The sequence below is a fragment of the Nostoc sp. genome, assembly GCF_036916975.1.
Taxonomy (GTDB): Bacteria; Cyanobacteriota; Cyanobacteriia; order Cyanobacteriales; family Nostocaceae; genus Nostoc.
Genome location: NZ_JBALFF010000031.1, coordinates 1 through 56,935 on the forward strand (window position 1 = coordinate 1; position 56,935 = coordinate 56,935).

Consider the following 56,935-nt stretch of genomic DNA (forward strand, 5'->3'; position numbering starts at 1 on the left):
CTCAGTTGCACTCGATTTAATAAATCCTCAACATTTAAGAAACTGGTTTGCCAGTTGCTGCTACTGTACCTCATAACAGCCGTAAATGCTGTATTGCAAGAATGGCATTCATAAATCCCATATTGCTCCCGGCTGTGACGACGATGCAGTTTTCCCCATTGATTTCAATACCGTTGAAGGTTTGCAATTTTTCTGCAAGTGCTGTCAGCAACGGGGGAATTCCTTCAACTGATTTGTATAAATTATTAGCGGTTTCTGCTAAGAATTTGGGTAAAAGTTCTATCGCTTCCGGTGGGGGATTGTAATAAACAACACCCTGCCCTAGAGAGATTGTTCCAGGAGAGTTTTTAATCAGTTCCCCAACCACAGGAATAATTGGCGACTGTACCGCCTGCATACGAGAGGTTAGGGATTCCATATTTCCTTGTCTATCTACTTACCTGGTTTTAGTATCCCTTAATAGGGGACAACCGACTAGTACAGCTTGATGGAAATAAACTACTCCCACACTGTATGCTTGCAACAATGTGGGAATATTTGACGAAAATGATTAACCTGATTTGCGATTACCCAAAAATTTAGTCAATCGAAATCTGTTGAGGCCCATTTGCTTTGCCATTATGTGCATCTGTTCTGCTGCTGGTGTAGCTATTGGAGCGGATCTGTTGATCCAGCCAGCTTTTTACAGGATCTTCTGCAAGATTGAGCCGAAGCACACCAGAGAATAACCCACCCACAAATGAGGCTGGATGCTGGATAAATTCTCTGAATATAGGTGACAATTCATTAATGAACATTTAGAGACTCCTGGCGGTGCCATAAAAAATTATTACTTCTTAATTGATCGTAACCTGTAGAGCAGTATATGGTTGGCGGTAACGAAGTTGCTAATTTTTTGAGTTTCAAGAACAACAAAATTCCCGATTTCTTCAAGAAGTCGGGAATCTCAGTCTGCTGCATCAACCTACAGAGAATCTATAAACTGCTGTACTTTTTCCAGGAGTGGCTGATGTTCGATTTGCTGTGCTAACTCTTGGGCGTTTTGATAGCACGATCGCGCCATTTTTTTGCGTTTCGTTGTGGCGTAAAGGCTTCCCATATTCAGCAAAGTTGAAATTTCTCCCAGTGCATCGCCGAGTTGTTGATGAATCGCAATGGCTTGCTTATAGAACTTCATTGCTTGCCGATGCTCTGCCAGAGTGCTATAGGTATAACCAATATTATGAAGCGTTGTTGCCTCACCAGAGCGATCGCTGATTGCTCGACGGGTCAAAAGAACTTGATAGTAGAGCAATAGCGCTTGTTTCGGTTTTCCTAAATTACTATAGATTGAGGCAATATTATTTAAAGTGGTTGCTTCACCAACCAAATTCTTCACAGCTCGTTGAATTGGAAGCGCTGCTTGAAAAAATTCTAAAGCTTCTTCAAACTTGCCTAAGACGTTGTAAGCAAACCCAATACCATTTAGGGTTGTTGCCTCACCAGAAAAGTCACCTAACAATCGCCGCATCCTCAAAATTTGGTGTTGTAGCAACAGTGCGCGTTTCGGTTCTCCTAACCAGGTATAAATTAGTGCTACATCATTAAGAGTAGAAACTTCACTTTGAGTATCTTGCGATCGCCTAAAGATTGGTAGTGCTTGGTCAAAATATTTTAACGCTTGCGAAAAGCGTCCAAGACGGCTATAGGTAGAACCGAGGTTGCTAAGTGCAATTCCTTGTGCTGGCGCGTTGCCAATTTCAACAGCAACCGAAACCGCCTGATAAAAGCGCTCTAATGCTTTTTGAGGTTGCCAGCAACTGAGATGAGCTAAACCAAGGTCATTTAATGTATAGCCTTCTCTGGCTCGATCTGGAATTGATCTAGCCAAGTCTAAATTCTCGGTTACAAGATCGAGAGACTCTTGGAATTTCCCTCGGTGGTAGTAGCGGCTTGCTTGATCGCGCCGTTGTTCCCATTCTTTGACTCGATTTAAAGGTTGCGTCATCTGGCCTCAGTTGCATTCTGCGATAAATAGGCAGGACATCTTTTAGGAATGAACCTCTCTTAGGTTTCCCAAATTTTAACCTTAATCATCTATCTTTAGATATAAGACTTAAATAAAAAAATATGGTATCATTTCATACTTACAAAGATATACATAAAGTAATTAATACCAATAATCTAGTAAAAACGCATAGCCATAGACCCTACCAAAGACCTAAAGCATTTATTCTCTATAGCTTTATTGAGTTTGCAGCAGTGGTTTTTATATGTAGCAGTTGCTTCGCCCATGATTCTGTGGACTGCGGGATCTGATAGTTTTAAGATTGCAAAATATAAAGGGAGTGATCCGGCTGCCATTCTGTGTGTGAGACAGCGTAGTACACTACATCTAAGTTATAAAACTGAGCATTTTTCTCGTATTTCAACCCGCATTTTTCCATCACACGACGTGAAGCAGTATGTTCTGGTAGAGTGATGGCGACAATGCGATCTAGCTTGACTTTCTCAAAGCCATACCTCAAACTTGCTTTTGCGGCTTCGCTGGCAATTCCTTGATTCCAATAAGCTTCGTCTAACCGATAAAGAACTTCGACTTCCGGGCTATTGGGTAAAAAATTCAGCCCACAATGACCAATTAATTTGGCGGTGGCTTTTTCCACTACAGCCCATACACCAAAACGGTGCTGTTGCCAGTGTGTAATAAAATTTTGTAATGTTTGCTGCGTTACTTCTTTGACTTGATCTTTAGGTATAGGTCCTCTGGATGAATACCTCATAACTGCTGGGTTGCTCAAAATGGGAGCAAGTTCATCCAGGTCTTGATGAGTATAGGGTCTTAGTAACAGTCTTGTAGTTTCTATCTCAGGCATGGTATCAGAGTAGGAGGACAAACGCTACTTTAAACACGCGTATTTTTTTATAAACATTAATATAATGCTCTTACTATGAGCATCTACCAATCTCTGAAAAAATCTTATACGCCAGAGCGTCGCCGTGAAAATGACTGGCGGTTGTTTTTGCGTTTAGTGCCTTATGCCCGTCGTAGCGGACGGCTGTTGGCGCTATCAATGGGCTTACTCGTACCGATCGCCCTAGCGAATGCCGTACAACCACTGTTGATTGGCCAAGTTATCTCCCTGATTCGCAAAGAACCAAGCACTTACGAATTTCTTAGGAATCGCCCCTTGTCCGAAGGGCTAAATATCCTGGAGGGATTATTATTAGTTGCGATCGCCACCCGACTGATTTTGACAGGCTATCAGGGTTATTTAGTACAGAAGCTAGGGCAACAAATCACCGCAGCAATTCGCCAAGACTTATTCCAGCATGTGACATCATTAGCAGTACGCTTTTTTGACCGCACGCCCGTAGGTAAATTAATCACCAGAATCACCAGCGATGTAGAAGCGTTAGGCGATGTCTTTTCTACTGGGGCAATTGGCATGGTGTCCAATTTGTTTTCCATGCTGGTGATTTTGGGTTTAATGTTTTCCATCCAATGGCAACTCACTTGCGTGCTGCTATTGATGTTGTTACCAATTAGCTGGTTAATTGTTTACATTCAGCAACAGTACCGCAAAGCCAATTATAAAGGGCGAGAAGAACTTTCTATATTGAACTCACAGCTACAAGAAAATGTCCTTGGCATTAACGTAGTGCAGTTGTTCCGCAGGGAAAAATTTAATGCGGAATTGTTTCGCGCCACAAACAGCCGCTACACTCAGCAAATGGATAAAACCATCTTTTATGATTCATTTATTTCAGCCACCTTGGAATGGATTGGTCTGATTGCGGTCGCAGCTGTTTTGTGCATGGGTGGTTCATTATTATTAGGAAAAAGTTTAGCTTTTGGGACTTTAGCTGCATTTATCTTGTATGCCCAACAATTATTTGACCCTTTAAGGGATTTTGCGGAAAAATTTACGGTAATTCAAGCAGGTTTTACTGCCATAGAACGCGTAGGCGATATATTAGATGAACCGATAGAAATCCGCGATCGCGCCAATGTCCGCTTTTCAATATTTGATGCAAAATTTGGCTACATAGACGAGATCGTTGCCAATCTAGAATCCCCAGACCTCACTTCCTTGCCTGAACTGGGAGAAATCCGTTTTGATCACGTCTGGTTTGCTTACAAAAATGATGATTACGTAATTAAAGACTTAGATTTTACCATTCATCCCGGCGAAAAAATTGCATTAGTCGGCCCCACAGGTGCGGGTAAAACTTCGATCATCCGTCTTTTGTGCCGCCTCTACGAACCCACCCAAGGACGCATTCTTATAGATGGTGTAGATATTCGGGAAGTACCACAGGCAGAACTGCGGCGCTACATGGCAGTAATTTTACAAGAAGGGTTTTTGTTTGCTGGTGATGTTAAAAGCAACATTTCTTTAGGAGATGGCTATACAGTTGAACAGATTCAACAAGCAGCAGAGCAAACCAACATTGCCCAGTTTATAGAAGAATTACCCCAAGGGTATGATACTCAACTACGAGAACGGGGTACAAATATTTCGAGTGGTCAAAAGCAACTTTTAGCCTTTGCGCGGGCTGCTATTCGCAATCCCCAAATTTTGGTACTAGATGAAGCTACCGCTAGTTTAGATGTTGGCACAGAAGCTTTAGTTCAAGAGGCATTAAACCAGCTTTTGGTCAGACGTACCGCCATTATTATCGCTCACCGCCTATCTACGATTCGCAATGTAGACCGGATTTTTGTTCTCAAGCGCGGCGAATTAATCGAACAAGGAAGCCACGATCAACTACTGCAAGAAGGAGGGCTTTATGCCACTTTGCATAACTTGCAGATGTTAGGAACTTAGCATATTTTCAGAATGATCTCAAGGGGGGAAACAGCGATCGCTATCACTTTTGAGATTATGAGAAATGTGTAGTTTACCTCTGTAGGCATCCCACAAAATCATCGTGTGATGGAGGGAGCGATCGCTATAGCGGTTCTCGTTTATGTGAGGTACATCGGTAGGGGCATAGCACTGCCATGTCCCTACACAGATGCGATATAATTACCGCATCTGAATGGGAACCGCTATATAACCAACAATTGAAGTCTCTCAGTAGACTAGGAAACGGTATAACATGAGAAATTATGGAACAAAACAGGCCATGATTACTAAAGAAGAAATTACTATCAAAGTTCCTTCTGAGGTAGCAGAGGCATACCACAATGCCACTGAAGAAGAACGCGAACAATTGCAACTTAAGATTGCGGCAATTATGCAGTCTCAATTTATAACTCCGAGACTTGAGTCCATTGCCCGTTTGAGAAACACAATGGATAAAGCTAGTCTTGAAGCACAAGAGCGAGGATTAACGCCTGAAATCTTAAAATCGATTTTGAATGATGACAAATAATCGACGGTTCGTTTTTGATACTAATGTGCTAATTAGTGCATTTTTATTCAGTCAAAACAAACCACGTCAGGCATTAGACCAAGCTCAAGATATTGGCATTATCGTATTATCAAATTCTGTCTTATCGGAGTTAGAAGAGGTTTTATATCGTCCCAAGTTTGATAGGTATCTCACTAAAGAAAGGCGGCAAGAATTTCTACAAAATTTAACAGAAAACTCTCAGTTTATTGACGTGACTGAACAGATTAATGAATGCCGAGACCTAAAAGATAACAAATATTTGGAATTAGCACTCAGCGGTCAAGTAGAGTGTATTGTTACCGGAGATGTTGATTTGCTAGTACTAAACCCCTGGAGGGGCATTGAGATTCTGAATGTTAAAGAATTTTTAGCTTCTAAGTAGCAAGAGTTACCCTACACCTGACAAATACGATGGACTAGTACCGCTGCGCGGAAGTCAAAAGTCAAAAGTCAAAAAGCTTGAATTTCGCGGCTTTGAGCGATTTGGAATGGGTGGTTTATTTACGCCACACTGTACTAGATACCCATCTGACCTACAACTTTTGGCCCATCAACCCGCAAACTCAACTGCTCACAACGCACAGTTAACCAAGGCTGACCTAAACCTATTCCAGAAAAAGGACTTTCGCCGGGGATTTCTAACTTAGAACTAATCAAACCCAATACAGACTCAAATTCAGCAGGGAATATTAGCAAATCAGCACCCTTAGCGCTGAAAGCAGAGGCAGTTAACCACTGTCTCCATGCCAAGCTTTGATGATTATAGTTAAGACTACACAATTTCCGGTTTCCCTGATGCACAGCAACATGCTTTCCTTGTTCCCAGGTAAACTCAGCTAGTTCCTTTGGTAGTCCCCAAATTTCTCGACCGCCAGCTACCGAATCAGCATTATCTACATAAATATGGGAAACCCAGCCACCGATTTTTCTTTGGTAATTAACCACAGCTGGGGCAACAATTAACTCACTGTACTCCAGTACCGAGCCTGACCCGTAATGAGATAAATACACACTAGCGAGAGTTTTACCAGGCCATACAGAAATAATTTCTAACTCTAAGGGAATCAAAGGGCGCACTTGGTCAACATTTACCAAATGCAGAGTTTGGATAGCATAGCCCTGAAGTGTCCAAGGTGGTTGTGGATATGGCATAAGGGAGTTAGGAGTTGAGAGTGAGGAGTTAGGAATAAAGGGAGTTAGGAGTTGAGAGTGAGGAGTTAGGAATAAAGTTAAGAATTAAGATCAAGAATTACCAATATTAGTTCTACTCCAAACTCCAAACTCCTAACTTCTAACTCCTAACTTCTAACTCCTAACTCTTTAAAAAAATCCCCACTCAGGCATTTGTCTAAGTGGGTGATATGAGGTGGGACTAAATAATCTTCCCAAAAGAAGTAGGAGAATTATTTGCTCTCTGTAAAATCAGCGTCAATTACATCTTCGCCACTACCACTAGATGTGGAACCACCATCTTGGGGTTCAGCACCAGGCGCAGCACCGCCACCAGCTTGTTGATAAATATTGCTACCAACAGCAAATAGTGCTTGTTGCAATTCTGGGGTGAGCTTTTTGATTTGCTCATCGTCTTCTTTAGCAACTGCTTCGCGCAGTTCTTTCACCAAACCTTCGACTTTAGTCTTGTCAGCAGCCGGAACTTTATCGCCTAATTCTTGTAACTGCTTCTCAGCTTGGTATGCCAAAGAGTCGGCTTGGTTCTTGCGTTCAATCTTCTCACGCCGTTCTTTGTCAGATGAAGCGTTTTGTTCAGCTTCTCTTACCATCCGGTCAACGTCATTTTTATCCAGGGTAGAAGCCCCGGTTATGCTGATGGACTGTTCTTTACCAGTACCTTTGTCCTTAGCTGTGACGTTAAGGATACCGTTAGCGTCAATGTCGAACACCACTTCAATTTGAGGAACGCCGCGTGGTGCAGGAGGAATACCATCCAGACGGAAGGTTCCCAAACTCTTGTTATCGTTAGAGAATTCGCGTTCACCTTGAAGGACGTGAATTTCTACGTTAGTTTGACCATCCACAGCAGTGGAGAAGACTTCCGATTTTTTGGTGGGAATTGTGGTGTTGCGGGGGATAATTTTGGTCATCACGCCGCCCAATGTTTCCACACCCAAAGATAGCGGTGTTACGTCTAACAGCAAGATGCCAGTTACATCACCAGCCAGTACCCCAGCTTGAATAGCTGCACCAACTGCTACGACTTCATCAGGGTTGACGGTTTGGTTGGGGTCTTTACCCAATACCTGCTTCACAATCTGTTGGACTGCGGGAATCCGGGTAGAACCACCAACTAAAACCACTTCATCAATATCGCCTTTGTTTAACTTGGCATCCCGAAGGGCGTTTTCCACAGGAATCCGACAACGGTCGATTAAGTCAGAGCAAAGTTCTTCAAACTGAGCGCGAGTCAGGGTTGTATCCAGGTGCTTGGGGCCATCCTGGGTAGCGGTGATAAATGGCAGGTTCATTTCTGCTTGAGTGACGCTAGAAAGCTCAATTTTGGCTTTTTCTGCGGCTTCAGTCAGGCGTTGTAAAGCTTGTTTGTCTTTCCGCAGGTCAATACCTTCGGCTTTTCTGAACTTCTCTGCTAAGAAGTCAACTATCTTTTTATCGAAGTCGTCACCACCAAGGTGAGTATCACCAGATGTGGCTAGTACTTCAAAAACCCCGTCTCCTACTTCCAGCACGGATACGTCGAAGGTACCACCACCAAGGTCAAAAACGAGGATGGTTTCGTTACTCTTCTTGTCAAATCCATAAGCCAAAGAAGCAGCTGTAGGCTCGTTGATAATCCGTAGAACTTCAATCCCGGCAATTTTACCAGCGTCTTTTGTCGCTTGGCGTTGCGAGTCGTTGAAGTATGCGGGAACAGTGATTACAGCTTGGGTTACAGTTTCGCCGAGATATTTGCTGGCGTCTTCAACTAGTTTGCGAAGAACTTTTGCAGAAATTTCTTCAGGAGCAAACGGTTTACCAGCTATCGGACAATCTAATTTGACATTGCCATTGCTGCTCAGGACTTTGTAAGAAACTTCCGTAGCTTCGTTACTCACTTCCTCGTAGCGGCGTCCGATAAAGCGTTTGACTGAGTAAAACGTATTTTCGGGGTTCATCACCGCTTGGCGTTTGGCGATTTGGCCAACCAAGTTGTCGCCATTTTTTGCAAATGCGACTACTGATGGGGTTGTCCGAAAACCTTCAGCATTAGCAATTACTGTGGGTTTACCACCTTCCATCACTGCCACGCAGGAGTTCGTTGTTCCTAAGTCAATTCCAACTACTTTTGCCATTTTAGGTGCTGGCTCCGTATAACTACAAATGAATGAATGAATGAGAATATAAAGGACTAAATTTTCAACCAACAGGGTCAATAAATCAGTCAGTTCAGCATGAATACCTTTGTTTTGCCTTTTCTGGGGTTAAAACTCCAGATATGCTGATATATATACTGAAGCTTAGTGCTAGCCAGTCCATGAAGGGTGGTTTCCCGAACCTTGCTTAGGACGGTTAAACTAACTAAATAGTTTTTTTAGTTATTTCATGGATTTATTGCCTTCACTTTGTCTAATGTATGAGAATTAATACTTTCAGTAATTAGGGTGAACCGTAACGCTAGAGTCGTGTTTGCCGCCTTTAGAGGTAATAAGTTACAAAAGTACCGAAAATAGAACAAAATTAAGGTGTTGCCCGCCGTAGGCTTGGCTTTTATAATTCCGTATAATCTCGGCAATATTTGGGCATTGGGCATTGGATAAAATATTACTTAGAACTCAGCACTGGCTCAAGGCCCCGCTATCGATGTACAGCACTCAGGACTTACTCAGAGCAAAGAGAAAAGAGTTTCCCAGTTAATTGCAGGCGGTCTTTGTCCCTGGTTGACTATTTCAAAAATTTTATTGGAACTACTTGGGATTAAAAGGCATTCTACACAAGCGTTTGCTACATCAATCCGGCTGGTATCGCCCGAAAGTGTATCCCCAGTACCTACAACCACACCGTATTTACCCCCTGTTTTTGCCTTTAGGAGGGTGTTGAGGTCGTATGAGGTATATGGCCCGTCAATCAGGCGTCCTGGACGGATAATGGTGTAGGGTAATCCTGAGTTAATAATCGACCCTTCGCCCTTCTGCTTGGCATCCAACACGCCAAAAGCATTAAGAATACTAAAAGGAAACTGATTTTTCCGCTCAATTCCGCAAGAAGAGACGAAAACGAACCGCTTCAAATTGCGGGGTGCTGCTGCGACTAGGTTGCTCACACCTTGGGCATCGACCTTTGCCGGACTATTCTTTGCTTTTGCTTGACTAGATTTGGGGTTAAGGAAAGTAATTCCCCATTCAATCAAGTTTGGGGATTGCTCAAACTCCCATCGCGCAGAGGGAAAAGCAGTGGTTCCGGTACAACTGATGATCTGGGTGACATTTTGTGTTGCGACTGGTAGTGTAGCTGGCTGGCGGATGTCACCAACGGCAATTTCTACTCTGTGGTTAAACATTTCTTCGGCTTTTGCGGCATTGCGTGTCAAAACGCGAACTTTCAAACCCTTTTCTAGTAACTTGCCTACCGCCAGTTGCCCGACGCCACCAGTAGCACCAGCAACTAGTACCAAATCTTCAACTGAATCAAAAGAAGTCATAAAGTGCCTTTGAGATGGTCTATTGTTAATCTACTCAAAAAATGCGTAGGCGTAGCCAGGCGTAGCTCATCGCCATAGTTCCAGATTAAAAATTTGGCTAATGGCTGTTGACTCTGTAGCTTTCAGGCACACAAGTGGGAATTTTAAAATTAGGGCAAGCTCCCCAAAACTGAATTAGCGCAGTAGCCAGCACTTGAGGTTTCGAGCAAGGAATGAAAATTAGTCAGAAATTAATTTCGGGAATTCTAGGAATAGCTACTCTCTCAGTAATTACTGGTGCGATTAATGCTCATCAACAATTGAAGATAGCTAAGTATCTTGCTCAACAAGAGGCTGAAGAAGTTGCTGGACTAATGGGATATTTTGTAAGTCATGAACTTGAATACCACGAAATCCGATCGCAACAGCAGATACTAGCCCTGCAAGAGCATGTTCAATGGCTACACAAGCAACGCCAGCGCGATATAGAAATTGTAGACCGCAATAAAATCATTCTGGCAGATGTATTTGCCCAAGACATTGGTAAGCGATTAGATAGCGATCGCAATAATGAAGTTGGTAAAACTATTCAAGATGGTATACCAAGAACATACATTGAGTCCAGCCCTGAGTACCCAAAAGGGATTCGATTGATTGCTGTTGCTTTTAAGACTGACAATGGTAAAACAATTGGTGCAGTAATTCTGGAATATACACCGCTTTATGAAGCAGCACTAGCAACAGCCCAAAAAAATATTGTTGCCACGTCGGTCATCGGTTTGGCATGTGGCATACTGGCACTATCAATAGGCTATTTGATATCTAGAAGCATTTCAAAACCAATTAAACAACTCCAGCAAGCTGTGGTAAATCTGGCTGATGGTAAGCTGGATACCAGAGTTAATATTCGCTCCCAGATGAGATTGGCGAGTTAGCTACCTCGTTCAACAAAATGGCAGACGATCTGCAACATTCCAGAGATGAGTTGCTCAATGCTAACGAACAATTACGAGATGAAATTGTTGAGCGTCACCAGGCAGAAGCAGAAGTTCAGCAAGCTCTGAAAGACCTACAAAAAACCCAAATTCAATTAATTCAATCGGAAAAAATGTCGAGTCTGGGTCAACTAGTGGCGGGAGTTGCCCATGAAATCAACAATCCGGTTAATTTTATCTACGGTAATCTTCAGTACGCTGATGATTATACTCAACAGATACTGCTGTTAATTAAGCTTTATCAGAAACATTACCCCAACCCAGAGCCAGAAATTCAAAATGCTAACAAAGTGGCCGATATTGAGTACCTAACAGAAGATTTCCCTAAAATGTTAACCTCAATGAAAATGGGGGCTGAACGCATCCGGGAAATTATTCTCGGTTTACGAATTTTCTCTCGCTTGGATGAAGCTGAGTTTAAAACGGCTGATTTGCATGAAGGAATCGACAGTACCCTGTTAATATTGCAACACCGGATCAAGGCACAAAATAATCGCTCTCAAATTCAAGTAGTCAAAGAGTATGGTGAACTACCTAAGATTGAGTGTTTTGCAGGGCAAATGAATCAGGTATTTATGAACCTCTTAGCAAATGCAATCGATGCTTTAGATGAGGCTTTCCAAAAAGAACTTTGTCCAAATCCCTTGATTCGTATTTCTTCCGAACAGGTAAATGAAAATGCAATCATTCGGATTGCTGATAATGGATTAGGAATTTCAGAAGCAATCCAGTCGCGTTTATTTGACCCTTTTTTCACCACAAAACCAGTTGGTAAGGGGACAGGTATGGGCTTATCGATCAGCTACCAAATAATTACTGAAAAACATGGTGGATCTTTGCAATGCATTTCATCGCCGGGACAGGGTGCAGAGTTTGTAATTGCAATTCCAATTCGAGCAATTAAATCAGCACAATTAGCAACCTGCGATCGCACTACCTATGGGTAAAATTAGCGTGAGTAGTTTTTCAACCCCTAACTGCGACGCAGAATAGCCCGTCGTAGACATCGCCCTTAGAGGGGGAATTGCGCCCGAATTGTTCGGTTCTACCACTGTCGTCATTACACAAATAGCTTTAACCTCTTAGGTAGTAGTGAGTCTACCCTAGACGCTGTTAGTCGCTCTTGAATTAAGGGGTGAAAGCCTGTGTACAAATGGATATTGCCAAGTCTGAGCGAAATCTTGGCTGAAAATCAATCAAGTGTGGCTGAATGTTCACCTGCTAAAGCAGAGCGGCAGTGGCGTGTCAGCCTAGCAGCGACAGAACATTTGCTATTAAATACTTTAGCAGCTGCTTCAGTTGACACAACTCAAGGATTAGTGTTAGCTGCACCAGCACCCTTATTTAGTCAGCCAAAACTGGCTCAAAGTTTACAAACAGTTACTTTTACCGCAAAACCATTTAATCCCTTGGCGCTGATGCCATTTCAGATGCCAGATGTAATCGCCTCTGTAAATGAAGAAATAGCTCCCCATGAATCGGTACTTTCCTTATTACCTGCCGATCCGCTAGGTGCAGAACAGTTTTGCTTGATTTTTACAGAAAAATTTAGATTAGTGCTGGTTTTAGCAACGCACAAAAACGGTAAAAAAACCTTTTCATTTTCTTTTGAGCCAGAGGTAGTACAACAGGCTTGGCGATCGCTAGGAGCAAGGGTAATGCTGGCTAATCCAGAATTTTTTGCCCGCCTGGATACATTAGTACAAGAGTATTCTCCGGTAGCGCCAGATTACCGCATCATGATTGAGTTTAGCCAGTTGTTGCTTCAAGAATTAACAGAAGCAGAAGAGACTAAGGACTCAATAGGAACTGGAGACAAGGAGGATAAAGAAAATAATCCATGCCCAATCCCTCAAGCCGAATCTGCAAATCCTGATGTGGAATTGCTCCAAGCTTTTGCTCACGAAGTCCGTACACCTTTAACAACTATTCGCACTATGACTCGGCTACTGCTGAAGCGGCGAGATTTAGATGTCAGCGTGATCAATCGCTTAAAAATTATCGATCATGAGTGTACCGAGCAAATTGATCGCATGGAGTTGCTGTTTAAGGCAGCGGAATTGGAAACTACTACCTCAGCAAAATCATCAAAAACTCAACTCACGCCGATGTCTTTAGATCAAGTGTTGCAGCAGAGCATTCCCCGTTGGGAACAAGCAGCGCATCGGCGGAACTTAACTTTAAATGTTGTTTTACCCCAGCAACTACCAACTGTGGTAAGTAATCCCATGATGCTAGATCAGGTACTCACTGGTTTGATAGAGAATTTCACTCGCAGCTTACCTGCTGGTAGCCATATTCAAGTACAAGTTATTCCGGCGGGAGATCAACTTAAGTTACAATTATCGCCCCAATTTGGGTGCAAAGATTCAAGTAAAGCCGCTATACCTGCAACGCCGCCAATTCGCAAAGCTTTAGGTCAATTGCTGATGTTTCAACCAGAAACGGGTACGATTAGTTTGAATATGGCGGCAACTAAGCATTTGTTTCAAGCGATCGGTGGTAAATTGATTGTGCGCCAGCGTCCACACTATGGGGAAGTTTTGACGATTTTCCTCCCTTTAGAAGTTAGCAATAAACATAAATTTGGAGCTAAAACTTAGGAGTGAAGATTCATTAATTATTATTCAAAATTATAAATATTCACTCTAAATTAACGTGATTTCGACAGACATCTCCCTGCCTTGAACTAAAGTTCAAGTCTGTCCCTCTGGGGGCATCCTAATGAGTGTTTAAGTCTTTTCCCTCACCCCCAGCCCCTCTCCCAAATTTGGGAGAGGGGAGACATAATTCTAGTTCCCCGAATCCCAAATCTAGGATTCGGAGAGCGAGAATTTCAAACTCCCTCTCCCAAATTTGGGAGAGGGATTTAGGGAGAGGGTGAAAACTACGGTTCTCAACTTAGATAAGGTTTAATTAGGTTGACCTATTTTTTCTGAACAGAGATAATTCATTTTCATAAAATAGATTTTGTGTAGCAATCTGATTAAATTTTTCTAACTTGCCATCTCTAAAAATAGATGCCAAAAATGTATATAAATTCTAGTTAATAGCCAAGTACACATTTCTAAAAAAATCAAAAGAAAAATTATGGCAAGTTTTGAAGTAATCGAACGAGACGAAATGACCGATTAGTTGTGGATGGAAATTTTGCCATCGCTCGTACAGCTACCTTAGATTATCGCGTTGAAAAAGCTACCAAATCTCTTTTAGGTTCAATGACTTCTGGTGAGTTTCTCGTCAATACTTTTGAAGGAACTGGTACTGTATTGCTGGCTCCTGTACCTTATTGGCAAGTGATGATGCTCCGCCAAATTAGGGCTACGCTACCAAAAACTTCTAGCTAATAATTATTGGTAAGTTTAACTTATCGCAAGTCTTTTGACAAGCTTGTGCGATGCCTGCGGCGGGCTACGCCTACGCTAATTTTCTAGAATTGCCGTGGGTAAATCTAGTTATTAGTCATTAGTTATGGGTACTAATGACTAATAACTAAAATTTTTATAACTCAAATAGGATTGCTATAACACCATAAAGTTAACTTAGGGGATAATTGTAACTCATCACTCATTTTCGATTGCGATCGCTTTTGGGGTATCGTTAACACTTGGCAGTTGGACTGTAAATGTGGAACCTTCATTTAATTTACTTTTCACAGAAATAGAACCGCCAGAGCGCACCAGCAATTGCTGTACAATTGTTAACCCTAACCCAGCACCACCATAATCTTCATTTGCTGCTGTACGCACACGATAAAATCGGTCAAAGATTCTGGGAATCTCGCTTTCGGCAATACCTATACCTGTATCGCGGAATTCTAATTGCACATAATCGGTTTGAATTCTAGCCCGCACCCATACTTCACCCCCATTAGGAGTAAACTTAATGCTGTTGTGCAGCAGATTAATCACAATCTGCCTCAGCCCACCACTTACACACCAAATAAATGGAAGTTCAGTGGGTATGGTGTAGGCTAGCATAATCCCTTTTTCTTGGGCTAGAGGTTGGTAGGTACTGACTACTCCAGGGACAATATCTGAAAGCCGCACCGACTCTAAAGCTGTTCCCTCTAAATTACGTTCCAGTTGCAGCAGTTCCAATAAACCAATAATCAGGGAATTTTGCTGATCGCATTGGGTATTTAACATCTGTAAATAACGTTGTCGCTGGGGGGGTTTAAGATTAGGGGAATTCAATAACGAAAGTGCTGTTTTCATGTGCGTCAAGGGTGTACGCAATTCCTGACAGACATTTTTTAGGTATTCATCTTTGATTTGCTCTTTGTTATGCAGTTCTTGATTTTGCTGCTGCAACTTGGTGGTGCGGACTGTGATGATTTGACGATTAATTTCATCTTGTCGCAGAAGTTGTTTTGCAAACAGTTGATTCATCAGTGTGCCTTGGGGCGTAGGACAAATAAAATCAACAGGTATTATTGGAGATGATTCTGGCGTAATCGCTTGTTTGATACCATCTAATACTTGCTGAATTATTCTCCCCTCAAGAGTATTTATAATCAGCAACGGCTGGTTTTTATTGGTATTTACCTTTTCCGATGTCTTATTTTTACGTTTCTTAAGTGGTCGATGAGCCAAAATTAAACTGCAAAACTGGGGTGATAACACCATCAGAAAGTTTTCCCGTCGCATTTGGCTATCTGGTGATAGTTGAACGGGGACATGATGAGGGAATGAGGGGGATGAGGAAGATAAGGGGGTATTTTCTTCGCCTGCTCCCCCTGCTCCCTCATCTTCGCCTTTCCCACTTTCGTCAATCTGGCAAGTATAAATGAGATTAGACGCACTTACCGAGGATTGATAACGCGCTAGTTCTGATTGCCAAATTTTTTCTGGTGGTAACTTCACCCATAAAGTGGCTGCAATTTGCTCCTCAATTAGTAAGTCAATTTGCGCTCTCACCAGTGATAGCAGAGTAGCAGGACTGAGGGATAATGGTTTAGGAGGCGCTTGCACTCCCATAACCAGTTGATAAACAGACAGATCCTTGGCCAGAGAAACATTCATGAGTCAAGCACAATTTGGATGAAGCAAGAAATAATTCTGTCTTCGATTTTCACCTTTATGTGTCCATTTTTTACAAAATTTCCACTGAAAGAAATATTAAGTATATAAAACTCTGCCTCAAAGGGAGTAGGGGATGAGGGGGATGAAGGGGATGAAGAACTTACAACAAGTCTTTCCCCTTGTCCCCAAGTCCTCTTCCCAATGCCCAAATTAAGCTTGTATGTTTAGTCTTTGGTGTAAAGCGTCGCGTGCATGTTCTCGATCGTCAAAATGGATTTTTTCGGTGCCGAGAATTTGGTAGTCTTCATGACCTTTACCAGCAAGTAAGACTCCATCACCGGGTTGTGCTTGTAAAATAGCAGTACGAATTGCAGTAGCCCGATCGCAAATTACAGTTGGCTCAATTGTATCAGCAATTCCTGCCAAAATATCTTGCAAAATCCGTTCTGGGTCTTCAGTCCGGGGATTATCCGATGTCACCACTGCAACATCAGCTAATTCAGCAGCAATTTTACCCATTTTGGGGCGCTTAGTGCGATCGCGATCGCCACCACAACCAAACACGCAAATCACTTTACCAGGTATAAACGGGCGTGCAGCTTTCAGGAGATTTTCTAAACTATCGGGTGTGTGGGCATAATCCACAATCACGCTGATATCTTGATTAGGACTAATCTCTACCCGTTCCATCCGTCCGGGAACTCCGGGAAACTCAGGTATCACAGATGCGATTAACTGCAAATCTAGTCCTAAGTGTAAAACTGCTCCTACGGCTGCGAGAAGATTTTCTAAATTATATTCTCCGACTAAGGGCGATCGAAAAGCTACATCACCTTTTGGTGTATGTAATGTACCACTGACACCATTGGGCTGGTAACTTAAATCACTCATCCATAAATCAGCGCTGTTGTCGTTTACACTGTAACTCCAAACACGCTCAGAATCTAACGAGGCAATTAACCGCTTTCCGTAAGAATCATCAGCATTAATTATTGCTTGTCCCTTGAGATAATCAGGACTAAATAACAACGCTTTGGCAGCAAAATAATCTTCCATATCGGTGTGATAATCGAGATGGTCTTGAGTAAGATTACTGAACACCGCCACATCAAATTGACAACCCAATACTCTACCTTGGGCTAAAGCGTGGGAACTTACTTCCATCACCCCGAACTCACTACCAGCCTTTACAGCCTCTGCTAGCTGCTGTTGCAGTTCCACTGCAAAGGGTGTAGTGTAGGCAGCAGTTTGCTCAAAACCTGCCCAACGAGTGTAGAGAGTTCCCATCAAAGCTGTAGCTAGATTAGCTTTAATCAGCAGAAATTCAATCAGATGAGTAGTTGTAGTTTTGCCATTTGTACCAGTCACACCCACCAGCTTGAGTTTTTGCCCCGGATAACCGTAAAAAGCACTGGCTATTTGAGCACAAGCTTGAGTTATGTTACTTGCACTGATGACCACAGCCTGATTTGTGGGAGGATTTTTTTGTGCAGCTTCGGGAGAGACGATCGCAGCTATAGCCCCCAATGCGATCGCACTTTGCCAAAATTCCCCACCATCAACCCGCCCTCCTGGCATCCCAATAAACAAATCTCCCACACTACAAGCATGGGAATTCGTTTTCAAACCCTTAACTTCCACATCTCCCATCGGATGGCTAGGCAATTGTTCAACACTATCTACCGCCGTTAGTAATTCCCGCAATTTCATTTTGTGAACCTCGTCACATTCTTAATCTTGCGCTTATTTTGCATTATTTTTTTCTAATTGGCTAAATACTTACACAACATTTGCTCTAACTGCTGCACACTAGCACGAGGAGAAGGACGCGGCAATAATTTCTCACTCCCCTCTTCCTCCGTGGACTCTGCGCCTCTGTGGTTCGATAAATAAAGGACTGGCACCTCATACTCATACGCCGCGAACCAATCTTCACGAGTCGTAATATCCCTAATTTCCAACTCAAAACTCAGATTTTGGATTTGTTCTAGCTTTTCTTGCAAGCCTTCACATAAATGACAGCCGGGTTTACTATATAAAATTAATCGCATTTCTTAATTCATTACCATGAACACTATTCTACATATCACCAAAGGCGAATAAAGAGTATATTTATTTAAATGAACTATCAATTAATCAAAGCGATCGCACCCCACAAAATCAACTCAAAGTATCTGGATCTATCCCCAACCTTCGTAATTCTTGTGCCAACCTATCGGCGCGTTGTTCCGCAGCGATCGCTCTTTCTTCTGGTGTTAAATATCTCACTCCTTGTTTGTCATACCAATACAACCAATCCCGCGTAATTCCCTGATAGGTTCCCCGTTCACAACCAATTGCTAAACCTATCTCTGATAACCAAATAGGATTTCCTGGCTGCAATACATATTCCCCATTTACTAATCGATAAACTTCTAAAGGTGGTTTTCTCCGGCGTTGGGGATTGTAAACAACATAATACAAAATCTCCATCTCAGCATACATTTTCTTTTTCGTGCTGTATTCGCCACGCCGTTTATGAGAAACCACCTCCAACGCCACGATTGGCATAACTTTTTCTTCCCACAACACATAACTTAAACGCAAGTTTTCATCAAAAACTCGCTCAACTCCTAAACTTAAAAACCCATCAGGTACAATCGGCGGTAATTCGGGATCGTAATATATCCCCATATCAACCCCAAAAAACCAATCCATCCGGTTTGTCCACAGCCAAGCTAAGATGCTTTCTAGCAAGCCAGGAATCAAATGTTGTAGTTGATTATCCACAGGTTCATCGTCAGAATCGGGCAGATCCTCGGCTGCGGGTAAGCAGTGCAATGGGTTGTAATTTAACATGGTGGGTGCGATGCAAACTTATAATATTGATGATATCTATCCACCTCTGACTTTTTATTGCGATAATTCCCAAGGGGGACGCGCTCCCCACTGGTCTGTTAAAGGGGGATAGATGACACTCAAGCGATTGGTTTTATTTTTTGTACTGACGCCGATAGCAGTTTTGTTGGCAGTTTCGGCTTTATTCGGTAGTTGGCAAGAACCTCAGTTTCAAAGTCGCCTAGAACTCTACCAAACTAATATTGCTCTACAAGCCCAAGCTTGGCAATCAGAAGACAGCAGCGATCGCAATCTCAAAGCGGTTCAGGAAGCAATACTTGGTGACCAACCCCTGGAAGGCGCTACAAAGCAGTATCAAGAGGCGCGTCAATCAGTTGAAGCTAATTTAGACAAAGTTAACCACAAAATTGCACAATTACGCTCTCAATCTGAAATAACTCCCATACCTCCGAAACCTTTACCGGATGTTCCTCCCACTACTAAAACTTCTAAACAGGGACAGCAACAGTTACAGCAGTCCCTCAAGCAATTACAAAAATTACTCGCTGAATTAGACTTGCGCCTGGGAATTTTACAAGCACAGCAAGGACAGACGGATACAGCTTTCAAAACTTGGAGCGAATTACAACAACGCTCAGATATCAATCCAGAATTTGGAGAAACCGCAGCTGTATTAAGTGGACTGTGGAGCAATCCTCCCCGTCTGCTCCAAAATTCTCAAGAACGGATTCAAAAGAATTTAGAAGGTTGGTTTCGCTCTACTGCTTTGGTTCAGCTATACCAACTCCAGCAACGACAAGACGCTTTATCAGCAGTTAAAGCTGCACAACAAGAATCTGCTACTCAAGCGGTGATCAAATTAGCAGTTATTGGCACTATTCCCACCTTGGCAGCTTTAATTGGTCTAATACTGCTGATTTTATTATTTGCTCAACGCTTGTTCAAAGGAAAAACCTCGTTACTAGCTCAAAATGCTGATGTCCTTTGGTCAACACCTTGGGATGGTGAAACGATTTTGCAGGTTTTTATCGTCGGCTTTTTCTTCATGGGGCAAATTTTTGTCCCTTTATTGCTATCGCGGCTCCCCATCCCTCGTCCTGCGGGTGATGTGCGACTTCAGGCTTTTTATGTTTTAGTTAGTTACTTACTGGTAGCGTCGGGGGCGCTGTTAGTGCTTTATTTTTCTCTCAAGCGCTTTTTTCCATTACCAGAATTTTGGTTTCGCTTCCGTTTTCAAGATAACTGGTTTTTGTGGGGACTGGGAGGCTATTGTGCGGCTTTACCTATAGTTGTGGTAGTATCTTTGATTAATCAACAGCTATGGCAAGGACAGGGTGGTAGTAACCCTCTGTTACAATTAGCGCTAGAAAGCCAAGATGGTGTAGCACTTGGCATATTTTTCTTTACAGCAGCGATCGCTGCTCCATTTTTTGAAGAAATTCTATTTCGCGGCTTTTTGTTACCCTCTCTGACTCGCTACTTACCCGTTTGGGGAGCGATTCTGACCAGTAGCTTGTTGTTTGCGATCGCTCACCTGAGTTTGTCAGAAATTCTTCCCCTAACTGCATTGGGCATTGTCTTAGGAGTCGTTTACACGCGATCGCGCAACCTCCTTGCTCCTATGCTCCTCCACAGCCTCTGGAATAGTGGTACATTATTAAGTTTATTTGTTTTAGGTAGCAATTAAAACTAACTTACTACGGTTGCAAAAAAAATAAATATCTGATTTTATCTGCATAGGTAACAACAATTTACTAGTTATAATTGCTCGTAAGCATAAATACTAGCCCAAAAGCCAATTCAGATAAAGGCAAAAGCAAATCTAACCGCAACCGAAAGTTATTAGTCAATAACTGATCTCGTCATTGACGGGATGGCGTTTTGCGCCCGTTGGAAGCGATGTCTACGATGGGCTACGCCTATGCAAAAAAATCCGGAAATAATACTGACGGAGTTGTAAAAAGTGGTGTAGCAGTTTTTGCTGATTATTGAGGTTCATTCTTTTCAAGATAAAGCAAAATTGCCGCACCAGGGTTTGCGATTTTCAAATCTACCAAAAGTTATTAAGGAGCGCTAGATTTTCCGGCTATACCGGAAGAAATTTTAGCGTCCCCTTTGGAATAGAAGTACGCTGATTTTTAGTTATTTGTCTTGGGGCTTACTTATACTTAAAAAAATAAAAATATATGTATTAAGCAAGTAAATCTATTTGCTTTGATTACAATAAAGACTTTATTTTTATACCTCAATTATCAAGGAGTCGCACTATGTCAAATTTCAACCCCACTCACCCGACCAAACAACTTCTAGCTGGTTACTGTGGCATTATCCTTGGAGGATTTGGGGTTCATAAGTTTATTCTAGGATACGTTTCAGAAGGCTTTATCATGTTGGTGATTTCTGTAGTGGGAGGTTCTTTCACCTACGGAATTACCTTGATAATTATGCTACTTGTAGGTTTAATTGAAGGCATGATTTACTTGAATAAGCCGCCTGAAGAATTTGTAAATACCTACTTTGTGAAGAAGCAGGGCTGGTTCTAAAAAGTTATAAGTAAGTGGGTCAAATTAAATATAAAATCTCATCCTACCTCTGGCTTTACTTAGTAATGAGAGTGATTGAGGGTGAGGTTGAATCTTATGTTTAATACTTATCAGTAAACATTTAAAAGTTTTGATAATTGGGTTTAACTCCCCCACTATATCGGCGTTAACTGAGAACTGAAAACTAAGTAGAGTAGCGTGAATAATTCAAGGTTTGTAAGCTAAAAATCTTTTAATTTGCATCCTAAAAAAAATGAATCTCTTGTGGGGTGGGGCGATTTGCCCGCCCTAGTTGTGCAAATTAAATGCGCGACAGCTTGGTGAACGCGAGTGCGTCTCTACGAAATAATTTCAAGATTCTATTGCTATGCTAACGATCAAACGTAAACAGATGATCTGGATACTCTTCTTGTTGTTGGGCTTTGGCTATTTCAGCGCCATGTCTAATTTGGAAATTCACAATTTTTGGAAAAGCTTGATTGTCTTCATGCCAATGCAGGTTGGAGCTATCATTTATGTGACTTATTTACGCTGGAGCCGTCATTGACCCTGAGCCAGATACGAGAAATTAATAAATTTAATAGAGTTGACATACAGTCGTAGTTCCATATTTCGCCTACGCTCAAATTAGAGACGCTTTTAGTCAGGCGTTGAATTTCTGTAGCGAATCTAAACACAAGCCATGCAACTTGTCCCAAAAACTCAGCTAGCCCCAGAACTTGACCCAATCCTAGAGAAAATTATTCTCGATGTTGGGGGTATGAAGTGTGCTGGGTGTGTGAACGCAGTAGAACGACAGCTAACCCAATATCCAGGAGTCAAGAGTGCCTGTGTGAACCTGGCCACAGAGGTAGCAGTTGTAGAGTCAGAAACTGGTGCGGTAGATGCAGATGCACTAGCACAGAGATTAACAGCCGTTGGATTCCCGACTCAACAGAGAAAACCTAGTGGTATGGTAGCAGGCGAGATATCTAGCTTACCAGACCCAGCAGAACGACAACGCCAAGAAATGCGATCTTCTTTTAGGCAGTTAGCGATCGCAGCAATCTTACTATTATTGTCGGGAAGTGGACATTTTGGTAATCTTGGTAGCTCAGTGCTACCAGTGCTAAATAACATCTGGTTTCACTGTGGACTGGCGACAGTAGCGCTATTAATTCCCGGTCGCCCGATTATAGTAGATGGCTGGCTAGGCTGGCGGCGGAATGCGCCTAACATGAATACCTTGGTGGGATTGGGAACACTGACAGCCTACATTGCTAGTTTAATAGCGCTGCTTTTTCCTAAAATGGGTTGGGAGTGCTTCTTTGACGAACCAGTAATGATGCTGGGCTTTATTCTTTTGGGAAGGACATTAGAGCAACAAGCTAGAGGTCGTGCTGCTGCCGCATTTAGGAAATTGTTAGCACTCCAGCCACTCTTAGCGCGATTGATTCCCAACCCAGATAAAGGAGGAATGGGATCTTCTAGCGTAGAGATTCCTGCTGAACAAGTGCGTGTTGGTGAATGGGTACAAGTGTTGCCAGGTGATAAAATCCCTGTCGATGGTGAAGTGGTGGTTGGTAAAACAACAGTGGATGAATCGATGTTGACTGGGGAAGCCGTGCCAGTTATCAAGCAACCAGGCGATATGGTGACAGGAGGGACGCTAAACCAGTCAGGAGCGATCGCTATTCAGGCAACCCGGACTGGAAGTGATACAACTTTAGCTCGAATTGTCGCCCTAGTAGAAGCCGCCCAAACTCGGAAAGCCCCAGTACAGAAATTAGCAGATACAGTAGCTGGTTACTTTACCTACGGAGTGCTGACAGCATCTGTATTAACATTTGTCTTTTGGTACTTTTTCGGTACTCACATCTGGACTAATGTCAGCATGTCTAGTGGCATGGAAATGATGAGCCACGCTACACATGAAGTTCCCCACTCCCCCCTATTAATCAGTTTAAAACTAGCGATCGCAGTTATGGTAGTCGCCTGTCCCTGTGCTTTAGGACTTGCTACACCAACAGCAATTCTTGTCGGGACTGCAATGGGCGCAGAACGCGGTCTGTTAATCAAAGGCGGCGACGTTTTGGAAAAAGTACACCAGTTAAACACCGTAGTCTTTGATAAAACCGGCACTTTGACCACAGGTAATCCCATCGTTACAGATTGTCTGTTAATTGGAGGAGATGAGGGAGTAATCGAAGCAACATCCCCCTCATCCCTAATCCAACTAGCCGCCGCCGTAGAAAGCGGTACTCACCACCCCCTAGCAAAAGCGATTCAGCAAGAAGCACAGGGGCAACAGTTATCTATTCCAGAGGCTGTGGACTTTCACACAGAACCAGGATTAGGAGTGTCTGCTGTGGTAGAGGGCAAAGTTGTACTATTGGGTAACTGGGAGTGGTTGAGTTGGCACGGCATTGCTATTAACGAAGCTGCCCAACAGATAGCACAGGATTTGGCAACAGATGGTAAAACAGTCGTTTGCGTAGCAGTTGGGGGAACTTTAGCCGGGTTAATTGCTGTTTCTGATCCCCTCAGACCAGATGCCAAATCTACCGTAGACAAGTTACGTCAGATGGGGTTACGGGTAATGCTGCTCAGTGGCGATCGCCAAGAAGCAGCTAACGCCATAGCCAAGCAACTAGGATTAGATAGTGCTGATGTTATAGCAGGTGTTCCCCCAGCCAAAAAAGCAGCTGCAATACAGTCTCTCCAGTTAGAAGGCACAAGGAAACAATGGGGACAAGGAGACAAGGCAACAAACAAAACTCCTAACTCCTCACTCCTAACTCCTAACTCCTCACTCCAAACTCCTAACTCCCCACTCCAAACTCCTAACTCCCCACTCCAAACTCCTAACTCCCCACTCCAAACTCCTAACTCCTCACTCCAAACTCCTAACTCCTCACTCCAAACTCCTAACTCCCCACTCCTAACTCCTAACTCCGTTGTCGCAATGGTAGGAGATGGAATCAACGATGCTCCAGCTTTATCCCAAGCAGATGTCGGAATTGCTTTACACTCCGGGACAGATGTGGCGATGGAAACTGCTGAAATTGTCCTAATGCGCGATCGCTTAAACGATGTCGTGGAATCTATTCAGCTTAGTCGCGCCACCTTCAACAAAATCCGCCAAAATTTATTCTGGGCTTTTGCATACAATACAGTTGGCATTCCTTTAGCAGCAGGCGTTTTGTTCCCTAGTCTGGGTTTTGTCCTTAACCCATCTGGTGCTGCTGCATTAATGGCTTTTAGCTCTGTTAGCGTCGTCACAAACTCAATATTATTACGGCGATTAGCTCATCACCCGTAAAATTTCCATCTCAACCATCTCAAGTTAAACTAAGTCGCCCCGTCAGCTTTTACGCAGCCGATAAAGCCTCTTAAGACAATTACCAAAGCTATCATAGCTAGTGGAGTAGAACGAATATGTTCTACTCTTTCAAGGTATTATGCAACTTTAAAGCTTATTTAGATCAGCACTACAGACTTATGGTGCGCGAAAATGGCAAGATCCGATACTAAACAAATATTAATCAATTACAGTTCCACCAATTTGTCAATGGCAGCAGAAACCAATGAAAACCATCTACTGATTATTGAAGACGATCAAGGTCGCAAAGAATTTTCTCTGGAGCACCCCGTCTACTCTATCGGTAGAGATCGTGAGTGTAATATCCGTTTGATGTCGCAGTTTGTCTCCCGCCGCCATGCCACATTAGTGAGATTGCCACGAGATCATAATAGTCATAGCTACTATTACCGGATTGTAGATGGCGATGCCAAAGGGAAGGCTAGTTCCAACGGTTTGATGATTAATGGACGTAAAATACCAGCTCACGATCTCAGAAATGAAGACGAGATCGTTTTTGGACCCCAAGTACGTGCTATTTATTACCTTTTAAGAAACACTCAGCGTTTAGGACAAACGGATTCGAGTGAGTACGATATTACACTAATAAACCCCGGTATGGCCGAGGATTTAGAGGATGTGCAATAGTGAATTATAACTACCAATAACAGCTTGATAATCCCACGACTTCAAGATGTGGTAGTGTCAATTAAATCACCAAAGCTATCCTGCAAGACTTTCAATCAAATGCCAATGGCGGCTACTTTCAATTGACTGCTTGATGACTTCAAACATTTGTCGGCAGTAATTATCTAGTTGAAGTGGTAGTTCTTCATTTTTAATCACAATGCTCATCCGGGTTTCTGTTTCAGTAGATTTTGATTTATCAATCAATACTTCTACTGTGATTAATTTAGGAAAAGGAACATGACCGGGAACCTCACGAGCGATAATATAATCGCCCGTGTAGTATTGAATATCCAGCTGACAGTCTTGTAGAAGTTCTACAAGTAACGGCAACAGATGGTCACTCTTGACAGAAACAGTAAATGAACAGGTATAGCGAGCCATAATAGCCCCACGCCTTGCAACACTCTGTCCATCCTATAATACTGAAGCATCTAAACGAAAAGTGATTCAAAAAGCGAAGTTTTTGAAATTACCCATTACTAGATATACAGTCACATCTGTTCGATCCACAATGAAAGTGCCGTAAGCTAAAAGTTTGATCAAAAACTTTACAATAAAGGTTTGGCTGAGGTAGAACATGAAAGTCGCAATTACTGGAGCAACAGGATTTGTTGGTAATCGTTTAATACAACGACTCCACGCAAAAGGTCATCAAATAGTAGTATTAACTCGGAACACCACCTTTGCTCAAAAGGTTTTTCCATCTGAGGCTTTCCCAAATGTAGAAATTGTTGCCTATACACCAAATACATCTGGTTCTTGGCAAAGTATCATCGCTAGTTGTGATGGCGTAGTTAATCTAGCCGGAGAACCCATTGCTGAAGGACGCTGGACATCAGAACGCAAACAAGAAATCCTCAATAGCCGGAAGCTAGGTACACAAAAAATAGTTGAAGCAATAACCAACGCTAACCCCAAACCATCTGTGTTAATTAACGCTTCGGCTATTGGCTACTACGGCACCAGTGAAACGACAACCTTTGATGAAACAAGTACATCTGGTAACGATTTTCTCGCCCAAGTCTGCCAAGCTTGGGAAGCAGAGGCGAAAAAGGTACAAGATGCTGGTGTGCGGTTGGTAATTCTGCGTTTTGGGATTGTTCTAGGCAATGGTGGTGCTTTAGGTAAAATGATTCCGCCTTTCAAACTCTTCGCTGGTGGTCCCATTGGCAGTGGTCGCCAGTGGTTCTCATGGATTCACCTAGACGATTTAGTTAACCTGATTCTGGAAGCTTTAACTAAACCGGAAATAGAAGGTGTATATAATGGCACTGCCCCTAACCCAGTCAGAATGGCAGATTTAAGCCAAACTTTGGGACAAGTGATGAATCGTCCTTCTTGGTTACCTGTTCCTGGTTTTGCGATCGAAGCTCTTTTAGGAGACGGGGCTATAGTAGTTTTAGAAGGTCAACAAGTCATCCCAAAGCGCACCGTGGAAACAGGCTTTGAGTACAAATATCCTAATTTGCAATCAGCTTTAAGGCAAATTCTTAATTAAAAGGGAGTGGGGAGTGGGGGAAATGATTGCAGCACAAAATGACAAGAGTAGTTTGTTACTCTCTTTAAATTTTATCTGCAAGTGCGATCGCACTGCCTCCCCACAAATCGAAAAACTCCACAGCACATTGTTAAAACCACTACTCTATTGCTTCAAAATCAATATTCATTTCGCTCTTTTTACATTTCTTTAAAGAGAGGTTCTTAAAAGCTATTTTGTTACAGCTATTAAGAATATTCCCACAACAATAAAAATTTTCGGGTGAAATGTCGATAAATGGGATAAAATCATCTTTCTCAACTACTTTCAGCGATCGCACTCAACCACCAAAACAAAACCCCGTGCTGTATGAAGCGCTACGGGGTGATAATTGGGGTTGTGGGGGAATGGGTGGGGGTGGATTTTCTTTTTAATCTATAATACTTGCTCGAATATCTTTTAAAGTCATCATCAGTGTTAATGGTTCTATTGGTGATGGTTGAAACCCACGTTTTAAATAAAATCTTTTCGCTTCTTCATCTTTAGCGTGAACCAAAATACATCTAACACCTGCTATTTGGGATACTGATAAAATACGAATAATAGCATCTTTTAATAAGCCAGACCCTATACCCTGTCCTTGCCATTTGGTATCGACTGCTAGTCTACCAATAAGCATACACGGTATAGGGTCTGGTGCGTTCCGTTTAGCTTTGCTAACAGCTACTAAATGAGTTACAGATCCGGTTGCTAAACAGTAATAGCCTATTACTTGATTTTCAACCGTTACCACAAAAGTTCTAGCCGTATCCCACTCATTTTTCAAAGCTTTCTCCTTCAGCCAGTTATTCAAAGCTTCTGATTTAGATTTAAACTCTAATACATCCTGCTCATGAGTAAGTGGCTGAGGAGCATTAATAGTTTTTGTTTGTTCTATCATTAATCCCAAGGCGATTTAGTCGTTAATAATTTACGAATTTCTTCATTCGCTTTAGGTGGTGAGTCCAACATAGTAAGGAATTCTTGATATTTTTCCTCGTCTAACGCGAAGAAGGTTTTGTCACAGATGACTTTTTCAGCTTCTCGGCAGGCTACCTCTAACATAAAGTCAGAACGGTTCTTACCAAGAATCGCAGCGGCATTATCAATTAAATCCCGTTGTTGTTCTTGAACTCTAATATTAATTACTTGGTTACGGGCAAGCATTGGGTATCTTCCATTTGTGTATCTCATTTAGCGTTGCTGAATTAAGTTTCAAGCTTTATTCAACAATGCTTAATATCTAATATAGAATATTGTGTATACAACGTCAACACAAAATTTGGGAGCGGAACAAATTATTGCTCTCTTGCTGCGCTATTGACTAGATAGAAATTTTTTGGAAACCCAACTGATAATACCGCTAAGAATGGCACCGCCCATCAGGATACCGATCGCAGGGTTAAAAACGGGTTGCCAGAGTTTATGCCACAAATCCAAACCCAAGTTGACTCCTACAGAATCACCGATCGCAGCGATCGCTAACCAGATAAAGCCAAACAAAACCAAAAAAACATCGGCGACTAAAATCGTGTTTAGCCAATTTAACAATTTATCTTTCATGTATCGTTTGATCTAAATTGCCCAAGATTTTATGACTGTAGGACTGCTAATTAAGTAAGTTAGAAGTGAGGATTGCCTACTGGAATTTAACTCCTAACTCCTCACTCCCAACTCTTAACTTCTCATTCTTCAAACAGCCAATTTTTGACTTTTGTCAAACTCTGCCAATCTGGTTTTCTACTGAAACCGTCTGCAATACTGGTTTTTATTTCATCGCGCCATTCTTCGTTGACAAACATTAACTGTTGTGCTAAATCAATATGTTCTCGTAAACCTTTTTGACCTGTTTCCAGCATTGCTAAGGCCAGATTGACTCTAGCCTGTGGGTCTTGGGGATTTAACTTGACTGCTTTTTGTGCAGCTTTGTAAGCCAAATTGGGTTTGTTATCGAGTAGATATAACCACGCCAAACAAATCCAAGCAGCACTAGTTTTCGGAGCGCGATCGCACACTTCTTTAAACACAGGGATTAAAGAATCTACCGCATCTCCTGCTTTATAGCGTTCCAAACCTGTATCAAATAGGGATTCAACTGTATTAGTCATTGGTCATTAGTCATTAGTGATTAGTCATTTGTCTAGAGTCCAATGACAAGGGACAAATGACAAATGACAATATTACACCCCAAATGACTTGCCGCAACCACAAGTTTGGTTAGCATTGGGGTTAGTGAATTGAAAGCCACCGCCAATCATGGCATCGCTGTAATCGAGCATTAAACCGTAGAGATATAATAGACTCTTGCGATCGCTGACAATTTTGAAGCCATCATAATCAAAAACTTCATCCTGGGGGGTGATCTTGCTAGTGTCTTCAAAGTCCATCATGTAAGACATGCCTGAACAGCCACCCTGACGGACTCCTACCCGTAAGCAGAAGTCTGTGCCTTGCCTGTCCCGGAGGGATTTTACCTGGTGCAATGCGGCTTCGCTCAACAGAATTCCGCGTTGTTGAGACTGAATTGCTTGTGTCATCTGCTTTTTTAACTCCAAAATTTAGTCTAAGCTTTACCTGATATCGGCTCTAGGTTGCCAATGGTGTTTTTGTATTCATTCTAGCGGCTTAGATGTCGTTAGATGCCAAATTGTAAACACTCCGTCAAAAGTAGCCAAATATTTTTATTCTAGAATTGAGAGACGAGAAGTGTGTTTAGAGATTCGGTATTTTTGGAATTTACAGTCTGGCGGCAGTCCCAGAAGCAACTATCTTTTAGGTGCAGCCATAAAAACCTAATCCAAGGCTAGCTATCATCCCCCAAAGTCTACTTGCAAATTGCTTCTTTTGATTAACTTACTCTATGACAAGTTTTAATCGCTCTACCAGTCGTCGGTTGAAGAAATTAACTCAAATTCCTTCTGTATGGGAGGGCGATCGCCGTCCGTTGTCATCACCAAACCAGCATTCAAACTCAGAGGAAAAGGGAGAATGCATTCTTTGGGTAGATTACTCCCAAGGTGTGGTTCGAGGAATGGATATGGTAGCTTCAGATATTGGACCAGAAGCAATAGTTCGCACCTTAATGCAAGCAATGGAGCATCCCCAGAGTCCGGCAAGACCTGCCAGACCTCAAAGAATTGTGGTCAAAGACCGGGAGATCCAATTTTACCTGCGGGGGGTACTGCAAGATTTAGATATTGCCATTGACTACGCACCAGAACTGCCTTTAATTGACGAACTGTTTCGCGGCTTTGCTGACATTCTCGATAGTCAAACCCCTGACTTACCCCCAGAGTATGGACAAATCTTGCGAGAGAAAGCATTTGCAATTTGGCAAGCAGCGCCTTGGGAATTTTTGGAAGAACAGCAAATTTTGTCAATCGAGATTAATAATTGGGATGTTGGCACACTCTACGCCTCAGTTATGGGAATGCTAGGAATGGAGTATGGGATTTTGTTTTATCGCTCAGAAGAGTCTTTAAAACAGTTTCGCGCCGCAGTTTTAACGGATGATGAATCAACGGAGCATCTAGAAGAAGCGTTCCTCAAGCAAGATTGTCTGTTTCTCACCTTTGAGAGTGCTGATGAAACCGATGAAGATGAGGATGAAGAAAGTGATTTGGCGGATCTGCCATTATCAGAAATTAACCCAACTTTCGGTAATATCCACCCCTTAGAAGGACTACGGTCTGTTTTGTATGACGAAGAAGCACTGGTAATCTTGGTTGGGATCGAAAGCCTAAGTCGCTTTATTAGCGATCACCGTCGCCAGCTTCATGAGGACATCTTCCCTCCTCTCAGTCGTCGCTATCGCATTTCTCTGCCGCAGTCGGAAGAAGCAACTAAATCTCTGCCTGTTACAGTCTCTACTATGCCGGAGTTAGCAACAGAATTAGAGGAAATAGCAGGCTTTGATGTCGATGACGAGGAGAGCGAAAACTTTGACTCCCCAAATTAATTTCCAATCATTGCAAGATGACTTGATACCAGAAGACTCCTTCCTCAGTTTAGGTGTGGTGTCCTGGGAAATGTTGGAGTACCTGCGTAAAGGGGTCAGCTACCATCAGGCTGGTGAAATCAAACAAGTGGGTGACGGTTTGCCGGTGATTTTAATTCAAACTTCCCGCCCCAAGGCTAAGACTGTAATTGAAAGAATTGAAGCAACAGGAGGACTGAGAGCTATTTGCTTTAATCCAGGTGCCGATCCCTTCGATGGCGATCGCTACGACCTGGGTTTATTACAAACTCAAAATGGCGAATTGTTCCTATTTGGAGAATTTTTAGATGAAGATCCGATTCATGTAGAAGCCCGGAAAAAATGGAATCAACGCTGTAAAAATACTTTGGGCTACTGTGGCTTAATTATTGCCAAAGGGCTAACCGGAGCTTCCCGTGGCAATCCTCAGTTGCGAGATATGATGGCTTTGTTTGAAGCGCGATCGCTCTCACCTAAAGATTTAGGTATTGGCACTCTTCAACTGATGCCCCAAGTTAAATTTGAATAGTTACACAAATTCTCCCAATCCTCAATCTCAAATTGTGCTTATGAGAAATTACATAACAATTCAGGAGCAAAGCCGCAGATGCTCCGCCTCCAATCACAATTCAGGAGCAAAGCCGCAGACGTTTCCGTTGCTTTGGTCAGAATAGTTAAAGAATCAGAAAAATACTTAGGAACCTTTAGGATTACTGAATTGAAAAATCCAGAGCGGAGCAAACCTTCCCTCTGGATTTTTTTTAGCTTAGAGTCCTCTCTGAATTCTGCTGTATGTTAACAGCAGTAGGTGACCAATGGAAGTTAACTTTACCTCAATTTCATGAAGTAGTTGTATTTTGAAATTTTTTCAGTCATTTTATCTGGTTATTTACCAGCATAAATCAGTACAAAACGCTAAAAGAGTCTCCGCAAAGCTCTGTTTAATAAAATCTAAGTGACGTACTTAGATATCGAAATATTTTTTTAACCATTTTCTGAGTTTTGCATCTTGTTAGATATCAATATAATTAAGCAAAATATCAGATTTTATCTTTTTATTTGTAATGTTTTTATGAAGCAGAAGAATGAATGTATTTAGTCTTTAAATGAAGATTATTTAAAGCATATAAATAATGGCTATAATGAAAACATAATGAAAAAAAATAGAATACGTAATTACTTTTATGAGGATAGTTACTAAATAATAAATTTTTGCAAATGAAAAGTTTATGACAGTAGTTTTTTAGCTTTAAAAAATTTATTTCCAAATTCATGGTACAGAAATTTGCAAAAAAAATTTCTCTAAACTCCCGATAAATAAATAGTATGAAGAGAAAAAATCACTGAGTTGAAGACAAACTATATCGCTAGAGAGAAGATAGAATACATCTGAGATTACATCGGATTTTTACGACGATTTAGTGTAAATGCATGAAGCAAAAATAAAATATTGTCATCGGCAACAGTCAAGTAACATCATATTTCTTTAGCGAGCATTTACTGTGTAAAATTACAGATAGTACTGTTAAAATTTACCAAAAAAGTCAGTTCTTTACGCCCAAAAAGGTGAGTTTTATACCCTTTTTGGTGGTTACTATATTGGATCAAAGAAGCAATCAGCTTGATCGATGATAGCCAAAATTCATAAACGTTCAAGTAGCTTTTAACTTGGTGATTATAGTAATGGGCGCAGATGGGTGTTTGTTTTAGACCGATCGCTTATTTGCCTACTTTTAAGTGATTATTCACAACCTCTATAGACGATTGTAACCCTCATTTGAGAAGCATTTCAGCACCATCGTGATTCTGAAGTTTTATTTTCTGGTGTTATCCAAGATGTTCTCTCCAAGTGGCTTTGGCGAACTTGGTTAAGAGAGAAGGTCAAATACTTCCGATGCAGAATAACTTTGGAAATCTTAATTGAGTCAACAATAGGTGTCTTGAATTCATTTATAAAACTTCATTGTCAGGCTTTACTCATGCTGTTAGTAGCGTTATTATCTTCAAAAGCAACTATGTGGTCTTTATCATGTCAATATAATAACAAATAAAGTGTAATCTTTTAATTTCTTTAGGAAATGATGAATACTTTGACAAAACGAATATTTTTCATATTAATGATATTACTTGTTTCCTGAGACAAATTCTGATAACCTTATCGGTTCCCTCTTTAATTTAGACTATTTCGACGAGCTAAATATCCAGCAGATAACATGATAATGACAAATAAAAAATGGGCTGTTAAACGTATAACTGTCAATCTCGCAACACAGGAAGCGGAAAAGCTAGAAAAATATTGTGAACAAACAGGTAGACCCGCAACCGATGTGATTCGGGAACTGATTAGAAGTTTGCCTGTCTCCGATGACAACAAAGATGTAAACAAGTAAGAAGTTGCTTTTACGGCTTACCAGATAACTGCTTTGTTACCAAAAAATTATGATCCTTTTTTGAGTCCGCCGCTATGGACAAGAGTTTGTCTAGCTGATACAGACGCGTTTTTCTCGCGTCTGCTCAATTGCTAAGACTAAAACAAGGGATCAAAAAGGTTTTAGTATCGACACCATGCTTTATGCTGGTGGAGTTGATATTAAGTAGTAAATTCCGACACCAACCCAGTTACAATCTGTAAAGAAACTGAAAAGGAACGACGGAATGCGTGTTGCAATCGTAGGTGCGGGACTGGCTGGGCTAGCAACCGCAGTAGATTTAGCTGATGCTGGCTGTGAAGTAGAGATTTTTGAGTCTCGTCCGTTTGTGGGTGGTAAAGTTGGTAGTTGGGTTGATGGAGATGGCAACCATCTAGAAATGGGTTTGCATGTATTTTTCGGCTGCTACTACCAACTATTTGACTTGATGAAGAAAGTGGGGGTGTTAGAAAACTTACGCCTCAAAGAACATACCCACACTTTTATTAATAAAGGGGGGCGCACTGGTGCTTTGGATTTTCGGTTCCTTACAGGTGCGCCTTTCAATGGCTTAAAGGCATTTTTTACTACTTCCCAACTATCGTTGCAGGATAAACTGCAAAATGCGATCGCTTTGGGTACTAGTCCAATAGTTCGCGGGCTGGTAGACTTTAACGGGGCGATGAAAACCATTCGCAAGTTAGATAAAGTTAGCTTTGCCGACTGGTTCCGCAGTCATGGTGGGAGTAATGGCAGCATCAAACGGATGTGGAACCCCATTGCCTACGCTCTGGGATTTATTGATTGCGAAAATATGTCTGCCCGTTGTATGTTAACGATATTCCAGTTATTTGCAGTTAGAACTGAAGCCTCAGTTTTGCGAATGCTGGAAGGTTCTCCATCTGAATATTTGCACAAGCCCATTCTGGAGTATTTAGAAGTTAGAGGCACCAAAGTTTACACGCGTCGGCAAGTTCGGGAAATTCAATTTACTGAGTTAGAGGAACAAACCCGCGTCACTGGTATAGTAGTTGCCCAAGGTGATACATTAGAAACTATCACTGCTGATGCTTACGTTTTTGCCTGTGATGTTCCAGGAATTCAACGCATCCTACCGCACGAGTGGCGTAAGTGGTCAGAATTTGACAATATTTACAAACTGGATACAGTGCCAGTCGCTACAGTGCAGCTTCGCTTCGATGGTTGGGTAACTGAACTCAACGATGGAGAGCAACGTAAACAGCTTTTGCACGCGGCTGGAATCGATAATTTACTATACACAGCCGATGCTGACTTTTCTTGTTTTGCCGATTTGGCGTTGACTAGCCCTGCTGATTATTATCGCCCAGGACAGGGTTCATTGTTACAGCTAGTGCTGACACCGGGAGATCCGTTTATTGCACAAAGTAATGAAGCGATCGCCCAGCATGTCCTCAAGCAAGTGCATGAACTGTTTCCCTCGTCGCGGGAGCTAAATATGACTTGGTACAGTGTAGTAAAACTTGCTCAGTCTCTCTACCGTGAAGCGCCAGGGATGGATGCGTATCGTCCCAACCAAAAGACACCAGTAGATAATTTCTTCCTTGCAGGGAGTTATACTCAGCAAGATTACATCGACAGCATGGAAGGTGCTACTATTTCTGGACGGCGGGCGGCAAAGGTGATTTTGGAGAGTTTGAAGAGATAACGAACCGCAAAGGGCGCAAAGAGCGCAAAGGAAGAAGTAGAGATGTCAGACTGGTTAGAGCATACTGTGCAGGTAGAAGTAGACGCTCCCATAGATTTAGTATGGAGCCTCTGGTCTGATTTGGAGCAAATGCCCCGGTGGATGAAGTGGATTGATTCGGTGAAAATTCCGCCCGATAATCCAGATATATCTCTTTGGAAACTAAAGACGGGCAGTCTAGAATTTACTTGGAAATCTCGAATTCTCAAAGTTATTCCCAACCAAATTATCCAATGGGAATCGATTGATGGTTTGCCAAATCAGGGAGCGATTCGCTTTTACGATCGCAACAATAGTAGTATTGTTAAAATGACCATTTCCTACGCTATCCCCGGTATTATTGGCAAAATTATGGATAACTTGTTTTTGGGGCGGGTAGTTGAATCGACAATTCAAGCTGATTTGGAAAGGTTTAAAGAATACGCCCTGAATGTTAAAGCTAATTGATATAGATAAGTAGGTAGACGTAATTAAACATATAATAAACCTCACCCTCAATCCCTCTCCGATATTTTGGAGAGGGAAGCCGGAGGCAGGGTGAGGTTTTATATTTAATTTGACCCGCTTACTTAGCAAAAATAGGCAGTAGGAAACAAGCTGTAAAAGTTTCTTGCTGCCTGAACATTTGTTCGGGTAAAGGGAGTAGCATTAACTGTTAAAATGCCTGTATTAAAGCACGTATGCGTTAGCACACACTACTTACTGTTGGTTCTGGAAGTGGATCACCCACAGCTTCGTAAGCAATAATTAGAGACTCTAAAGCTTCAATTCCATTTGCCACAGCTAACTCGTAAGTATCCCCATGTGTCCGCCAGCGTTGTCCTAGAAAATCAGGGAATGCTACTAAGAAGCAATTATCTTCTTCAGACCACTGAATAATCATTTGGTACTTAAGCTTACTCATCTTTTTCTTTTCCTTCTACTTCCTCAATTGCCTGTTTCACTTCCTTCTCTTGGTAGCGTTTAGCATCTGCTCCGTCTTTGCCTGAAATCGTGATTTTTCCACTATAGAGGGGATGCACCCAGTTAGTATGACTTCCTTTTCCTGGGATTTGTGTAAAACCTACTTGGGAAAGCATTTGCTTCAGTTCCCGGATTTTCTTTGGCATTAATTTTATAAAAAAATACCATCGCCACAGTAAGAAACAATGGGTTAAAGTTTCTTGCTTGTCAATAACAGGGGCAATATTACCAAGTTGGGTCGCTAAACAAATTAATCGTCAATTCTTCGCGTGGCGGTACTCCGGTGATACAAGCGCGGATGATTTCTCCATCCTCTAATTCGACGGTGCAAGCGTGACAAGACCCCATTAGACAACCGGTGGGAATAAATACCCCAGCCCGGTCTGCTACATCTAATAGGGCTTCTCCCACTTCGGCATCTACTGTGACATCATCTGGTAAAAAGTGGACACGAACAATCATTAGATAATAATTCGTAATTCGTAATTCGTAATTCGTAATTCGTAATTAAGACAGACTCAAAACAAACAATCCATCTTTATTGAATTTTTTATCGTAGCCTAGCTTAAGACAAAAACGGAGTTAAGTCTATATGGCTTTCTACTTCAGTGGCTAGGGAGTCCAAAATCTGCTCTCGTTGTTCTCGGTAGTTAGCAACACCGGTGGGCAAAGATTTTAAGCCGCGCTGTTGACGGAGGCGATTTAACCAAGCGCGTCGCCAAGGGCCGTTGTCAAAAAGCCCGTGAAGATAACTACCCCAGACGGATTGACAACTATCCACTAACCCTAAATTAATATCGTCAAATAGGGCATGGTACGATTGAGGGTCTACACCTTGCTGTTCGATGCGCGATCGCCCTTGGTGGATTTCAAAGCCATTTACTGGCAAGCCCTGTTGCGGATAATTCGAGCTAACTTGGCGCTGGCGGGCGATTTTTTGTCCGGTAATTACGGTTCTTATTGGTAAAAGATTTAACCCCTGATACCTGCCTGCTTGTCCCTCTATCCCTTCAGGATCAGCGATCATTTGACCGAGCATTTGATACCCACCGCAGATACCTAAAACCGTTCCCCCAGAAGCAGCATAGTTTTGGATAGCTTCTGCCATACCGGTTTTTTGCAGCAGTAGCAAATCAGCAATTGTGGTTTTTGTCCCTGGAAGAATTACGGCATCAGGATGTCCCAAATCTTGCTTTGGACTTAGATATTTTACTGAAACAGTGCTTTCTGATTCGAGTGGGTCAAAGTCGGTAAAATTGGCAATTCTGGGTAAGCGGATGACGGCAATGTTGAGGTCAGCTTGGGCTTTATAGGATTCACGTTCTAGCAAATCAAGGGAGTCTTCTGCTGGAAACACTTGTTGTAAGTAGGGTATAACACCAATAACGGGTATACCTGTGCGTTCTTCTAACCATTTTATCCCCGGATCTAGGAGCGATCGCTGTCCTCGGAACTTATTAATTACTACACCCTTAATTAAGGCGCGTTCATCTGGTTCTAATAACTCTAAGGTTCCAATGACATGGGCAAAAGCCCCACCCCGATCAATGTCAACTACTAACATTGTTGGCGCATTTAAATGTTTTGCCACCCGCATATTAGTTAAGTCGCGGTGCTTGAGGTTAATTTCTGCTGGACTACCGGCACCTTCACAAACCACCATGTCAAATTCTGTTCCTAAATGCTGTAGCGATTCTTCAATTGCCCGCCACCCCACGTCAAAATATTGCTCGTAGTAATCTGAGGCACTTACTTTACCAACAGACCTGCCTTTAATAATTACTTGGGAAGTCATATCCCCTTGAGGTTTGAGTAAAATTGGGTTCATTTCTACCCAAGGTACGACTCCCGCCGCCCAAGCTTGGACTGCTTGGGCATAGCCAATTTCTCCACCATTGGCAGTGACATAAGCATTTAAAGCCATATTTTGACCTTTAAAGGGAGCCACTCGCCAGCCACGCCGCGACAGAATGCGACAAATAGCTGTAGTTAAAAGTGATTTCCCTGCATGGGATGTTGTCCCCACCACCATAATTGATTTCATAGTTGCTATTCGTTAGTTTTCAGGATACAGGGTGAATTTTTAGGAGCGAATCATAGGCGAGCAGGGGGAGGATGAGGGAGATGAGGGAGATGAGGGAGAAGAACTAATACGATCATGCCCAATGCCCAATGATGCCCAATGCCCACCATAAGCATCACAAAGTTCAATTAGATGATTATGGTAAAGACTTCATGAATAGATGTGAGGTTTCCGTATATATTGTTCCCTTTGATTCCCTAATCCTAACTTTTTGGTTTTTTATTCTAAAAAGGTATCCGCAACCAACGAATCACAGCATCGGATAAACGATCGCGCCATGAAGGTGTACGCCAATTTTTTCCCTGATATTGTTCTACCAACTGGCGACCTAAGGGAGTCAGGCGATAACTATCTGTAATGCCCTGACCATCGACTTCTCGCCGTAATACACCCACTTGGATCAGCCAGCCCAAGGCGTTGTCACAGGCTAATTCTGATAAAGGGCGTTTAGTATAGCCCTGCTTGAGGCCATTTTCTAAGGCGATCGCAGTTAATGACACACTCTGGTGTCCCATGACTTCAAATAAAGATAAAGTGAAGGGCGAACACACTAGCGATCGCTCGGCTCTGTCTACTGTGCTTTGAGGATAGACAAAAATATTTGGGTTTTGGGAATCAACAGCAGCCATTGTGTATGGGTAGTAATTTTTCTTCTGATAAAAATTAATCTAACAATATATTTTTCTTGTACTAACTACCTCATTTAACCAAAAATTGCTTACCTAAAGTATAGTTATGCTATTTTTTAGTAATTATATTAAATGATTATAAATTAATGTAAAATTTCAAGTGCATCAACAATCTGAAACAGGAAAGCTTAATTATGCCTCTAGCAGTTGGTACGGATGCACCTGCATTTACCGCCAAAGATACAAACGGCAACACAGTTTCGTTATCTGAGTTGAAAGGAAAGACGGTTGTTTTGTATTTTTACCCCAAAGATGATACGCCAGGTTGCACCAAACAAGCCTGTAGTTTTCGGGATGCCCAGTCTCAATATCAAGGTAAAGATATTGTTATCTTGGGAGTCAGTGCAGATGATGAAGTTTCTCATCAAGCATTCACCCAAAAATATGATTTGAATTTTCCCCTACTGGCTGACACCGACAAATCCCTCATCAAAGCTTTTGATGTGGATGGCGGCGGTTATGCCAAGCGCGTTACCTACGTAATTGACCCCAACGGCAAAATTACCCATGTTGACGCTAGTGTAAATACCACTACCCATGCTAGCGATGTTTTAGCTTCACTTGGGCTGTAGTTTTTTACCTGATAACTAAGGATTTTTTCAATAGTCTCAGCCCCAAGCCCTAATAGTCTGTCAAGTTTAAATTGATGGGTCAACAAGTTGGTAGTGAGGACTTTAGTCCTTATTTTCTAAGCACGCTTTGTGCTTACTACAAACTTTTCATTACTAGCTTGATCGAGTACTAGAGACTTGGGGTTCTTTGTTAGAATTCATTTACCTGATGCTGGTGTAACCGATTGTGGTATAACCAATGGTGAACTCGGAGATGTTTGCTGTTCACCTCGAATTAGTTTTTGTTGCCTTGCTTTAAAAGCTGCTGCGGCTGAGTCTAGTTCTTCGTTCTGTTGGTTAGAATCCCAGTTGAGAGTCCCGAAATTCGCCCGATGAATCAAGTCAAACATATTGAAATTGTCTGAGTTGGAACGGGAGAAAGGATCAGTATTTTGGTCTGTTGTACTATTACTGGGAAAAGCATCGGCTGGGCTGACTTGTTGAGCCGAACTTGGTTGAGCCATGAGCAAGGAAGCGAAGCTAATTCCTGCCACGGTAGCCAGAAAGAATCTAGGAATTTGTAAAAATAATTTTTTCATCGGATTTTGACCCTAAAATTACTACATTTTATCTGCAATTTGCTCCTCTTTAAGCAAGAGTGCGCCGCAGTTGGGGTTGAATACTCAGTAAGGCGACAACGGCAAAGCCAAATAATACCAGCAACGCTCCCCCGAAGGTCACATTACCCCAAGGCGCTTGCATGACTACGCTACTTAGTCCCCAACTACTGTGGAGATACAGATAGCGAATGGGTTCGATCGCATAGCTGAGGGGATTTAGGGTAGCTACAACCTGCAACCACTGAGGCATGAAGGATAAAGGAGCCAAAGCTGTACTAGCAAACAATAATGGTAGGTTAGTGACGAAAATCACTGCAATCAATTCAATATGTCCCGGTAGAGCGAAAGCTAAACCAAGGGAGATAGCTGTTACACCCAAAGCTAAGAGGAATACAATTAGAGCGATCGCACATAAACCCGTTGCATCTGGTAGTCCAGCCCCAATAAAGGCTGCTGCTGCAACAATCACGGCTGCTTGCAGCAAACTTTGGCTGATGATAAAGATTGCCGAAGCAAAGACAATGGAAAACCGTGATGCTAACGGTGCTACCAGCAAACGATTCAAAAAGCCGAACTCGCGGTCAAACATTACGGGCAAACCAGCATTCAGCGCCCCAGCAAAGGCTGTAAAAACAATTACTCCCGCAGCCAAAAATTGCCCGTAATTTGTCGTACTGCCAAACATACCTTTGGGTGCATTTTGAAATAAAGCCCCAAATAGCACTAACCACATCACCGGCTGAATAATTCCGGCAACCAATGTTGAGGGACGGCGTTGTAATTGAATAAACAAGCGACGAGTTAAAGCCAACGTCTCTTGTACCAATTCACCGAAAAAGTTAGGTGCAGCATTAGCATCTGCTTGTGGCGATGCTAACGGCTGCCAATTGATATCAGATTTAGGAGTAACACTCATAGGAATTTTGGATTTTGGATTTTGAATTTTGAATTTTATAGGACTTACGCAAAAACTCCTCAAACTCTTATTACTTCGTGTCCTTTGCGTCCTTTGCGGTTCGTTTTTTCATAATTTTGCGTAAGTCCTATTTTAGATTGGGGATTGGGCATGGGGGATTGTGGATTGGGCATTGGGCATTGATTATTAATTCTTCTCCCCCAGCCTCCCCTGCTCCCCCTGCCCCTATCTCATATTCTGCTTCTTCTCAGCTTTGGGATCGCGAGTGGCAACGGCTGCCAGTTCTGCATCCATTAGTGTGCGTCCTGTAGCGGCGAGGTAAACGTCATCGAGGCTGGGGCGAGATTGGGCTATGCCAAATATGGGCAAGCCAGCAGTATTCAGCGCTTGCTGTATGTTAATCAAAACATCATTCTGAGGTGTCACTACCAAGTTGAGGGAATTACCTTGAGCGCTGTTGATGATCGCTTCTTGCACAAACGGCAAAGTTTGCAAGAGGTTTTTGGCAATTTCTGCTTCCTCAATCGGGGAAAACTCGCGGATTCGTAAGGTGATGCGATCGCCCCCTACTTGATCTTTTAATTGTGAAGGTGTACCATTTGCAATCACAACGCCGCGATCTATAATTGCCACGCGATCGGCTAAAGCGTCAATCTCTTCTAAGTAATGGCTGGTAATTACTACCGTCGTCCCAGAGGCGCGTAATTTCCGCAAAAAATCCCATACCACAAAACGGGTTTCTATGTCAAGTCCTACTGTTGGCTCATCTAAGACTAAAACATCCGGTGAATGGAGTAACCCAGCAGCCAAGTCTAGGCGCTTGCGTAAACCGCCGGAATAGGTTCCTGTTTTTTTATTGGCGTATTCTTGCAAACCGAGTAAATCTAATACATTCTCAATGCGCTGCTTGCCTACTGCGCCTGGGAGATGATAAAGTGCGGCTTGCAGTTGCAGCAGTTCTCTTCCAGTCAGCACCTTATCTATAGCGACTTCTTGAGCAACATAGCCTAGTCGTTGTCTTGCCACTTTCGGATTATCTAACACAGAAATGCCAGATACTTCGATTTTGCCAGCATCCGGTGTGGTAAGTGTACATAAAGCACGCAAGGTAGTAGTTTTACCAGCACCGTTGGGGCCAAGTAAACCAAAAATTTCTCCTGGTTCTACCTGAAAGGAAACATCTTCAACGGCAACCACTGTACCGTAACGTTTTTGCAAATTTTGAATGAAAACGGCGGGAGCCATGACAGCTTATCCCCAACTATACAAATCTCAATAAAGTCTATCTTTATTGTAGAAGGTGAAGAGTGTCGAGAGGATAAAAATTAAATTTTTACCACTTTCAAAGTTTTGAAGCTCGTGTCATTGCAACCGGTAATAAATCCTCCCATCGCCTGAATTTGTTGCAGATAGTCAATAACGGGTTTGGTGATGACTTCTCCTGGCATTAACAAGGGAATTCCTGGGGGATAGGGACAGACGATTTCGGCACAGATGCGTTGATTGGTCTGTATCAAAGGTAGTATTTCACTGACAGCAAAAAAGGCTTCACGGGGAGAATAACATAAATCATGACACTGTGTAGTGAAATGCTGCTGCCAAAGATGGTTTTTAACAGTCAAGTTGGTTCGGCGATATTCTTTGGCAAGAGTAGTAAAACTTTGTACCAGTTGCTCAATATCAGCTGGGGTGTTACCCAAACTAATAATAAAGGTGAGATGTTGCAGTGAGGCGAATTCGGCGGTGACAGCAAATTTTTGATCGAGAATTTCATCCGCCTCAAATCCGGTTAAGCCTAAACCAGAAACAGTGACAGTTAATCGCGTTTCGTCTAAAGCGACAAAGCCGGGAGATCCGTTTAACCCACCTATAGAAGAAGATCCCCCCAACCCCCCTTCAAAAGGGGGGCTAAGAATTTCCAAAACTGATAATCTAGGAATTTGACTGATTTTTGTTCTAGCTTTATTGGCAAGTTGCAAAGTGCGAGACATCAGCATTTTTCCGTAAAGCGCCATTTGCTGACGGGCTGCATCTAAAGAAGCTAAAAGTAAATAACTAGGACTGGTAGATTGTACAAGTTGCAAAGCTTTACTGATGCGATCGCAATCAATCCTGTTACCTTGGATGTGCAGCATTGATGCTTGTGTCATTGCACCAAGTACTTTGTGAATGGATTGTACACTTAAATCGGCACCTGCGGCTAAGGCTGGAGTGGGTAATTGTGGATGAAAGGCAAAGTGGGCGCCGTGGGCTTCATCTACAAGTAGAGGGATATTATATTGATGTGTAATGCTGGCGATCGCACTCAAATTTCCACAAACGCCGTAATATGTTGGATAAACTGTCAACACTGCTTTAGCATCTGGGTGTTGTTGGAGTGCAGATTGTACAGAATTGGGCGTGATGCTGTGGGCAATATCTAAAACTGAATCATATTCAGGATTAAGAAAAATTGGTATTGCACCAGAGAGAATTAAACCAGCGATCGCAGATGAATGCACATTTCGAGGCAGAATGATTTTATCACCTGTGCCACAAGTAGCGAGAATTGCTGCTTCAATCCCACAGGTAGAACCATTGACAAGAAACCATGTTTGTGTAGCGCCAAATGCCTCAGCCGCTAGTTGTTGTGCTTCTTGAATAACGCCTTGGGGCGCAAAGAGATTATCTAAATCAGCTAATTCGGTTAAATCAGCGCGAAAGACGGCTTTACCAAATAAATCAGCTAAAAGTTGAGAAATTCCCTCACCATGTTTATGTCCTGGAGTGTAAAAAGGCGCATGGAGTCTTGCTGCATTGGCTTTTAAGGCATCTAATAAAGGTGTTTGGTTTTGATTGAGCATTTAAAAATAAGTAATACCATTTCTTTGTGAGGCTGCGCCAAACCCTCTTAACTTCTTCTTTCTTTCTTTCTTTCTTTCTTTCTTTCTTTCTTTCTTTGTGTTCTTTGCGGACTTTGCGGTTCGTTTTTCTTTCTTGTACTTAAATATGGTTTAGCGCATCTTCATACAGAATTGGTATAAGTAGGTCAAATTAAACATAAAACCTCACTCTCATCCGGCTTCCCTCTCCTTAATAAGGAGAGGGATTGAGGGTGAGGTTTGCTCTTAATATTTAATTACGCCTACCTACTTAACAAACGCTTGAATTACGAATTATTCACATGAGACTTTATCATCAAATCCCGATTTTTGAGTGTGGTGAACCACTAATAGAGATTCCTTTAGAATTGTTTGCGGTGGAATCTCCCCATCCTTATGAAAAATTAGGTGCTACTTATGGTATACACTCCCCTTATTATCTCCGTCAAAGTGTTATTGAAAATTTGATCCAAGCGCAAAATTATCTTCAACTACTGCATCGTAACTGGCGTATCCAAATTTTTGATGCTTATCGCCCGATCGCAGTCCAGCAGTTTATGGTAGATTACAGCTTCGCGCAAGCAGTGCAAGATAGGGGATTAACTAATGTGGAATTATCCCCAAACCAACGCCAAGAGATTTGGGAAGCGGTTTATGAAATTTGGGCTGTACCGAGTTTAGATGAAAAAACTCCCCCTCCTCACAGTACAGGTGCGGCGGTAGATGTGACGCTGGTAGATGATGCAGGACAAATAGTAAATATGGGTTCGCCCATTGATGAAATGTCAGAGCGATCGCACCCAGATTATTATGCCAATAGCGATCGCCCAGAAGCCCAAAAGTATCATGCTCACCGTCAGCTATTGCAACATGTAATGTTAAAAGCCGGTTTTCAACGCAATCCTAGAGAGTGGTGGCATTTTTCTATTGGCGATCAAATGTGGGCTTGGCTGAATAATCAATCCAATCCAGCCAATCCTGTTACAGCACATTATGGGCGTCTTGCATAAATGCGTTATGCATCTTGAGGATTTAACTCTTTTAACTCGTCGGTAGTGTAAGTACCAATAGGAGTCCAAACTAGATAAGGAAGGAGTAACAGCGCCGCTATTAAAGAAATCGGCAAAACGCAGATTGCAAGCACAACACCTGAAATCAAACCGATTAGCCCAAGAATTTCACCAGCTTTGAGACTACGGAACCTCAACATTACAGGTATGTAGGCGACGGTGATAATTTCCACCAAGAGGTACAAAGCCATTAATAGCCAAGTAATTATACCTCCTGGATTTTTTTCCCAGACAATATAAGCTGAAGCTGCACCGCAAATAAAAATCACAGTCCAGATTACCGGAATCAACGGCTCAAAAACTAGCCAACGAGGGCGACTTAAACGTGCAAACCATTTAACATCACGCGGCGTGATTAAGAAACTACCAAGGGCGACGAAGAAAGTCACAGCCCCAATTATTATCCAAGATGGAATCATAATGCACTCAAGTTTTGTGTATTTTGTCAAGCCATACACTGCAAGTTTGACAATTTAAGGCATAGTTTGAATCATTCGTTAGTGCGAATCTTAGGCATCTTGAGGATTGAGACTGATCATCTGCCAAGTGGTATAAGTACCAATGGGACTCCAGAGTAAATAAGGAACTAGTAATAGTGCTGCCCAACCAGAAATACTTATAATTGCAAGTATCAATAAAGCATTAATGATAAAACCTGTGCCACCAAGAATTGTACCGACTTTCAGGCTGCGGAGCTTAAACATTACAGGCGTATAGGCAATGGTTACAATTTCTAGAAGCAAGTATAAACCCATGATTAACCAGGTTGAGTTGCTTCCTGGGTCTTTTTCCCAGATAATATAAGCTGACCAAGCACCGCAAATAAATATTACAGTCCAGATAATAGGAATCGCACCCTCAAAAGTTAGCCATCTCGGTCGTTGTAAGCGCTTGAACCATTGGCGATCGCTAGGCGTAATTACGTTAGCTGCTAAAGCAACTAAGAAAGCTACACCCCCAATCACCATCCAAGATTTAATCATGGCCGTTATTCCTTTACAAGCGCTATCTATCGCTTAATATCACTCTTTATAGTCTGATTTTGTCAATTTAGTTACTCATTACTCATCATCCCTGAGTTTGAAACCTTTAGATCGTTTGGTAAGATTTTAAATTATCGGCATTGGGCATTGCTTATTTATTTATGTCTGCCTTATCTTTCCTGCTTTTTCTCTACTCATAAATATTACTGAACTCATGGTGTGATTTTATGAAGTAAAATTTTGCCTAAGTATCATAAATTTTACTGATGATTTCTTTCTCCAAGTTTTTTAAGGAAAACCAATTGAGTCAGGTAGCAGCACTTTTGTTATTGCTACTCTTGTTGGCAATAGGAGCAGTTCCCGGATACCTGACAGGACACTGGCAATGGAAACAGCCCCCACCTGTTACTACCCTCAACAAGTTAAAACAGATCCGCAATGCTGGGTTAGCCCTTCCTGGTTGGCAAACTATTGAACAAGCAGAACAGGAAATTGGCGAACATAAATGGTCTTTGCAGGTACTTAAAAAAGAAGGTTCCGAATCCCAGGCAATCTTACTTTTGCTGCCGCAAAATGGGCCTATGGATCAACCAGAGGTAGAGTGGACAGACGTTAACGGCTGGGGAAGGTCACGCTGGGGAAAGTGGGATATAGCTCAATATCGTTCTGCTGAATTTACTGTAAAACCATCTGCAAAGTTAGCTTCAAATATCGTAACTAAAGTAGAAGCTAGGTTCTTTCGCGCCGTCACACCACCGCAAACCTTCGCTGTCTTGCAATGGTACGCTATGCCAGACGGCGGAAATCCATCACCTTTACACTGGTTCTTGGCAGATCAATTAGCCCAGTGGCATAAGCAACGCACTCCTTGGGTGAGTGTGAGCATTCTGATTCCAATGGAACCTTTGGGGCAAGTAGAAACATCTTGGCCTTTAGCACAGTCTATAGGAGAAACAGTGCAAACTCAATTGATGGCAGGCCCTTTATAGAGTCTGTTACAGATACCCTTGTGCAGAGATTCATTAGAAGTATCTTTATAATCGCGTTCAGGTTCAAAATATGATGTTATAAATTAAAATTGGTAAAATTTTTCTACTTTTTCTTGGTAAAATACTCGCAGATAAAAGAGACATTTAGGATATTTTGAGAGTAAAATTACCACTTGGCGCTACTAATTTTTATCTCAGTTTTCCTGCACCGATGTTCATAGATCCAAGTTCTTATATGCGTGCATTCAGCGCCCTGTCTTTTGTCAGTCTTCAAGTAGGAGTTTTCTTAACAACACCTATCCAGCTTGTTGTTGCCCAGCCTTTTCCATTTCCAGGACAATCACCAAAGCAACCACCTTCGCCTGTTCCAGGTACTGAAGTTGTACCTCCAGGTGCAAATAACGAAATTTCCCCCCAACTCAACCGCTATCTTTTGGGGCCAGGAGATACAATTGGCGTTGTGCTTCAGCGTCCTCCAGGCCCGTACCGCTTAGGAATCGGAGATGGAATTAGCGTTTCGGTTCAGCGCTTTCCAGATTTGAGCTTTCAAGCTTTAATCAACCCAGAAGGTAACATTGTGGTGCCGCTATTGGGAAAAGTTTCCTTACAAGGTTTGACTTTGGAAGAAGCTCAAGAAAAAATTCGCTTGGGTTTAAATCGTTATGTGGTTGATCCAGTAATAGTTTTAGCCTTAGCAACGCAGCGTCAAGACTTAAGTTTTCAAGCTGCAATTAGTCCAGAAGGCAACATCGTAGTGCCACAAGTAGGAACGGTGTCATTACAAGGCTTAACTTTAGAAGAAGCTCAAGAAAAAATTCGCTTGAGCTTAAGTAAAATTTTACCCGATCCAATTGTAGTAGTATCCTTGGCAGGGACGCGACCAGTTCAAGTTACCATTAGTGGGGAAATATTTAAACCAGGAATTTATCCAATTAATTCAACAACACCCCGCGTTGCTGATGCCTTGCTAATATCTGGTGGTTCAACTTTGAATGCAGACCTGCGACAAGTGCAAGTCCGCCGGAAGTTAATCGATGGTTCTGTGATTTCACAAACTATTGATTTATATGCAGCACTGCAAGATGGCGGTTCAATTCCTAATTTACGCTTACAAGACGGAGATGCTGTACTTGTCCCCCGTCGTGAAGTTGGTAATAATGACGATTATGACCGCAATTTGGTAGCACGTTCATCTTTGGCCACACCACAGATTAGAATCCGCGTTTTAAACTACGCTGCGGGAGGTCTTTCCATTCAAGCACTACCTAACGGGAGTACCTTTGTAGATGCTTTAGGAGGAGTAAATCTCGATACTGCTAATCTCCGAGATATCGCTCTGGTTCGCTTTGATCCTGAACAAGGTAAAGCTGTTACCCAGAAACTTGATGCTAAAAAAGCTCTAGGAGGCGATGCATCTCAAAATGTAGCCCTTCAAGATAATGATGTTCTTGTTGTTGGTCGCAACCTCATCGGTAAAATTACTAATTTCTTGACTACCATTACCCAACCCTTCTTCAATGTCCAGTCCTTTCTCCGATTTTTTGACAACTTCGGTGGCGGGTCAAATTAATGACTTTAAAAGAAGGATACAATCTGAAAATAGTTGGGAGTGCAGGAAGCCACATCTCTAACTTATCTTTTAATTGGTTAATGTAAAAATATTAAAGATATCAACCGGTGTATATAGTAGGAAGTTGATAGCATCCTTATATCAAAGCCACTATCTTTAGTTTGGTGCTTCCTAATTTTGAATTTTTAATCTTAAATTTTGAATTGGAGCGAAGCGACCATGACCCCACCAATTGTTAAACGCTATCTTATTGCTTTTGAAAAATACAAGTGGATTGGACTAGCTAGTTTTGGTTTAGTTGTAGTGGGGTCAACGGTGGTGGCTATGCAGCCAGAGCCACCTACTAAATACATAGCATCTGCCGCACTAACCTATGCTGGTCCACCAGTTTCTTTCTCTGCAACTGGTACTCAAATCCAACAGCAAGGAAAGGAACTAAATGAGGATGTTTTATTATCAAACCAGATAATTGCCACAGTGGCAGATAAAGTAAATATCAAACCGAAACAACTCGGTTCTAATATTGTCCTTTCTTTACCTAAAAAAAATGCCAAGACTGGAGATTTAGAAACGAGTATCTTTGAACTGAAATATGTAGATAGTGACCCCAAACGAGCCATAGAGGTCTTGACTGACTTGATGCAATCAATGATTAAGTTGAGCAGTGACATCAATACTGGGCGACTACAATCAATTATTGAAAAGATTGACGAGCGCTTACCACAAACTAAACGGGAATTGCAAATTGCCGAAAAAAAGCTAGAACAGTACGATCGCATAGAACGAACGGCAATATTAGCAGCGGAGAATGGCAGCTTGTTAAGCGCTATTACTGCCAGCCAAAATCTGCAACGGCAAATTCAATTAACTATTTCTGGGGTTGATGGTCAAGTTAATAGTTTACACAATAAGTTAGGCTTATCAGTCGGACAGGCTTATATTTCTTCTGCTTTGAGTGCCGATCCCATTATTGGTAACTTGCGATCGCAAATTTATCAAAGTGAGTCGCAAATTGCTGTACTCAGAAAAGATTTGCGACCAGAACACCCAACGATGGTTCAGTTGCAGCGCCAGAAAGAAGCTGCTGAGGAATTGCTGCAACAACGGGCTGCGGAAGTATTAGGTGGTGATGGAACGGCGGCTCCGCTTCAGGGTAGCGTTGCTGGGATTCGCGCCCAAAGTAGCTTAGATCCAGCCCGCCAGCAGTTAGCAAACCAAATGGTGTCTTTACAAACCCAACGGGAGACGCTGCAACAACAATTAGCTCAAGAAATCCAACAAGAAGCGCGACTACGGCAAGAGTATTCTTTGATACCCAATAAGCAATTAGAGCGATCGCGTTTAGAACAAGAGGTTGGACTTAAAAAAGCCATCTATGACCAAATGCAGGCAAAGCTAACCGATGCCAAAACCGCAGAGGCAGAAACTACCAGCAGCCTTAGCATTGCCAGACGCCCCACAGCGACTGCGGATATCAGACCCTCGAAGAGTGTGCCTATTACCCTTGCTGTGGGTGGTTTGTTAGGTGTGTTGATTGGTGGCGGGGTGATATTTTTGTTGGGAGCGGTGGAAGGTACTTTCAAAACCAGAGAGGATATCCGCGAGAGCCTCAAGCAGCGGGAAGTGGCACTGTTGGGAGAATTGCCTTTAATGCCAGTTGATGATTTGCCACAAGAAGTAGTGCCGGTGCTACTTTCTGCGGATTCTCCTTATTTAGAATTTTATGAGAAATTCCGTAGTAATCTGCGCCGGGTTGGTGGTAAAGCCTTAAAGGTGGTGTTGATTACTAGCACCAGTAGTTTAGAGGGTAAAACGACAAGTGCTTATAACTTGGGTATAGCTTCAGCCCGGGCTGGTAAAAGAACCCTGATTATCGAAACAGATTTGCGATCGCCTTCTCGTTGTACATCCCTAAATATAATTCCTGACCCCGACGCCACTATTGAACCCCTGCGTTATTACGCTAACTTAAGTGAATGTATTCGTTTAGTTCCTCATGTAGAAAATTTATACATCATACCCAGCCCTGGCCCTCTGCGGCAATCCGCCGCTATTCTTGAATCTAGCGAAATGCGGCGGCTGATGGAGGATGTGCGCGAACGTTTTGATATAGTTATTTTAGATACCACTCCTCTCAGCATATCTAATGATGCTTTGTTAATCCAACCCTACAGCGATGGCATGGTACTTGTGGCGCGACCACACTATACACAAGAGAACATGTTAGGTGAAGCTATCGATCAATTAGTTGAATCGGAACTGGGGTTATTAGGAGCAATTATCAATGGTGCTGATATCGTTGTTTCTTTACCAGAACAAGTCGTAGAATCATCAAGATTTAAATCTAAAGCAGAAGAATCAGAAGAAGTTTCAGCAGGTGCCAATAAAAACTAATAGTTTCTAAATAGGGGAAATTTCAACGCAGAGGATCGCAGAAAAAAGGCAGAAGATTGATAGGTTGCAATTGTTTTGTTAATGATTTCGGAAATTTTGTACTTAGTCTTGTCTAAACAATCCAAATAGGGGAGCGAGAATCACCCCAAAAGCAAAACCACCAATGTGCGCCCAGTAGGCAACTCCACCAGTTTCCACGCTGATATGAGTTGCTGTTTGTAGGCTAGCAAGACCGGAGATTACATTTTGTACAATGAAAAGTCCAATTATTACTAATGCTGGTACTCTGATTGTGGTGATGAAAAACCCCAAAAATACTAGGGTCATGACTCTAGCTTGGGGAAAACGGATAATGTACGCACCTAAAACACCAGAAATTGCACCACTTGCTCCCAAGGAAGGAATTTCCGAATTCATTCCAATAAACCATTGAGACAAGGCAGCTAAAGCACCACACGCTAAATAAAAAATCAGATATTTGACATGGCCTAATCGCTCCTCAATATTGTTGCCAAAAATCCAGAGAAACAGCATATTCGAGATTAAGTGCCACCAACCACCGTGTAAAAATTGTGATGTAAATAATGTTATCCACTCTCTATTCCAATTGGTGGTTAACTCTTGAGGTATTAGTGCATACTGATTTAAAAACTGACTCAATTGTGCATTTGACAGGCTCACCTCGTGAATAAAAACTAAAATATTCATGCCAATTAACCCGTAGGTGAAATACGGGGTGGTTCGCGCCGGATTTTCGTCGTAGAGGGGAAACACAAATGTTTTTCCTAATTTATTGACTAATTGCAATATAGCTTGTAAGGCTAGCAGCTGCGAAGCTTAAGCAATTTCACCTATTTAATTAGTTAGCCTGATTGAAAGCCTTGATGATACCCAGAAGAATTACTTACCAAGATTCTTCCTGTGATTTATCGTTAAACAAACCTAACAGTGGGCCAAGAATCGCCCCAAAGATAAACCCGCCTGCATGGGCCCAGTAGGCAATACCGCCACCTTCCATACCGATGTTAGTACGTGTTTGCAAACTAGCAAGCCCGTAGAAGGCTTGTTCGAGAAACCAAAATCCCAAAAAGAAATATGCCGGGACGCGGAAAGTTGGGAAGAAAAACCCTAAAGGCACTATGCCGAGAACTTCGGCGTTGGGAAAGCGGAGAATGTAGGCTCCTAAAACGCCTGCGATCGCACCACTTGCACCCAAAGAAGGAATGCTAGAATCTTGAGCGAAGAACCACTGGGTCAAGGATGCCAAAACACCACAAGATAAATAAAACAGTAAATATTTGGCATGACCTAACTTATCTTCAACGTTGTTACCAAAAATCCAGAGAAACAACATATTACCTGCTAAATGCAAGAAACCACCATGCAAAAATTGTGAGGTAATTAAAGTTGCCCACTCTGGTACTGGTTGATGTAATGAGACACCAGCAAAGCTTAAAGTCAGTTCTCGTGGTACTACAGCCGCAAGGCGTAAAAACCCATTTAATGCTTGAGGGGGAAGATTTGCTTCATAAAGAAAAGCGAGGACATTAGCAGCAATCAGTCCATAAGTCACATAAGGGGTAATTTTTGTCGGATTATTATCTCTAATGGGTACCACGGGCGTTTTTTCCTGAATTTTAAGACAGTAGTATCACAATACTGAATTTTACAAGTTGTTTCTTCTACCCCGTGGATGGCTTTCGCTTTCAGATTTAAAAACCAAAAGCCAAAAATCCACCATCGACAGTGATACATTGCCCAGTGATGAAAGATGCCAGTGGCATACAAAGAAATGCCACTAAACCCACCTCCGTGGGTTTTAAATTGCTGATTTTGTATTAGTTTGCGAAGGCGGACTTCTCTTCTCTTCTTAGGCTGCGCCAACGAGACGCTACGCGAACGTTTGTGTAGTAGCGTAAAGCCTTCTCTTCTCCCAAGGGGAGATGCTAGCGCGAACGAGAGGCAATGCCTTCGGCATAGCTTCGTTTAGCGCGTCAGCGTGCCGGAGGCTCTATTTTATTCGCCCAAAACTTGTTCATTCATCCTCTAAGAGTTTATCTTGCAGATGCCCAATGCGATCGCATTTTATAGTAATGTAGGCGATCGCAATCTCTAAACCATTGACTCGCTGACCAAACCCACTGACAAACTCATGTTTTTTTCAAATTCTCTAGAAAATCAACTCCAGCGCTGGAACGAAACCATTCGCAATCAGCCGAAAAATCCTAATGCTTACATTCGCCGAGGGATGGTGAACTTTCAACTAGCAAAAATTGATGAATCTATTCAAGATTTTGACATTGCAGAACAATTGGATGGCAGTATTAAACCTTACCTTTGGCAACGAGGATTATCGTATTATTATGCAGAAAGATTTGCTGAGGGCGCTGAACAATTTGAAATAGATTTGACAGTGAATGCTCAAGATGTAGAAGAAACAGTATGGCGATATCTCTGCATAGCTCGTTCGTTAGGTGTTGAAGAGGCGCGTAATTCTTTATTAACTGTGAAAAATGACCCTCGACGTATTATGCAGCGCGTATATGATTTGTATGCGGGAGATTGTACACCAGATGATGTTTTAACAGTTGGTCTAGAAGGGATAAAGGGAAATTTTTACAGTCATCTTTACTTGGGATTATATTACGAAGTTGAGAATAATGCTGATTTAGCTCAAGATTATATAGTTAAAGCTGTTGATAATTACAAAATCGATGATTATATGTGGAATTTGGCGCAGGTACATAAAACTCTGCGAGGATGGTTTTGATTTGCTCAATAATAATTATCCTGCATAGTTGTACACAGGAACTTCAGTGAAGCGATCCGGCTGTTGCCCACTGAGGATAATTTGCTGTAAATGCTCTACAGTTGATGGAGAAAAAAATTGTTCTCCTGTTTCTTCATTCACGCGAACAGGTACGTTCTCAATCATCAAGACTTGTCCATTTAACTCTAACGGTAAAGTCTTCATATAACTATTTTTTCACATCCGTCTGGCTCAGGGTATATGTTATCCTCCATGTAGACTATTATTTGCTACGCATCTGTTACTTCAGTTTCAAATTGCACTTGGCGGTACAAATGAGCGATCGCTATTTCTACATCCACCGATTCCAGTCGCAATATATCGCCCAAATTATACTCTGACAGCACCCATTTTCCCTGTTCGTTGCGCCGAAACACTTCTACAGCCGGTTGAGTTACTTGTACTAAAACATATTCTTGCAAGGTTGGAGATTGACGATATTTGGCAAACTTTTTCCCCCTATCGGCTGCTTCCGTTGAAGGTGATAGCACTTCGATAATTAAGCAAGGAAATTGTACCAATTGTGGATCGTCATCGCGCTCATCGCAAGTTACCACCACATCTGGATAAAAATATTTTTGCCCAGGTTCTACCTGTACCTTTACATCTACAATGTATACTTCACAGGAGCGATTGGCTAGGGCATCATCTAGAAGCTTGGAGAAATTCAGAGAAATCCGATTATGGTTGCGTGTAGCACCACTCATCATCACAACTTCGCCATCCCAATACTCGTAGCGTTCCTCTTGGGTGGGTTCCCAAACTAGATATTCCTCTGCACTCATTAAAATGTAATCGGGTAAAGCAACCATCGGCGATCTCTTAATCATTCACTTTATTTAGGATAGCGAAATAAGAGGCTTCTTTTGATTGCTACCCGGATTAAGCAGTAATATCTGAGGATTTTATCTTGCTAATATTTAATGCGATCGCACACTGCGTCTGAATTGCTATTGTACCTATGTTCCGTCTGCCCGTGCTTGGACTGGGCTGACAGTGATTGAGTTTCAACACCAATTGGCAAAACGGGGACTTTGCATCAACTACGATGTCGAAGATTTACAAGCAGATGTTAAAACCTTGCAATCAATGGGCTTGCTGTGATTGTTAATCTCGTCTAGCCGAGACTTATAGTAGTCCAGCGAGTAATAAATCAGAATTTACAAACATCCTCCGAACTAATCTGATTTTGAATCTGAAACTGTTACTTCGATAGGGTTTTCGGGAAGTATACAAATATGGCTCTTTAGATTTCTCACTCAACTGAGGATGACGAAGATAGAGGGAACTGGAGAGATAAAGGAGGTGGGAGAGATATGCGATCGTACATCTCAGTAAAGCAGTTCGATAACACATTTTAAGCAAAACATCGCAAATTACATTATGCAAATTGTCACAAACTTTCCCCGTTTAATCGACCGATGGCTTCGCTATCGATTCCAAACAATCCTAGTTGTATGTTTTTTACTTTGGACACCGCTTCTAGTAATAGAAACTTTGCAGATTCAACACTCTTGTCATCCCATGATTCACTGGGCTGGTACACTCCCAGCAAAGTGCCAACCTAAAGCGCTACAACTTAATTCTAATTCATCTAAAAAACCTGAAACTCAGCGCGATCACTCTCAAGAACAAAAACAAAAAGTACCGAGCGATCGTAGTCCATCACCTAAACCCTCGCCTACTCCTCAACCTCAAACACCTGGCATATCTCCACCACCTCAACCGCCAGAGAAACCCAATCGAATAGAAGAAGCTATCAAGACAGCAAAAGACCATCCTGACATCACAGGTAGTGTTGTTGCCATTGGAGTTGCAAGTGCTGTGGCTGTTGTTGCCACTGTTCCCCTAGCTGTCGCCGTAGGAATTGGTGCAGCAGTATGGTTTGTGATTAGGACAGTGCTTTAGCAGCACTATTTTAATTTTTCATTTTGTCTAATATTTCAGGAAATAAAGGAGTAATTAACCAAAATGCAACCTTCTAACAACCCTCAACAATCTCCCAACCTTGTGCAATCCTCCTCCAACAACCCCCAAATCGTTCCAGGTTCAGACGGGCAAATACAATCTACTTCCAATTCTATAGAAACCCCAGCCGTTTCCTTAAAACTTCCCGGTTCAGGATTTTCATTACACCTGAATAAATGGGTTGTTTTAGGAGTTTTTGGAGTTGCAATGGTTGGCACATTCTTTCTTTTAACCAAAGGAAGTGAATTTTGCTTATTCAGCACTTGTATGCAGCCAATTGATTCCACAAGCTCACTTGCTATGAACTTTTGGGGATTTGCAGGAGGAACAGCAGCACTCGTAATTTTAACCACTTTTTTCAGTGTCTCGTTAGTGCCTGCTGTTGCCGCTTCCTTTGGAGTTTGGTTTGTAATGCAAATGACACTCCGTTAGCTCTAAATCTTATCTATATTTTTTCTGACAGAAGCCATGAATATTATCGAACTCAAGCAAGTTTCCAAGGTATTCCGCAAAGGATTCCAGCAAAATCCTATCTTACAGGATATCAATCTGATTGTGCACAGAGGCGAATTTGTCGTGTTGCGCGGCGAAAATGGAGCTGGCAAGACTACTCTACTGAATTTGATTTTAGGGTTACTCAAACCCAGTAGTGGAGAAGTTAAACTAATGGGGCTTTCACCACAAAGTGCTAACTCAAAAATTCATGTTGGAGTAGTTTTACAAGATACACAAGTTCCAAGAAATGTCAAGGTAAAAGAGCTTGTTGAATTGTTGAGAAGCTACTACCCTAATCCACTTTCAACTGAAGAAATATTGAACACAGTTAAGCTTAAAGATAAAGAAAGTGCTTGGGCAACTGACTTATCTGGCGGGCAAAAACAGCGACTTTATTTTGCCCTTGCTCTAGCAGGCAATCCCGAACTACTCGTCCTTGATGAACCAACCCGAAATCTAGATGAAAAAGGATATGAAGAATTTTGGCAGCAAATCAAACTCTGCCGTCAACGAGGAAGCACTATTCTAATGGTGACAAATAATAAATCCGACTGGGACGAATTAAGTACTTTAGCAACTCGCTGTGTCACTGTCCATAAAATTACTGAAAGTCCTCCTGAAGGACAGCTAACTCAGGAGCTAATAAATTTTGAAGATAAAACTTTATTAGATCAGCTTGAAAATACTAGGCAGACTGAGAATTTATCTGAAACTTCTTCTCAAAATATCCAACGCATTTTTCAACAACAGTTCTGGTTTGAAATTCTTCAACTACTTCGCACTCCAGTCTTTTTAATTGCAACACTCGCAATGGTAGGATTTGTCCCGTTATTAAAATTGCAAGAATTAAAAGGACAAAAGGCAACAGAAACAGTTGTTTCCCTGTGTGGCATCATACTTTTCACG

The 56,935-nt window shown here is 42.1% G+C and carries 58 protein-coding genes and 4 pseudogenes (1 of these 62 cut by a window edge); 28 read left to right on the forward strand and 34 right to left on the reverse strand.

The window, feature by feature from the left end; all coding sequences use genetic code 11:
* Positions 1-91: 91 nt before the first annotated feature.
* The 4 genes and pseudogenes from V7K73_RS05630 to V7K73_RS05645 all read right to left on the reverse strand — a co-directional run.
* A pseudogene (locus V7K73_RS05630) lies at positions 92-418 on the reverse strand (aminotransferase class I/II-fold pyridoxal phosphate-dependent enzyme); the annotation flags it as partial.
* A 160-nt stretch (positions 419-578) separates the two neighbouring features.
* Positions 579-797 carry a hypothetical protein gene (locus V7K73_RS05635; RefSeq protein WP_334877911.1) on the reverse strand — a complete coding sequence of 73 codons (219 nt, stop codon included), beginning with the start codon at positions 795-797 and terminating at the stop codon, positions 579-581.
* 167 nt (positions 798-964) lie between these two features.
* Positions 965-1,987 carry a tetratricopeptide repeat protein gene (locus tag V7K73_RS05640; RefSeq protein WP_334877913.1) on the reverse strand — a complete coding sequence of 341 codons (1,023 nt, stop codon included), beginning with the start codon at positions 1,985-1,987 and terminating at the stop codon, positions 965-967.
* Between the two features lie 316 nt (positions 1,988-2,303).
* Complete coding sequence (locus V7K73_RS05645; protein WP_334877915.1) at positions 2,304-2,855, reverse strand: GNAT family N-acetyltransferase; 552 nt, start codon at positions 2,853-2,855, stop codon at positions 2,304-2,306.
* 75 nt (positions 2,856-2,930) lie between these two features.
* Here V7K73_RS05645 and V7K73_RS05650 point away from each other — a divergent pair, with 75 nt between their 5' ends.
* From V7K73_RS05650 to V7K73_RS05660, 3 genes are all read left to right on the forward strand, one after another.
* Entirely contained in the window at positions 2,931-4,811 is a 1,881-nt protein-coding gene (locus V7K73_RS05650; RefSeq protein ID WP_334877917.1) for an ABC transporter ATP-binding protein, read from the forward strand.
* A 274-nt stretch (positions 4,812-5,085) separates the two neighbouring features.
* Positions 5,086-5,361, forward strand: a complete 276-nt coding sequence (locus V7K73_RS05655; RefSeq protein ID WP_334877919.1) for a hypothetical protein — start codon at positions 5,086-5,088, stop codon at positions 5,359-5,361.
* On the forward strand, positions 5,348-5,764 hold the full coding sequence (locus V7K73_RS05660; RefSeq protein ID WP_334877921.1) for a putative toxin-antitoxin system toxin component, PIN family: 417 nt from the start codon (positions 5,348-5,350) through the stop codon (positions 5,762-5,764). The genes V7K73_RS05655 and V7K73_RS05660 overlap by 14 nt, the downstream gene beginning before the upstream one ends.
* A gap of 134 nt (positions 5,765-5,898) precedes the next feature.
* Here V7K73_RS05660 and V7K73_RS05665 read toward each other — a convergent pair whose 3' ends face one another.
* The 3 genes from V7K73_RS05665 to V7K73_RS05675 form a co-directional block, all read right to left on the reverse strand.
* On the reverse strand, positions 5,899-6,534 hold the full coding sequence (locus V7K73_RS05665) for an acetoacetate decarboxylase family protein (RefSeq protein WP_334877923.1): 636 nt from the start codon (positions 6,532-6,534) through the stop codon (positions 5,899-5,901).
* Between the two features lie 251 nt (positions 6,535-6,785).
* Complete coding sequence (gene dnaK, locus V7K73_RS05670) at positions 6,786-8,687, reverse strand: molecular chaperone DnaK (protein ID WP_334877925.1); 1,902 nt, start codon at positions 8,685-8,687, stop codon at positions 6,786-6,788.
* A 530-nt stretch (positions 8,688-9,217) separates the two neighbouring features.
* Positions 9,218-10,033, reverse strand: coding sequence for an SDR family oxidoreductase (locus V7K73_RS05675; RefSeq protein WP_334877927.1), 816 nt, complete (start codon positions 10,031-10,033; stop codon positions 9,218-9,220).
* A gap of 212 nt (positions 10,034-10,245) precedes the next feature.
* Here V7K73_RS05675 and V7K73_RS05680 point away from each other — a divergent pair, with 212 nt between their 5' ends.
* Both V7K73_RS05680 and V7K73_RS05685 read left to right on the forward strand, forming a co-directional pair.
* Positions 10,246-10,947, forward strand: a complete 702-nt coding sequence (locus V7K73_RS05680; protein ID WP_334877929.1) for a HAMP domain-containing protein — start codon at positions 10,246-10,248, stop codon at positions 10,945-10,947.
* A 17-nt stretch (positions 10,948-10,964) separates the two neighbouring features.
* Positions 10,965-11,954 (forward strand): sensor histidine kinase, encoded by a 990-nt coding sequence (locus tag V7K73_RS05685; RefSeq protein WP_334877931.1) that lies wholly within the window; start codon positions 10,965-10,967, stop codon positions 11,952-11,954.
* On the opposite strand, the gene V7K73_RS05690 is transcribed toward V7K73_RS05685, so the two are convergent.
* Positions 11,922-12,068, reverse strand: coding sequence for a hypothetical protein (locus V7K73_RS05690; RefSeq protein ID WP_334877933.1), 147 nt, complete (start codon positions 12,066-12,068; stop codon positions 11,922-11,924). The genes V7K73_RS05685 and V7K73_RS05690 overlap by 33 nt on opposite strands.
* Before the next feature lie 84 nt (positions 12,069-12,152).
* On the opposite strand from V7K73_RS05690, the gene V7K73_RS05695 reads away from it, so the two are divergent.
* Both V7K73_RS05695 and V7K73_RS05700 read left to right on the forward strand, forming a co-directional pair.
* Positions 12,153-13,610 carry a sensor histidine kinase gene (locus V7K73_RS05695; RefSeq protein WP_334877935.1) on the forward strand — a complete coding sequence of 486 codons (1,458 nt, stop codon included), beginning with the start codon at positions 12,153-12,155 and terminating at the stop codon, positions 13,608-13,610.
* 528 nt (positions 13,611-14,138) lie between these two features.
* A pseudogene (locus V7K73_RS05700) lies at positions 14,139-14,354 on the forward strand (AIM24 family protein); the annotation flags it as partial.
* 216 nt (positions 14,355-14,570) lie between these two features.
* Here the strand turns inward: V7K73_RS05700 and V7K73_RS05705 are convergent.
* From V7K73_RS05705 to V7K73_RS05720, 4 genes are all read right to left on the reverse strand, one after another.
* Positions 14,571-16,031 carry a DICT sensory domain-containing protein gene (locus V7K73_RS05705; RefSeq protein ID WP_334877938.1) on the reverse strand — a complete coding sequence of 487 codons (1,461 nt, stop codon included), beginning with the start codon at positions 16,029-16,031 and terminating at the stop codon, positions 14,571-14,573.
* A 210-nt stretch (positions 16,032-16,241) separates the two neighbouring features.
* Entirely contained in the window at positions 16,242-17,741 is a 1,500-nt protein-coding gene (locus tag V7K73_RS05710; RefSeq protein WP_334877940.1) for a UDP-N-acetylmuramoyl-L-alanyl-D-glutamate--2,6-diaminopimelate ligase, read from the reverse strand.
* A gap of 53 nt (positions 17,742-17,794) precedes the next feature.
* The gene (locus V7K73_RS05715; protein ID WP_334877942.1) at positions 17,795-18,082 is read right to left on the reverse strand and encodes a glutaredoxin family protein; all 288 of its coding nucleotides are present in this window, start codon (positions 18,080-18,082) and stop codon (positions 17,795-17,797) included.
* Between the two features lie 109 nt (positions 18,083-18,191).
* Complete coding sequence (locus tag V7K73_RS05720; protein WP_334877944.1) at positions 18,192-18,869, reverse strand: Uma2 family endonuclease; 678 nt, start codon at positions 18,867-18,869, stop codon at positions 18,192-18,194.
* A gap of 112 nt (positions 18,870-18,981) precedes the next feature.
* Here V7K73_RS05720 and V7K73_RS05725 point away from each other — a divergent pair, with 112 nt between their 5' ends.
* From V7K73_RS05725 to V7K73_RS05745, 5 genes are all read left to right on the forward strand, one after another.
* Positions 18,982-20,556, forward strand: a complete 1,575-nt coding sequence (locus V7K73_RS05725) for a CPBP family intramembrane glutamic endopeptidase (RefSeq protein WP_334877946.1) — start codon at positions 18,982-18,984, stop codon at positions 20,554-20,556.
* Between the two features lie 580 nt (positions 20,557-21,136).
* Positions 21,137-21,412, forward strand: coding sequence for a TM2 domain-containing protein (locus tag V7K73_RS05730; protein ID WP_334877948.1), 276 nt, complete (start codon positions 21,137-21,139; stop codon positions 21,410-21,412).
* A 367-nt stretch (positions 21,413-21,779) separates the two neighbouring features.
* On the forward strand, positions 21,780-21,959 hold the full coding sequence (locus V7K73_RS05735) for a hypothetical protein (RefSeq protein ID WP_334877950.1): 180 nt from the start codon (positions 21,780-21,782) through the stop codon (positions 21,957-21,959).
* A 135-nt stretch (positions 21,960-22,094) separates the two neighbouring features.
* The gene (locus tag V7K73_RS05740; protein ID WP_334877952.1) at positions 22,095-24,713 is read left to right on the forward strand and encodes a heavy metal translocating P-type ATPase; all 2,619 of its coding nucleotides are present in this window, start codon (positions 22,095-22,097) and stop codon (positions 24,711-24,713) included.
* A gap of 192 nt (positions 24,714-24,905) precedes the next feature.
* On the forward strand, positions 24,906-25,400 hold the full coding sequence (locus V7K73_RS05745; protein ID WP_334877954.1) for an FHA domain-containing protein: 495 nt from the start codon (positions 24,906-24,908) through the stop codon (positions 25,398-25,400).
* 75 nt (positions 25,401-25,475) lie between these two features.
* Here V7K73_RS05745 and V7K73_RS05750 read toward each other — a convergent pair whose 3' ends face one another.
* Positions 25,476-25,823, reverse strand: a complete 348-nt coding sequence (locus V7K73_RS05750; protein WP_334877956.1) for a hypothetical protein — start codon at positions 25,821-25,823, stop codon at positions 25,476-25,478.
* 196 nt (positions 25,824-26,019) lie between these two features.
* Here V7K73_RS05750 and thyD point away from each other — a divergent pair, with 196 nt between their 5' ends.
* Complete coding sequence (gene thyD, locus V7K73_RS05755; protein ID WP_334877958.1) at positions 26,020-26,940, forward strand: thylakoid membrane protein ThyD; 921 nt, start codon at positions 26,020-26,022, stop codon at positions 26,938-26,940.
* A 266-nt stretch (positions 26,941-27,206) separates the two neighbouring features.
* Positions 27,207-27,353, forward strand: a complete 147-nt coding sequence (locus tag V7K73_RS05760) for a hypothetical protein (RefSeq protein ID WP_334877960.1) — start codon at positions 27,207-27,209, stop codon at positions 27,351-27,353.
* Here the strand turns inward: V7K73_RS05760 and V7K73_RS05765 are convergent.
* From V7K73_RS05765 to V7K73_RS05785, 5 genes are all read right to left on the reverse strand, one after another.
* A complete protein-coding gene (locus V7K73_RS05765) occupies positions 27,350-27,859 on the reverse strand; it encodes a GNAT family N-acetyltransferase (RefSeq protein WP_334877962.1) in 510 nt (169 codons plus the stop codon). The two genes, V7K73_RS05760 and V7K73_RS05765, sit on opposite strands and share 4 nt — an antisense overlap.
* The gene (locus tag V7K73_RS05770) at positions 27,859-28,125 is read right to left on the reverse strand and encodes a type II toxin-antitoxin system TacA family antitoxin (protein WP_334877964.1); all 267 of its coding nucleotides are present in this window, start codon (positions 28,123-28,125) and stop codon (positions 27,859-27,861) included. The genes V7K73_RS05765 and V7K73_RS05770 overlap by 1 nt, the downstream gene beginning before the upstream one ends.
* A 150-nt stretch (positions 28,126-28,275) precedes the next feature.
* On the reverse strand, positions 28,276-28,521 hold the full coding sequence (locus tag V7K73_RS05775; protein WP_109009489.1) for a hypothetical protein: 246 nt from the start codon (positions 28,519-28,521) through the stop codon (positions 28,276-28,278).
* 122 nt (positions 28,522-28,643) lie between these two features.
* Entirely contained in the window at positions 28,644-29,066 is a 423-nt protein-coding gene (locus V7K73_RS05780) for a tetratricopeptide repeat protein (RefSeq protein ID WP_334877966.1), read from the reverse strand.
* 72 nt (positions 29,067-29,138) lie between these two features.
* Positions 29,139-29,495, reverse strand: coding sequence for an iron-sulfur cluster assembly accessory protein (locus V7K73_RS05785; protein WP_118161636.1), 357 nt, complete (start codon positions 29,493-29,495; stop codon positions 29,139-29,141).
* Between the two features lie 323 nt (positions 29,496-29,818).
* Between V7K73_RS05785 and V7K73_RS05790 the strand changes: the two are divergent.
* The 4 genes and pseudogenes from V7K73_RS05790 to V7K73_RS05805 all read left to right on the forward strand — a co-directional run bounded on the left by V7K73_RS05790 (position 29,819) and on the right by V7K73_RS05805 (position 35,515).
* Positions 29,819-31,463, forward strand: a pseudogene (locus tag V7K73_RS05790) (DUF6930 domain-containing protein).
* Between the two features lie 1,684 nt (positions 31,464-33,147).
* The gene (locus V7K73_RS05795; RefSeq protein ID WP_334877969.1) at positions 33,148-33,324 is read left to right on the forward strand and encodes a CopG family transcriptional regulator; all 177 of its coding nucleotides are present in this window, start codon (positions 33,148-33,150) and stop codon (positions 33,322-33,324) included.
* Between the two features lie 265 nt (positions 33,325-33,589).
* On the forward strand, positions 33,590-35,029 hold the full coding sequence (gene zds / locus V7K73_RS05800; protein ID WP_334877970.1) for a 9,9'-di-cis-zeta-carotene desaturase: 1,440 nt from the start codon (positions 33,590-33,592) through the stop codon (positions 35,027-35,029).
* Positions 35,030-35,071: 42 nt separating this feature from the next.
* Positions 35,072-35,515 (forward strand): SRPBCC family protein, encoded by a 444-nt coding sequence (locus V7K73_RS05805; RefSeq protein WP_334877973.1) that lies wholly within the window; start codon positions 35,072-35,074, stop codon positions 35,513-35,515.
* 238 nt (positions 35,516-35,753) lie between these two features.
* Here V7K73_RS05805 and V7K73_RS05810 read toward each other — a convergent pair whose 3' ends face one another.
* From V7K73_RS05810 to V7K73_RS05830, 5 genes are all read right to left on the reverse strand, one after another.
* Positions 35,754-35,972 carry a type II toxin-antitoxin system HicB family antitoxin gene (locus tag V7K73_RS05810; protein WP_334877975.1) on the reverse strand — a complete coding sequence of 73 codons (219 nt, stop codon included), beginning with the start codon at positions 35,970-35,972 and terminating at the stop codon, positions 35,754-35,756.
* Positions 35,965-36,177, reverse strand: coding sequence for a type II toxin-antitoxin system HicA family toxin (locus V7K73_RS05815; RefSeq protein WP_334877977.1), 213 nt, complete (start codon positions 36,175-36,177; stop codon positions 35,965-35,967). The genes V7K73_RS05810 and V7K73_RS05815 overlap by 8 nt, the downstream gene beginning before the upstream one ends.
* 79 nt (positions 36,178-36,256) lie before the next feature.
* Complete coding sequence (locus V7K73_RS05820; RefSeq protein WP_190938970.1) at positions 36,257-36,493, reverse strand: 2Fe-2S iron-sulfur cluster-binding protein; 237 nt, start codon at positions 36,491-36,493, stop codon at positions 36,257-36,259.
* A gap of 103 nt (positions 36,494-36,596) precedes the next feature.
* Complete coding sequence (cobQ, locus tag V7K73_RS05825) at positions 36,597-38,075, reverse strand: cobyric acid synthase CobQ (RefSeq protein WP_334877979.1); 1,479 nt, start codon at positions 38,073-38,075, stop codon at positions 36,597-36,599.
* Positions 38,076-38,338: 263 nt separating this feature from the next.
* The gene (locus tag V7K73_RS05830; RefSeq protein WP_334877981.1) at positions 38,339-38,743 is read right to left on the reverse strand and encodes an Npun_F0494 family protein; all 405 of its coding nucleotides are present in this window, start codon (positions 38,741-38,743) and stop codon (positions 38,339-38,341) included.
* 194 nt (positions 38,744-38,937) lie between these two features.
* On the opposite strand from V7K73_RS05830, the gene V7K73_RS05835 reads away from it, so the two are divergent.
* Complete coding sequence (locus tag V7K73_RS05835) at positions 38,938-39,375, forward strand: peroxiredoxin (protein ID WP_334877983.1); 438 nt, start codon at positions 38,938-38,940, stop codon at positions 39,373-39,375.
* Positions 39,376-39,572: 197 nt separating this feature from the next.
* On the opposite strand, the gene V7K73_RS05840 is transcribed toward V7K73_RS05835, so the two are convergent.
* The 4 genes from V7K73_RS05840 to V7K73_RS05855 form a co-directional block, all read right to left on the reverse strand.
* Positions 39,573-39,953, reverse strand: a complete 381-nt coding sequence (locus tag V7K73_RS05840; RefSeq protein ID WP_334877985.1) for a hypothetical protein — start codon at positions 39,951-39,953, stop codon at positions 39,573-39,575.
* 49 nt (positions 39,954-40,002) lie between these two features.
* Positions 40,003-40,890 (reverse strand): ABC transporter permease, encoded by an 888-nt coding sequence (locus V7K73_RS05845; RefSeq protein WP_334877987.1) that lies wholly within the window; start codon positions 40,888-40,890, stop codon positions 40,003-40,005.
* Between the two features lie 225 nt (positions 40,891-41,115).
* Positions 41,116-42,135, reverse strand: a complete 1,020-nt coding sequence (locus V7K73_RS05850) for an ABC transporter ATP-binding protein (RefSeq protein ID WP_334877989.1) — start codon at positions 42,133-42,135, stop codon at positions 41,116-41,118.
* 80 nt (positions 42,136-42,215) lie between these two features.
* Positions 42,216-43,733 (reverse strand): aminotransferase class I/II-fold pyridoxal phosphate-dependent enzyme, encoded by a 1,518-nt coding sequence (locus tag V7K73_RS05855; protein WP_334877991.1) that lies wholly within the window; start codon positions 43,731-43,733, stop codon positions 42,216-42,218.
* A 320-nt stretch (positions 43,734-44,053) separates the two neighbouring features.
* Here V7K73_RS05855 and V7K73_RS05860 point away from each other — a divergent pair, with 320 nt between their 5' ends.
* On the forward strand, positions 44,054-44,761 hold the full coding sequence (locus V7K73_RS05860; protein ID WP_334877993.1) for a M15 family metallopeptidase: 708 nt from the start codon (positions 44,054-44,056) through the stop codon (positions 44,759-44,761).
* A gap of 5 nt (positions 44,762-44,766) precedes the next feature.
* On the opposite strand, the gene V7K73_RS05865 is transcribed toward V7K73_RS05860, so the two are convergent.
* Both V7K73_RS05865 and V7K73_RS05870 read right to left on the reverse strand, forming a co-directional pair.
* Positions 44,767-45,240: a TspO/MBR family protein gene (locus V7K73_RS05865; RefSeq protein WP_334877995.1), complete on the reverse strand. Its 474-nt coding sequence runs from the start codon at positions 45,238-45,240 to the stop codon at positions 44,767-44,769.
* Positions 45,241-45,330: 90 nt separating this feature from the next.
* Entirely contained in the window at positions 45,331-45,804 is a 474-nt protein-coding gene (locus tag V7K73_RS05870) for a TspO/MBR family protein (RefSeq protein ID WP_334877997.1), read from the reverse strand.
* A gap of 266 nt (positions 45,805-46,070) precedes the next feature.
* Here V7K73_RS05870 and V7K73_RS05875 point away from each other — a divergent pair, with 266 nt between their 5' ends.
* From V7K73_RS05875 to V7K73_RS05885, 3 genes are all read left to right on the forward strand, one after another.
* Entirely contained in the window at positions 46,071-46,793 is a 723-nt protein-coding gene (locus V7K73_RS05875; protein WP_334877998.1) for a cyanoexosortase B system-associated protein, read from the forward strand.
* A gap of 211 nt (positions 46,794-47,004) precedes the next feature.
* On the forward strand, positions 47,005-48,363 hold the full coding sequence (locus V7K73_RS05880) for a polysaccharide biosynthesis/export family protein (RefSeq protein ID WP_334878000.1): 1,359 nt from the start codon (positions 47,005-47,007) through the stop codon (positions 48,361-48,363).
* A gap of 219 nt (positions 48,364-48,582) precedes the next feature.
* Complete coding sequence (locus V7K73_RS05885) at positions 48,583-50,757, forward strand: GumC family protein (RefSeq protein WP_334878002.1); 2,175 nt, start codon at positions 48,583-48,585, stop codon at positions 50,755-50,757.
* A 102-nt stretch (positions 50,758-50,859) separates the two neighbouring features.
* Here V7K73_RS05885 and V7K73_RS05890 read toward each other — a convergent pair whose 3' ends face one another.
* The 3 genes and pseudogenes from V7K73_RS05890 to V7K73_RS05900 all read right to left on the reverse strand — a co-directional run.
* Complete coding sequence (locus V7K73_RS05890; RefSeq protein ID WP_334878004.1) at positions 50,860-51,531, reverse strand: rhomboid family intramembrane serine protease; 672 nt, start codon at positions 51,529-51,531, stop codon at positions 50,860-50,862.
* A 130-nt stretch (positions 51,532-51,661) separates the two neighbouring features.
* On the reverse strand, positions 51,662-52,375 hold the full coding sequence (locus V7K73_RS05895; RefSeq protein WP_334878005.1) for a rhomboid family intramembrane serine protease: 714 nt from the start codon (positions 52,373-52,375) through the stop codon (positions 51,662-51,664).
* Between the two features lie 94 nt (positions 52,376-52,469).
* Positions 52,470-52,577 (reverse strand): annotated as a pseudogene (locus V7K73_RS05900) (SDR family oxidoreductase); the annotation flags it as partial.
* 332 nt (positions 52,578-52,909) lie between these two features.
* Here V7K73_RS05900 and V7K73_RS05905 point away from each other — a divergent pair.
* Positions 52,910-53,527, forward strand: a complete 618-nt coding sequence (locus V7K73_RS05905; RefSeq protein ID WP_334878007.1) for a tetratricopeptide repeat protein — start codon at positions 52,910-52,912, stop codon at positions 53,525-53,527.
* A 15-nt stretch (positions 53,528-53,542) separates the two neighbouring features.
* Here V7K73_RS05905 and V7K73_RS05910 read toward each other — a convergent pair whose 3' ends face one another.
* Positions 53,543-53,731 (reverse strand): hypothetical protein, encoded by a 189-nt coding sequence (locus V7K73_RS05910; protein WP_334878009.1) that lies wholly within the window; start codon positions 53,729-53,731, stop codon positions 53,543-53,545.
* Positions 53,732-53,796: 65 nt separating this feature from the next.
* Positions 53,797-54,378, reverse strand: a complete 582-nt coding sequence (locus V7K73_RS05915; RefSeq protein WP_334878118.1) for a Uma2 family endonuclease — start codon at positions 54,376-54,378, stop codon at positions 53,797-53,799.
* A gap of 130 nt (positions 54,379-54,508) precedes the next feature.
* Here V7K73_RS05915 and V7K73_RS05920 point away from each other — a divergent pair, with 130 nt between their 5' ends.
* From V7K73_RS05920 to V7K73_RS05935, 4 genes are all read left to right on the forward strand, one after another.
* Positions 54,509-54,670: a UPF0175 family protein gene (locus tag V7K73_RS05920; protein ID WP_334878120.1), complete on the forward strand. Its 162-nt coding sequence runs from the start codon at positions 54,509-54,511 to the stop codon at positions 54,668-54,670.
* A 279-nt stretch (positions 54,671-54,949) separates the two neighbouring features.
* Complete coding sequence (locus tag V7K73_RS05925) at positions 54,950-55,474, forward strand: hypothetical protein (protein WP_334878011.1); 525 nt, start codon at positions 54,950-54,952, stop codon at positions 55,472-55,474.
* Between the two features lie 63 nt (positions 55,475-55,537).
* Entirely contained in the window at positions 55,538-55,966 is a 429-nt protein-coding gene (locus tag V7K73_RS05930; protein WP_334878013.1) for a hypothetical protein, read from the forward strand.
* Positions 55,967-56,002: 36 nt separating this feature from the next.
* On the forward strand, positions 56,003-56,935 hold the 5' portion of the coding sequence (locus V7K73_RS05935) for an ABC transporter ATP-binding protein/permease (RefSeq protein ID WP_334878015.1). Its footprint extends 546 nt past the window's final position; 933 of the gene's 1,479 nt are visible here — the first part of the coding sequence; its start codon is at positions 56,003-56,005; the stop codon falls past the right edge of the window.

Coding starts and splice junctions, on each gene's coding strand:
- V7K73_RS05635 (WP_334877911.1), bottom strand. CDS start 797: ATGTTCATTAATGAATTGTCACCTATATTCAGAGAATTTATCCAGCAT.
- V7K73_RS05640 (WP_334877913.1), bottom strand. CDS start 1,987: ATGACGCAACCTTTAAATCGAGTCAAAGAATGGGAACAACGGCGCGAT.
- V7K73_RS05645 (WP_334877915.1), bottom strand. CDS start 2,855: ATGCCTGAGATAGAAACTACAAGACTGTTACTAAGACCCTATACTCAT.
- V7K73_RS05650 (WP_334877917.1), top strand. CDS start 2,931: ATGAGCATCTACCAATCTCTGAAAAAATCTTATACGCCAGAGCGTCGC.
- V7K73_RS05655 (WP_334877919.1), top strand. CDS start 5,086: ATGAGAAATTATGGAACAAAACAGGCCATGATTACTAAAGAAGAAATT.
- V7K73_RS05660 (WP_334877921.1), top strand. CDS start 5,348: ATGATGACAAATAATCGACGGTTCGTTTTTGATACTAATGTGCTAATT.
- V7K73_RS05665 (WP_334877923.1), bottom strand. CDS start 6,534: ATGCCATATCCACAACCACCTTGGACACTTCAGGGCTATGCTATCCAA.
- dnaK (WP_334877925.1), bottom strand. CDS start 8,687: ATGGCAAAAGTAGTTGGAATTGACTTAGGAACAACGAACTCCTGCGTG.
- V7K73_RS05675 (WP_334877927.1), bottom strand. CDS start 10,033: ATGACTTCTTTTGATTCAGTTGAAGATTTGGTACTAGTTGCTGGTGCT.
- V7K73_RS05680 (WP_334877929.1), top strand. CDS start 10,246: ATGAAAATTAGTCAGAAATTAATTTCGGGAATTCTAGGAATAGCTACT.
- V7K73_RS05685 (WP_334877931.1), top strand. CDS start 10,965: ATGGCAGACGATCTGCAACATTCCAGAGATGAGTTGCTCAATGCTAAC.
- V7K73_RS05690 (WP_334877933.1), bottom strand. CDS start 12,068: ATGACGACAGTGGTAGAACCGAACAATTCGGGCGCAATTCCCCCTCTA.
- V7K73_RS05705 (WP_334877938.1), bottom strand. CDS start 16,031: ATGAATGTTTCTCTGGCCAAGGATCTGTCTGTTTATCAACTGGTTATG.
- V7K73_RS05710 (WP_334877940.1), bottom strand. CDS start 17,741: ATGAAATTGCGGGAATTACTAACGGCGGTAGATAGTGTTGAACAATTG.
- V7K73_RS05715 (WP_334877942.1), bottom strand. CDS start 18,082: ATGCGATTAATTTTATATAGTAAACCCGGCTGTCATTTATGTGAAGGC.
- V7K73_RS05720 (WP_334877944.1), bottom strand. CDS start 18,869: ATGTTAAATTACAACCCATTGCACTGCTTACCCGCAGCCGAGGATCTG.
- V7K73_RS05725 (WP_334877946.1), top strand. CDS start 18,982: ATGACACTCAAGCGATTGGTTTTATTTTTTGTACTGACGCCGATAGCA.
- V7K73_RS05730 (WP_334877948.1), top strand. CDS start 21,137: ATGTCAAATTTCAACCCCACTCACCCGACCAAACAACTTCTAGCTGGT.
- V7K73_RS05735 (WP_334877950.1), top strand. CDS start 21,780: ATGCTAACGATCAAACGTAAACAGATGATCTGGATACTCTTCTTGTTG.
- V7K73_RS05740 (WP_334877952.1), top strand. CDS start 22,095: ATGCAACTTGTCCCAAAAACTCAGCTAGCCCCAGAACTTGACCCAATC.
- V7K73_RS05745 (WP_334877954.1), top strand. CDS start 24,906: ATGGCAAGATCCGATACTAAACAAATATTAATCAATTACAGTTCCACC.
- V7K73_RS05750 (WP_334877956.1), bottom strand. CDS start 25,823: ATGGCTCGCTATACCTGTTCATTTACTGTTTCTGTCAAGAGTGACCAT.
- thyD (WP_334877958.1), top strand. CDS start 26,020: ATGAAAGTCGCAATTACTGGAGCAACAGGATTTGTTGGTAATCGTTTA.
- V7K73_RS05760 (WP_334877960.1), top strand. CDS start 27,207: ATGTCGATAAATGGGATAAAATCATCTTTCTCAACTACTTTCAGCGAT.
- V7K73_RS05765 (WP_334877962.1), bottom strand. CDS start 27,859: ATGATAGAACAAACAAAAACTATTAATGCTCCTCAGCCACTTACTCAT.
- V7K73_RS05770 (WP_334877964.1), bottom strand. CDS start 28,125: ATGCTTGCCCGTAACCAAGTAATTAATATTAGAGTTCAAGAACAACAA.
- V7K73_RS05775 (WP_109009489.1), bottom strand. CDS start 28,521: ATGAAAGATAAATTGTTAAATTGGCTAAACACGATTTTAGTCGCCGAT.
- V7K73_RS05780 (WP_334877966.1), bottom strand. CDS start 29,066: ATGACTAATACAGTTGAATCCCTATTTGATACAGGTTTGGAACGCTAT.
- V7K73_RS05785 (WP_118161636.1), bottom strand. CDS start 29,495: ATGACACAAGCAATTCAGTCTCAACAACGCGGAATTCTGTTGAGCGAA.
- V7K73_RS05795 (WP_334877969.1), top strand. CDS start 33,148: ATGATAATGACAAATAAAAAATGGGCTGTTAAACGTATAACTGTCAAT.
- zds (WP_334877970.1), top strand. CDS start 33,590: ATGCGTGTTGCAATCGTAGGTGCGGGACTGGCTGGGCTAGCAACCGCA.
- V7K73_RS05805 (WP_334877973.1), top strand. CDS start 35,072: ATGTCAGACTGGTTAGAGCATACTGTGCAGGTAGAAGTAGACGCTCCC.
- V7K73_RS05810 (WP_334877975.1), bottom strand. CDS start 35,972: ATGAGTAAGCTTAAGTACCAAATGATTATTCAGTGGTCTGAAGAAGAT.
- V7K73_RS05815 (WP_334877977.1), bottom strand. CDS start 36,177: ATGCCAAAGAAAATCCGGGAACTGAAGCAAATGCTTTCCCAAGTAGGT.
- V7K73_RS05820 (WP_190938970.1), bottom strand. CDS start 36,493: ATGATTGTTCGTGTCCACTTTTTACCAGATGATGTCACAGTAGATGCC.
- cobQ (WP_334877979.1), bottom strand. CDS start 38,075: ATGAAATCAATTATGGTGGTGGGGACAACATCCCATGCAGGGAAATCA.
- V7K73_RS05830 (WP_334877981.1), bottom strand. CDS start 38,743: ATGGCTGCTGTTGATTCCCAAAACCCAAATATTTTTGTCTATCCTCAA.
- V7K73_RS05835 (WP_334877983.1), top strand. CDS start 38,938: ATGCCTCTAGCAGTTGGTACGGATGCACCTGCATTTACCGCCAAAGAT.
- V7K73_RS05840 (WP_334877985.1), bottom strand. CDS start 39,953: ATGAAAAAATTATTTTTACAAATTCCTAGATTCTTTCTGGCTACCGTG.
- V7K73_RS05845 (WP_334877987.1), bottom strand. CDS start 40,890: ATGAGTGTTACTCCTAAATCTGATATCAATTGGCAGCCGTTAGCATCG.
- V7K73_RS05850 (WP_334877989.1), bottom strand. CDS start 42,135: ATGGCTCCCGCCGTTTTCATTCAAAATTTGCAAAAACGTTACGGTACA.
- V7K73_RS05855 (WP_334877991.1), bottom strand. CDS start 43,733: ATGCTCAATCAAAACCAAACACCTTTATTAGATGCCTTAAAAGCCAAT.
- V7K73_RS05860 (WP_334877993.1), top strand. CDS start 44,054: ATGAGACTTTATCATCAAATCCCGATTTTTGAGTGTGGTGAACCACTA.
- V7K73_RS05865 (WP_334877995.1), bottom strand. CDS start 45,240: ATGATTCCATCTTGGATAATAATTGGGGCTGTGACTTTCTTCGTCGCC.
- V7K73_RS05870 (WP_334877997.1), bottom strand. CDS start 45,804: ATGATTAAATCTTGGATGGTGATTGGGGGTGTAGCTTTCTTAGTTGCT.
- V7K73_RS05875 (WP_334877998.1), top strand. CDS start 46,071: ATGATTTCTTTCTCCAAGTTTTTTAAGGAAAACCAATTGAGTCAGGTA.
- V7K73_RS05880 (WP_334878000.1), top strand. CDS start 47,005: ATGTTCATAGATCCAAGTTCTTATATGCGTGCATTCAGCGCCCTGTCT.
- V7K73_RS05885 (WP_334878002.1), top strand. CDS start 48,583: ATGACCCCACCAATTGTTAAACGCTATCTTATTGCTTTTGAAAAATAC.
- V7K73_RS05905 (WP_334878007.1), top strand. CDS start 52,910: ATGTTTTTTTCAAATTCTCTAGAAAATCAACTCCAGCGCTGGAACGAA.
- V7K73_RS05910 (WP_334878009.1), bottom strand. CDS start 53,731: ATGAAGACTTTACCGTTAGAGTTAAATGGACAAGTCTTGATGATTGAG.
- V7K73_RS05915 (WP_334878118.1), bottom strand. CDS start 54,378: ATGGTTGCTTTACCCGATTACATTTTAATGAGTGCAGAGGAATATCTA.
- V7K73_RS05925 (WP_334878011.1), top strand. CDS start 54,950: ATGCAAATTGTCACAAACTTTCCCCGTTTAATCGACCGATGGCTTCGC.
- V7K73_RS05930 (WP_334878013.1), top strand. CDS start 55,538: ATGCAACCTTCTAACAACCCTCAACAATCTCCCAACCTTGTGCAATCC.